The organism is Apilactobacillus xinyiensis, from assembly GCF_019656235.1.
Lineage (GTDB): Bacteria > Bacillota > Bacilli > Lactobacillales > Lactobacillaceae > Apilactobacillus > Apilactobacillus xinyiensis.
Genome location: NZ_BPLL01000013.1, coordinates 1 through 42,543, shown reverse-complemented (window position 1 = coordinate 42,543; position 42,543 = coordinate 1). Strand labels below are relative to the sequence as shown.

The 42,543-nt window shown below is 30.5% G+C and carries 42 protein-coding genes; 12 read left to right on the top strand and 30 right to left on the bottom strand.

Annotated elements, in window-relative coordinates; genetic code table 11:
- Nucleotides 1-93: 93 nt before the first annotated feature.
- The 3 genes from rny to K5Q11_RS04295 form a co-directional block, all read right to left on the bottom strand.
- Nucleotides 94-1,671, bottom strand: coding sequence for a ribonuclease Y (gene rny / locus K5Q11_RS04305; protein ID WP_220751357.1), 1,578 nt, complete (start codon nucleotides 1,669-1,671; stop codon nucleotides 94-96).
- A 77-nt stretch (nucleotides 1,672-1,748) separates the two neighbouring features.
- Entirely contained in the window at nucleotides 1,749-2,702 is a 954-nt protein-coding gene (locus K5Q11_RS04300) for an alpha/beta hydrolase (protein ID WP_251067912.1), read from the bottom strand.
- A gap of 104 nt (nucleotides 2,703-2,806) precedes the next feature.
- Nucleotides 2,807-4,135, bottom strand: a complete 1,329-nt coding sequence (locus K5Q11_RS04295) for an ammonium transporter (protein WP_220751356.1) — start codon at nucleotides 4,133-4,135, stop codon at nucleotides 2,807-2,809.
- A gap of 190 nt (nucleotides 4,136-4,325) precedes the next feature.
- Here K5Q11_RS04295 and K5Q11_RS04290 point away from each other — a divergent pair, with 190 nt between their 5' ends.
- On the top strand, nucleotides 4,326-5,171 hold the full coding sequence (locus tag K5Q11_RS04290) for an SAM-dependent methyltransferase (protein ID WP_220751355.1): 846 nt from the start codon (nucleotides 4,326-4,328) through the stop codon (nucleotides 5,169-5,171).
- 218 nt (nucleotides 5,172-5,389) lie between these two features.
- Here the strand turns inward: K5Q11_RS04290 and K5Q11_RS04285 are convergent, their stop codons facing one another.
- The gene (locus K5Q11_RS04285) at nucleotides 5,390-5,854 is read right to left on the bottom strand and encodes a hypothetical protein (protein WP_220751354.1); all 465 of its coding nucleotides are present in this window, start codon (nucleotides 5,852-5,854) and stop codon (nucleotides 5,390-5,392) included.
- 24 nt (nucleotides 5,855-5,878) lie between these two features.
- Nucleotides 5,879-6,280 carry a hypothetical protein gene (locus tag K5Q11_RS04280; protein ID WP_220751353.1) on the bottom strand — a complete coding sequence of 134 codons (402 nt, stop codon included), beginning with the start codon at nucleotides 6,278-6,280 and terminating at the stop codon, nucleotides 5,879-5,881.
- 92 nt (nucleotides 6,281-6,372) lie between these two features.
- Here K5Q11_RS04280 and K5Q11_RS04275 point away from each other — a divergent pair, with 92 nt between their 5' ends.
- Nucleotides 6,373-7,239 carry an RluA family pseudouridine synthase gene (locus tag K5Q11_RS04275; protein ID WP_220751352.1) on the top strand — a complete coding sequence of 289 codons (867 nt, stop codon included), beginning with the start codon at nucleotides 6,373-6,375 and terminating at the stop codon, nucleotides 7,237-7,239.
- 39 nt (nucleotides 7,240-7,278) lie between these two features.
- Here K5Q11_RS04275 and rpiA read toward each other — a convergent pair whose 3' ends face one another.
- Nucleotides 7,279-7,977, bottom strand: coding sequence for a ribose-5-phosphate isomerase RpiA (rpiA, locus tag K5Q11_RS04270; protein ID WP_220751351.1), 699 nt, complete (start codon nucleotides 7,975-7,977; stop codon nucleotides 7,279-7,281).
- A gap of 197 nt (nucleotides 7,978-8,174) precedes the next feature.
- On the opposite strand from rpiA, the gene rbsK reads away from it, so the two are divergent.
- On the top strand, nucleotides 8,175-9,152 hold the full coding sequence (gene rbsK, locus K5Q11_RS04265; protein ID WP_220751350.1) for a ribokinase: 978 nt from the start codon (nucleotides 8,175-8,177) through the stop codon (nucleotides 9,150-9,152).
- Complete coding sequence (gene rbsD, locus K5Q11_RS04260) at nucleotides 9,124-9,546, top strand: D-ribose pyranase (protein WP_220751349.1); 423 nt, start codon at nucleotides 9,124-9,126, stop codon at nucleotides 9,544-9,546. The genes rbsK and rbsD overlap by 29 nt, the downstream gene beginning before the upstream one ends.
- Nucleotides 9,547-9,675: 129 nt before the next feature.
- Here rbsD and K5Q11_RS04255 read toward each other — a convergent pair whose 3' ends face one another.
- Nucleotides 9,676-12,066 (bottom strand): phosphoketolase family protein, encoded by a 2,391-nt coding sequence (locus K5Q11_RS04255; protein WP_220751348.1) that lies wholly within the window; start codon nucleotides 12,064-12,066, stop codon nucleotides 9,676-9,678.
- Nucleotides 12,067-12,303: 237 nt separating this feature from the next.
- Nucleotides 12,304-13,032 (bottom strand): GntR family transcriptional regulator, encoded by a 729-nt coding sequence (locus K5Q11_RS04250; RefSeq protein WP_220751347.1) that lies wholly within the window; start codon nucleotides 13,030-13,032, stop codon nucleotides 12,304-12,306.
- 122 nt (nucleotides 13,033-13,154) lie between these two features.
- On the opposite strand from K5Q11_RS04250, the gene K5Q11_RS04245 reads away from it, so the two are divergent.
- Nucleotides 13,155-13,658, top strand: coding sequence for an aminoacyl-tRNA deacylase (locus K5Q11_RS04245; RefSeq protein ID WP_220751346.1), 504 nt, complete (start codon nucleotides 13,155-13,157; stop codon nucleotides 13,656-13,658).
- Here the strand turns inward: K5Q11_RS04245 and K5Q11_RS04240 are convergent, their stop codons facing one another.
- The 3 genes from K5Q11_RS04240 to K5Q11_RS04230 form a co-directional block, all read right to left on the bottom strand.
- Complete coding sequence (locus tag K5Q11_RS04240) at nucleotides 13,659-14,300, bottom strand: HD domain-containing protein (RefSeq protein WP_220751345.1); 642 nt, start codon at nucleotides 14,298-14,300, stop codon at nucleotides 13,659-13,661.
- Between the two features lie 63 nt (nucleotides 14,301-14,363).
- Complete coding sequence (locus K5Q11_RS04235) at nucleotides 14,364-16,469, bottom strand: copper-translocating P-type ATPase (RefSeq protein ID WP_444541828.1); 2,106 nt, start codon at nucleotides 16,467-16,469, stop codon at nucleotides 14,364-14,366.
- Complete coding sequence (locus tag K5Q11_RS04230; RefSeq protein ID WP_220751344.1) at nucleotides 16,466-16,903, bottom strand: CopY/TcrY family copper transport repressor; 438 nt, start codon at nucleotides 16,901-16,903, stop codon at nucleotides 16,466-16,468. Before K5Q11_RS04230 ends, K5Q11_RS04235 begins: the two co-directional genes overlap by 4 nt.
- A gap of 141 nt (nucleotides 16,904-17,044) precedes the next feature.
- Between K5Q11_RS04230 and K5Q11_RS04225 the strand changes: the two genes are divergently transcribed.
- Nucleotides 17,045-17,878, top strand: a complete 834-nt coding sequence (locus K5Q11_RS04225) for a phage integrase N-terminal SAM-like domain-containing protein (protein ID WP_220751343.1) — start codon at nucleotides 17,045-17,047, stop codon at nucleotides 17,876-17,878.
- Between the two features lie 30 nt (nucleotides 17,879-17,908).
- Here K5Q11_RS04225 and K5Q11_RS04220 read toward each other — a convergent pair whose 3' ends face one another.
- Nucleotides 17,909-18,406, bottom strand: a complete 498-nt coding sequence (locus K5Q11_RS04220) for a DUF1836 domain-containing protein (protein WP_220751342.1) — start codon at nucleotides 18,404-18,406, stop codon at nucleotides 17,909-17,911.
- A gap of 31 nt (nucleotides 18,407-18,437) precedes the next feature.
- Entirely contained in the window at nucleotides 18,438-20,795 is a 2,358-nt protein-coding gene (locus K5Q11_RS04215; protein ID WP_251067911.1) for an HAD-IC family P-type ATPase, read from the bottom strand.
- A 118-nt stretch (nucleotides 20,796-20,913) separates the two neighbouring features.
- Here K5Q11_RS04215 and K5Q11_RS04210 point away from each other — a divergent pair, with 118 nt between their 5' ends.
- Complete coding sequence (locus K5Q11_RS04210) at nucleotides 20,914-21,759, top strand: aldo/keto reductase (RefSeq protein ID WP_220751341.1); 846 nt, start codon at nucleotides 20,914-20,916, stop codon at nucleotides 21,757-21,759.
- 34 nt (nucleotides 21,760-21,793) lie between these two features.
- Here the strand turns inward: K5Q11_RS04210 and K5Q11_RS04205 are convergent, their stop codons facing one another.
- Nucleotides 21,794-23,020: a glycosyltransferase family 2 protein gene (locus K5Q11_RS04205; RefSeq protein WP_220751340.1), complete on the bottom strand. Its 1,227-nt coding sequence runs from the start codon at nucleotides 23,018-23,020 to the stop codon at nucleotides 21,794-21,796.
- A 28-nt stretch (nucleotides 23,021-23,048) separates the two neighbouring features.
- Nucleotides 23,049-23,465: a hypothetical protein gene (locus tag K5Q11_RS04200; RefSeq protein ID WP_220751339.1), complete on the bottom strand. Its 417-nt coding sequence runs from the start codon at nucleotides 23,463-23,465 to the stop codon at nucleotides 23,049-23,051.
- A gap of 161 nt (nucleotides 23,466-23,626) precedes the next feature.
- On the opposite strand from K5Q11_RS04200, the gene K5Q11_RS04195 reads away from it, so the two are divergent.
- Nucleotides 23,627-24,628 (top strand): FUSC family protein, encoded by a 1,002-nt coding sequence (locus K5Q11_RS04195; protein WP_220751338.1) that lies wholly within the window; start codon nucleotides 23,627-23,629, stop codon nucleotides 24,626-24,628.
- A 19-nt stretch (nucleotides 24,629-24,647) separates the two neighbouring features.
- Here K5Q11_RS04195 and K5Q11_RS04190 read toward each other — a convergent pair whose 3' ends face one another.
- From K5Q11_RS04190 to K5Q11_RS04175, 4 genes are all read right to left on the bottom strand, one after another.
- A complete protein-coding gene (locus K5Q11_RS04190) occupies nucleotides 24,648-25,256 on the bottom strand; it encodes a helix-turn-helix domain-containing protein (RefSeq protein WP_220751337.1) in 609 nt (202 codons plus the stop codon).
- A 150-nt stretch (nucleotides 25,257-25,406) separates the two neighbouring features.
- Nucleotides 25,407-25,898: a cupin domain-containing protein gene (locus K5Q11_RS04185; RefSeq protein WP_220751336.1), complete on the bottom strand. Its 492-nt coding sequence runs from the start codon at nucleotides 25,896-25,898 to the stop codon at nucleotides 25,407-25,409.
- A gap of 53 nt (nucleotides 25,899-25,951) precedes the next feature.
- The gene (locus K5Q11_RS04180; protein WP_220751358.1) at nucleotides 25,952-26,908 is read right to left on the bottom strand and encodes a S66 family peptidase; all 957 of its coding nucleotides are present in this window, start codon (nucleotides 26,906-26,908) and stop codon (nucleotides 25,952-25,954) included.
- Nucleotides 26,909-26,925: 17 nt separating this feature from the next.
- A complete protein-coding gene (locus tag K5Q11_RS04175) occupies nucleotides 26,926-27,915 on the bottom strand; it encodes a D-2-hydroxyacid dehydrogenase (RefSeq protein ID WP_220728800.1) in 990 nt (329 codons plus the stop codon).
- 271 nt (nucleotides 27,916-28,186) lie between these two features.
- Between K5Q11_RS04175 and K5Q11_RS04170 the strand changes: the two genes are divergently transcribed.
- The gene (locus tag K5Q11_RS04170) at nucleotides 28,187-29,086 is read left to right on the top strand and encodes a YdcF family protein (protein WP_220751335.1); all 900 of its coding nucleotides are present in this window, start codon (nucleotides 28,187-28,189) and stop codon (nucleotides 29,084-29,086) included.
- Nucleotides 29,087-29,124: 38 nt separating this feature from the next.
- On the opposite strand, the gene K5Q11_RS04165 is transcribed toward K5Q11_RS04170, so the two are convergent.
- From K5Q11_RS04165 to K5Q11_RS04155, 3 genes are all read right to left on the bottom strand, one after another.
- Nucleotides 29,125-29,514: a DUF1093 domain-containing protein gene (locus tag K5Q11_RS04165; RefSeq protein WP_220751334.1), complete on the bottom strand. Its 390-nt coding sequence runs from the start codon at nucleotides 29,512-29,514 to the stop codon at nucleotides 29,125-29,127.
- A gap of 24 nt (nucleotides 29,515-29,538) precedes the next feature.
- Entirely contained in the window at nucleotides 29,539-32,196 is a 2,658-nt protein-coding gene (locus tag K5Q11_RS04160; protein ID WP_220751333.1) for an HAD-IC family P-type ATPase, read from the bottom strand.
- A gap of 227 nt (nucleotides 32,197-32,423) precedes the next feature.
- Nucleotides 32,424-32,705 (bottom strand): ArsR/SmtB family transcription factor, encoded by a 282-nt coding sequence (locus K5Q11_RS04155; protein ID WP_220728805.1) that lies wholly within the window; start codon nucleotides 32,703-32,705, stop codon nucleotides 32,424-32,426.
- Nucleotides 32,706-32,843: 138 nt separating this feature from the next.
- On the opposite strand from K5Q11_RS04155, the gene K5Q11_RS04150 reads away from it, so the two are divergent.
- Nucleotides 32,844-33,743: a metal ABC transporter solute-binding protein, Zn/Mn family gene (locus K5Q11_RS04150; protein WP_251067910.1), complete on the top strand. Its 900-nt coding sequence runs from the start codon at nucleotides 32,844-32,846 to the stop codon at nucleotides 33,741-33,743.
- Between the two features lie 33 nt (nucleotides 33,744-33,776).
- On the opposite strand, the gene K5Q11_RS04145 is transcribed toward K5Q11_RS04150, so the two are convergent.
- From K5Q11_RS04145 to K5Q11_RS04115, 7 genes are all read right to left on the bottom strand, one after another.
- A complete protein-coding gene (locus K5Q11_RS04145; RefSeq protein WP_220751331.1) occupies nucleotides 33,777-34,160 on the bottom strand; it encodes an Hsp20/alpha crystallin family protein in 384 nt (127 codons plus the stop codon).
- A gap of 18 nt (nucleotides 34,161-34,178) precedes the next feature.
- Nucleotides 34,179-34,592, bottom strand: a complete 414-nt coding sequence (locus K5Q11_RS04140) for an Hsp20/alpha crystallin family protein (RefSeq protein ID WP_251067909.1) — start codon at nucleotides 34,590-34,592, stop codon at nucleotides 34,179-34,181.
- 135 nt (nucleotides 34,593-34,727) lie between these two features.
- Nucleotides 34,728-36,038 carry a GH25 family lysozyme gene (locus tag K5Q11_RS04135; RefSeq protein ID WP_220751329.1) on the bottom strand — a complete coding sequence of 437 codons (1,311 nt, stop codon included), beginning with the start codon at nucleotides 36,036-36,038 and terminating at the stop codon, nucleotides 34,728-34,730.
- Nucleotides 36,039-36,122: 84 nt separating this feature from the next.
- Entirely contained in the window at nucleotides 36,123-37,436 is a 1,314-nt protein-coding gene (locus K5Q11_RS04130; protein ID WP_220728810.1) for a sensor histidine kinase, read from the bottom strand.
- Complete coding sequence (locus tag K5Q11_RS04125) at nucleotides 37,436-38,125, bottom strand: response regulator transcription factor (RefSeq protein ID WP_220728811.1); 690 nt, start codon at nucleotides 38,123-38,125, stop codon at nucleotides 37,436-37,438. The genes K5Q11_RS04130 and K5Q11_RS04125 overlap by 1 nt, the downstream gene beginning before the upstream one ends.
- Nucleotides 38,126-38,215: 90 nt before the next feature.
- The gene (locus tag K5Q11_RS04120; RefSeq protein WP_220751328.1) at nucleotides 38,216-38,737 is read right to left on the bottom strand and encodes a DNA-3-methyladenine glycosylase I; all 522 of its coding nucleotides are present in this window, start codon (nucleotides 38,735-38,737) and stop codon (nucleotides 38,216-38,218) included.
- 62 nt (nucleotides 38,738-38,799) lie between these two features.
- Nucleotides 38,800-39,153, bottom strand: coding sequence for a hypothetical protein (locus K5Q11_RS04115; RefSeq protein WP_220728813.1), 354 nt, complete (start codon nucleotides 39,151-39,153; stop codon nucleotides 38,800-38,802).
- Between the two features lie 184 nt (nucleotides 39,154-39,337).
- Here K5Q11_RS04115 and K5Q11_RS04110 point away from each other — a divergent pair, with 184 nt between their 5' ends.
- The gene (locus K5Q11_RS04110; protein WP_373310680.1) at nucleotides 39,338-40,678 is read left to right on the top strand and encodes a hemolysin family protein; all 1,341 of its coding nucleotides are present in this window, start codon (nucleotides 39,338-39,340) and stop codon (nucleotides 40,676-40,678) included.
- A gap of 64 nt (nucleotides 40,679-40,742) precedes the next feature.
- A complete protein-coding gene (gene nrdI / locus K5Q11_RS04105; RefSeq protein ID WP_220751327.1) occupies nucleotides 40,743-41,204 on the top strand; it encodes a class Ib ribonucleoside-diphosphate reductase assembly flavoprotein NrdI in 462 nt (153 codons plus the stop codon).
- A gap of 18 nt (nucleotides 41,205-41,222) precedes the next feature.
- Here nrdI and K5Q11_RS04100 read toward each other — a convergent pair whose 3' ends face one another.
- Nucleotides 41,223-42,395 (bottom strand): MDR family MFS transporter, encoded by a 1,173-nt coding sequence (locus K5Q11_RS04100; protein ID WP_220751326.1) that lies wholly within the window; start codon nucleotides 42,393-42,395, stop codon nucleotides 41,223-41,225.
- Nucleotides 42,396-42,543: the final 148 nt, after the last annotated feature.

The following is a 42,543-nucleotide window of genomic DNA, read 5'->3' as shown; positions in this document are numbered from 1 at the left end:
TTTTAGTTGAATATTTTGACATAAAAAAACCGCCTTAAAAAATTAGATATTATGTCTAACTTTTTTAAGGCGGTACACATGAGAGTTACTTTTTTATTTAGCTATTTTTTTACGTTTACCAACATATTGAACCGCTCTCAATTTTCTAATAGTAGTAACCTTAATTTTACCAGGATATACTAATTCATTTTCAATGCGATTTCTTACATTGTCAGTAATTTTTTGACTTTGTTGGTCATCTACCAATTCAGGATTGACGATAATTCTAATTTCACGACCAGCTTGAATTGCATAACTTTCTTTTACACCACTTTGCTCATTAGCAATGTGTTCCAAACTCTTCAATCGATTTACATATTCTTCCACCGATTCACTACGAGCGCCTGGACGTGCACCAGAAATAGCATCTGCAGTTGCAACCAATTTAGAAATCAAATTATCAGCTTCAACATCACCATGATGTGAAGCAATTGCATTAATAACTACATCATCTTCACCAAATGCAGTTGTTAAGTCTACCCCTAGTTCAACATGCGTACCGTCGATTTCATGATCGATAGCCTTACCAATATCATGAAATACACCAGCTCTGCGGGCAAGGTTAACATTTAATCCTAATTCCGAAGCTAAAATACCGGCAATCTGTGCAACCTCAATTGAGTGATACAAGACATTTTGTCCGTAACTAGTTCGAAATTTTAATTTACCTAATATTTTTAGTAAATCTGGATTAACATGTTTAAGATTTAAAATGCGAGCAGCATGTTCACCAACAGCTCGAAGTTCATTATGAACATTTTGTGTGGAGATATTTACCTGTTTTTCAATTCCATTCGGTGTTATTTGGCGAGAAATAATCAATTTTTCTAAAACATTTCTAGTTATTTCTCGACGAATAGGATCGTGGGTAGCTATTTGCAAAAGTAATGGATCACGTTCATCAAATAATAAATCAGTTCCCGTTAGTGATTCAATAATTCTTAAGCACTGTTCATCGTGCATAATCAATTTTAATTTAATATCACCATTAGGCAATAAAACTGACTTATCAATGTGATTACGCGGTTCATCTTTAGGACCACGTTGAATTGAATCAATAATTAAATCATTGGCTATTTTATTGGCATTGGCTTTAATCTCTTCATTTTGATAACGAATTTCAACATCTTTTTCACGACTAAGTTCATTTTTAGCAGCGTTTAAAATATCCTCTTTAGCATCATATTTACTAATTTGACTTTGACTAGCTAACAATGATGCCCTTTGTTCTAGTAAACTTTCAGCATTATCTTGCAACTTTGACAGTTCTTGTTGAGCATCATCAATGTCGCTTTCTTGTGATTTTAAATATTCAGCATATTCTAATAAGCGATCCTTAGTCTGTGATAAATAATGTTCTCTTTGTTCAATTCGTTGTTGTCGATTACTATTTTCTTTTGCTTGATAATCAATATCTTCTTGCGTATTTAAACGATAATTCTCTGTTTCTTGATGACTTTCTTTAATAATTGCAGAACATTCGTTTGTAACTTTTATATTATTTTGTATTAAATAATCTTTTGCAGCTTTTTCAGCTTTTTTAATTTTTTGATTAACTTGGTACTTATCGAAAATAATTCCACAAACAACACTAACTAAGACCAAACACACTAAAAAACTTGTTTGTGCCAACTCATCTCCTCCTTTCTAAATATATTAACAGGGTTCATTATACTATTAAAACAACATGATTTTAAATCACAAAAGTATTAGTTCATATACTTATTAATAAATTGTTCCACTTTTTGATTATACAATTTAGGATTAGTTTGATATGCATCAGCATGTTTAGCACCCTTTACAATTAATAGTTCTTTAGGACCACGGGTGGCACGATATAAAGGATAAACCATTTTAGTAGGTACAAATGTATCATTTGATCCGTGTATGAACATCATAGGTAAATGATTTTTACGAACTTGTTTTAAAGCAGAACCATCATACATACTATAACCAGCTCTAACATGTGTAATGCTGCTTAAAATAGGAATAAGTGGCCATCTAGGAAATGCTGGTAAATGGTACAACTGTTGAGCTTGATAATTCAATTCATCCGTAATGCTAGTATAACCACAATCTTCAATGTAACCCTTTAACTGTGTAGGTACTTTTTCTCCTGATACCATCATAGTAGTTGCTCCACCCATACTAACACCGAACATGAATAATTTAGAGTTCTTACCAGTGTAATCAATAACTTTATGCATCCACTTAATGTAATCTAATCGATCAGGCCATCCATAACCAATATAATTACCTTCACTTTTACCTTGGCCACGTGTATCTGGAGTTAAAACGTTATACCCCATTTTATGAAACATGTAGGCATATGGAGCCATTTTTTCTTTATTTCCCATAAAGCCATGTGCAACAATTACTGTTTTGTTAGTTTTATGAGCAGCCGGTAAAAAGTTAGCATCTAATATAAGATTTCCACCAACTGATTGCTGTTTCCAAAGTATTTTTTTGGCATCGTTTTTATACCATTGTTCTCCAGGATATAGTGGAGATTTTTTAGAAACCGGTTTATTAGATATAAAACTTTTTTGTGATGGTACGACTGCTACATTATAAAAGTACATCCCAGCGCCAAATAATAAACCACCTAAAACAACAAGTAAGCCTAAAATTCCAATTAACCAATGTTTTAATTTTTTATTCAACTATTTCACCTTCAAGACCTTTTATTACATACAATATAGAATATTAAGCTAATTTTAAGCAAATTAAAAGCCTTATATGTTTATATAAGGCTTTCAACAAAGCATTATTTCAAATGCGAATGTGAATTAAGTTGTGCAAATTGTCCCTTAAATTCATCTGAGTGAATATACATATCACGTTTTCTTTCATCTAAATTATCAGAAATCTCAACAGTATAATCAGCATCTTCACCATGTTCAGTTCGGTCTAGACCTAATACTTCAGATTTATGATCAACACGCATTGGCATAAAAATCTTTAAAAATAAGATGATTATAGATGTCAAAATAGCAACAAATAAAATAGTTATCAGTGTTGCAAAAAGTTGAATGCCTAAAAGTTTAATCCCACCACCATAAAATAATCCATTGTTAGCTATGGAAGCATTCACATCTTTAGTTGCAAATAATCCAGTCATTATACTGCCTAAAATTCCACTTACTCCATGACAACCAAAAGCATCTAAAGCATCATCAATTCCAATTTTAGCTTTTAAATAATTAACAAATAGATAACTCACACAGGTTGCACATATTCCAATAACAAAGGCTCCAAAAACTGTTACATACCCAGCGGCAGGAGTGATTCCTACCAAACCACATAAAGTTCCTGTACAAGCACCAATCAATTGTGGCTTTTTAACGAAAATAATATCCAAGATCATCCATGCTACCATAGATGCAGCTGCCGATACAGTAGTTGTAATAGTTGCTTGCATAGCAACATTATTTAATCCAAAAGCAGATCCAGCATTAAAGCCATACCAACCAATCCATAAAATCGTAGTTCCTAGTAGAATCCAAGGTAAATTATAATGATGTTTTACAGTTGAATTTCGTTTTATTCTACGACCTAAAAAGGCTGATAATACAAAGGCTGTAATACCTGCATTAATATGTACTACTGTTCCACCTGCAAAGTCTAACGTCCCCAATTTTGCTAAAAATCCATTGCTAGACCAAACCATATGAACCATGGGATAGTAAATAAATAATGACCACAAAATTATAAAGAATGCCAAAAATTTAAATTTAATACGTCCCACTACCGCTCCTACAAACAACGCTGGCGAAATTATAGCAAAAAACATTTCAAAAATAGAATAAATACTAGTAGGAATTTTATAAGCAGTTAAAGCATTTAAATTGATCCCGTTCATAAATACATGATGGAGGTTACCAATAATTCCATAGTAATCACCTTCAAAAGATAAACTATACCCCACTAATATCCAAAGTAAAATAGCAATTCCTGTAATAAAAAATACTGACAACATTGTATTAACTACATTTTTTCTTGAAACTAATCCACCATAGAAAAAAGCTAAGCCTGGTGTCATAAATAAAACTAAAATACTAGCTAAAAACATAAAAACAGTACTGGCAACATCCATACTTTATCGCATCCTTTAAGTTTATGTTATAAATTATAACATTGTTTCTATAAAAAGATAGTATTATAAATGATAAACATTAAAAAAAGAGAAATTTTGCACTTTTATGTTATAAATAATGACATGAATTGCGTATAATCCTTTTTTACAATAGAATAATAATTAATCAATATAAGATTAGAGGAAAAATATGGATAAACGAAAACTATTAAAGAAATTAAAAAAGCAGCATAAGATAACTAAAGCTGTCCCTAAATACATCGAAAGAATGGAAAATTACCAAAAAATATACGCTGACTTCCCTGAAATCAAGTTTTTAATCAACAACATAATTGAAGCAGACCGATTAATAAGTAAAAATGAACTCCCACAAGACTTACCACCATTAATTTTAGCCGATAACATTCAAGACAAAATTTTTGAATACGTTAATAGTAAATATGCCCCAAATGACCCTCAAGGCGATAAATTGTGGAACAAGTTATCAAACAATTTACCTAAACTAGATAAAGATTTGCGATCCTTTAGAGATTATTTAGAAGCAGAATACGGAATGTGGGCTTATATATCTGCTCCCTTTATTCAAGATATTGCTAAATATGTTGATAATAAAAAAGGTTTAGAGATAATGGCAGGCAATGGTTATATTTCTAAGGGGCTAAGAAATTTAAATAAACAAATAATTGCTACAGATAGTATGGAATGGGTTAAAGAAAATGAAACTGGTAAGCATTTACTAACCCAAGTTGAAAAGATCGATGCACTTCAAGCAATTGAAAAATATAAAAATGAAATTGACTATGTAATTATGTGCTGGTCACCTGATGGCGTAGACATTGATGCTCAGGTTTTAAATAAGCTCCGTTCTATAGATTCAGAAATTGAGTTGATTGTGATTGGAGAAAAGAATGGTGCTACTAATTCTAAAAAATTCTGGGAAAAAGCTCAGTTCATAGAAAATAAACAAGTAATCAAATTAAATCAACACCACAAGCCATTCGATTTAATCCAAGATCAATTATATTTAGTAAAATAAAAAAAGGCATCCAACTTTTAGTTGGATGCCTTTTTTACGGCACTTATAAAATAAGTGGAAATATCAAACTTCACATATTCAACATTTCAAATACCCTACAATACGGTAGGAAAACGTATTCCGTTTGAAAATATCACTTAATCGCTTATAGCGAACTATTAATTAAAATAGCGTGATCTTCTCGACTCATCGCACTTAAATAATAACACACTTAACCATTATTTACTATCTTCTTTTTCAGATTCATTAAGTTTAATTGTTTCTAATTGCTTATTTAGCCATTTAGAAAAATCATCAGTAAAATCTTGGTCAATGAACTGTGAAGCTGAAGCTAACTTATCAATCCTTAACTTAGAACGATTAATATCTTCTGATTCAATAATCATATAAACTGATATATCTAAGTTATCATCATCTTTAATAATCTTACCAATATTTTTGACATATCTAAAAGGTAAGTTAATAATGTTATTTTGTAAATAAACTTTTGCATCTAAATCTGTAACATTTAACTCACAAGATTTAATTTCATTAGATTTAATACTATCTTTCATACTACTAACAAGTGGACTAAGGATTGATTTAGCATTACTTTGTAAATCAGCTTGTTTGGTAGCGAATTCATCAACAGCAAACTCGTTTTCAGAAAGTAAGTCTACCATTTTTTTCGCGTTAATTTCCATTTTATAAAACACCTTACCTGTTTTTTACTTTATGTTTCGCTTAACTATTCTTACATAGTCACTACGAATTTGTCCCCATGCAATACGATACCACATTAAGTTAACTATTATCCCTAAAATAGAAATAATAATCATTAAAATTTTAATTAATAAGTTAAAATGACTGTTTTGAAACATAACTATGAAAACTGTTGAAAAGTTCAATGTATAAATTGCAACTATTATACCTAATAAATGATATGCAAATTTCCAGTTAGCATATCCTAAAGCAATTGGTATTAAATACAAAACAATCGCTAAAATAATAGTTCTAAATACCCCATTATTATTTTCGATTCCTACAAATTTACTACTCATTAATATATCAACTATGATAAACATTAATAAAGAAATTCCCGATATTAATGTTATTTTATTTTTGTTCATAATTATCCTCCGTTAATATTATTATGGTTGTTATTTCTTTTGTAAAGCATTAAATTAAATATAACACACAAAAATATGAGGATTTTAAAAAAATGAACACTTGGTCATATCATTTAACCGTTAAAAGCAACAAGGAAATTAATATAAAAGATTATCTTTCAAAGAAGTTATTAATTCCTAAGCATCTAATTTACTCGTTAAGAAAAGACAAGCGCATATTAGTTAACCAAAAATATTTACCAATGAATTTTAATGTTAAGAATAGTGATAAACTCTCATTGAAATTTCAAGACAGTGATTTTAATCTACCTATACAAAATATTTTACCGGATGAATCCAGAACAATTCCCATAGTATATGAAAATGATGATTTAATAGTCGTTAATAAACCTAAAGGGATAAAAACCCACCCTAACTACAAATTAGAAAAAGGGACGCTGATGAACTTCATAGAAGCATACTTGAACCAAAAAAATCAGCATGCCTACATGATACATCGTTTAGATAAGGAAACTTCTGGACTAATCATTATAGGCAAAAATCCTGCAGTAGTACCTATCTTGATTCGATTAATAAAAGACAAAGCAATTAAAAGATGTTATTTAGCATGGGTAGAAGGTGTAGTTACTAAAAAACGAGGAGTTATCAATCAACCAATTGGATTAGATAGCCACGATCCGAGAAAAAGAAAAATAAACGGCGCTAACGCAAAAAATGCACTTACTAAATATAAATTAATAACCACTAAAAACAACAAATCATTATTAGCACTTGAACTAGAAACTGGCCGAACTCATCAAATTAGAGTGCATTTAAGTTCTATACATCATCCTATCATCGGTGATCCATTATATAATTCCAATAAGTATGATTGCAGAATGTTCTTGCACGCTTGGAAGTTAAAACTTATCTTACCATTTTCAATGAAATCGATAAGTATAAAAAATGAAATAAAGTGATTTTCATATATCTTGAAAATCACTTTATTTTTATAATATTTAGTTTAAAACTAATCTATCATCTAATTCAGATTTCTTTATATCCTTTTTAAGACCGCCAATTAATAATTCATTGCATATGTTTATAAATAGGCCATGTTCTACTACTCCAGTAAGATTTTCCAAAGCATTCGATAATGAGTTTAAGTCACTAACATGTTGTATATCAATATCAATAATATAATTGCTAGAATCAGTTAGAAGCCTTGTGCTATCGTCATTTAAGCGATAAGTAGGATTTAATCCCATTTCCTGCAAACAGTCAAAGATCCGCTGTGAACCAAATTTTATAACTTCAACTGGTAATTTAAAGTTTCCTAATTTTTTATGAAATTTACTAGAATCGATTATCCAAATATTGTATTTCGATTTACTTGCTACTATTTTTTCAAACAAGAGTGCTGCCCCGCCACCTTTTATACCATTTAAATCATAGTCAACTTCATCGGCACCATCAACGGTTACGTCAATTGAACTTACATCATCAATATCAACTACTTTTAAACCTAATAAAGATCCTAATTCACCTGATTTAATAGAAGTAGCAACACATACTATATTCATATGTTCTTTTTTAACTTTTTCAGCTAATAAACGAATGAAAATAGCTGCAGTTGATCCTGAACCTAAACCAACAACAGAGTTATTTTGTATTTTTTCAACAGCCATTCTAGCAGCTTGATTCTTTTCAATATTCATAAAATCACCCCAAAAACTTTAAGATAAATACAACTTAAATAATATACTATTATTATATTTAATCAAGTGAAAACTATCACAATATAAAACGTGAAAACGTTTTCTTAAAGTGCTTTACAAATATAAATCTTTGTTATATAGTTGTTTTAAGTTAAGTGAAACACTTAACAATATATCTTTGGAAGCTGGTTTTATTTATGACAAAAACAATTACAGTATTAGGCTCTACAAATATTGATAAAGTTATAAAAGTACCTAGATTTGCCAAAAGTGGTGAAACTTTAAAAACGAGTGAACACGTAGTTGAAGCAATGGGTGGTAAAGGTCTTAATCAAGCAGTTGCCGCTGCTAGGTCAGGTGCTAAAACCATTATTTTAACAAAGGTCGGTAAGGAATTTAGCATTGAAAAAAACATGAACGTTAAAAACCTTATAACTAGTAACGTTATACGCTCACAAACTGAACAAACTGGACAAGCTTATATCACTGTATCTGAAGAAACCGGTGATAATATCATCCATATTTATGGAGGAGCTAATGCAGATATAACTGTAGAAGATGTTTTAAATAATCAAGAAGTAATCAAAAAATCAGATTTCATAATTGCACAATTAGAAATTCCCATCAATGTAGTCACTGAAGCATTTAAAATTGCTAAAGCCAATGGTGTAAATACCATTTTAAACCCTGCTCCAATGCCCGAAATTGGTGGACTTCCAGATGAATTATTAAAAAATACAGATATGATAACGCCTAATGAACATGAAACCTTTTTACTCACTGGGATTAACGCAGACAGTGATAAATCATTAATAGAAAATGCCAAATATTACTTTAAATATGGTATTAAAGAAGTCATTATCACTTTAGGTTCAAGAGGATCATTTTACATGAATCAAGATGGAAATTATGGCATTGTACCAATAATTAATTCTAAAGTAGTTGACACTACAGCAGCTGGAGATACCTTCATCGGTGCAATGTCCACAAGATTAAATTCAAATATGTCTAATCTAAAAGATGCAATGGAGTATGCAACTGCAGCCTCTTCAATCACCGTTTCTAGAAACGGTGCACAACCTAGTATTCCATCAGAAAGCGAAGTATTAGTTGTATTAGGTAGAAACATGGAGGTATTCAATCATTATGCGCAAAACCAACTTGTTAAACACTAAACTTTCAGCTGCTATATCACAAATTGGGCATACTCAATGGCTCACTATCGGTGATTGCGGTTTACCCATTAAAGATGATGGTCGTAAAATAGATTTATCAGTAGTAAGAGGTTTGCCTAAATTTATAGATGTCCTAAAAGCTACTTTATCGGAAATGAAAGTTCAAAAAATATATTTAGCCAAAAAAATTAAAACCAAAAACCCTAAACAATTAGCTAATATTATGGATATTATAGATGATGACGTTGACATTGAATGGGTCTCACATGAGAAACTTAAAGATATGTGTCACGGATCAAACAATATTGCTAGTGTTAGAACTGGTGAAATTACTCCATATTCCAATGTAGTATTAGAATCAAATGTTGATTTCGTGGGGGAAGCTATAAAATAAATAAAAAAAAGGAAGCAGACTATATTAATTACAGCTTGCTTCCTTTTTGTTTGCTCTTATTTAATATAAAAAAGGAATTTACCCATAAATTGGATAAATTCCTTTTTATTTTGCATCGAAATAATTAAATTACTTCAATGGTTTCCATTGCCAAGCGTTAACTTCTGGTAAATCAGTACCAACTTCACGAATGTAAGCATTGTGCTTGTCAATCATGTCGTTCATACGTTGTACGAATGAAGCACCCTTAACAGAGTATTCTGGAATGTCGTTAACAACTTCTTTAGCTAAGTCGAAACGATCTAATTGGTTCAATACACGCATGTCAAATGGTGTAGTGATATCACCGTTTTCACGGTAACCATGAACGTGTAAGTTATGGTTATGACGATCGAAGAATACATCTTTAACTAGACCTTCGAAACCGTGGAATGCAAATACAACAGGTTTGTCAGTTGTAAATAGACGGTCGAATTCTTCATCAGTTAAACCACGAGGGTCAACCTTAGGAGAACGTAGTTTCAAGAAGTCAACAACGTTGATGTATCTGATCTTCATTTCTGGGAATTCTTCATGCAAGATTGAAATTGCAGCAAGAGTTTCCCAAGTAGGTTCAGTACCTGCAGAAGCCATAACAACATCTGGTTCTTGTCCTTGGTCAGTTGAAGCCCAGTCAACGTAGCCTAAACCATTGTTAACTAAGTTAGTAGCTTCTTCAATTGAGAACCATTGTGGACGTGGGTGTTTTGAAGTAACAATTAAGTTAATCTTTTCTTGACTAGCAAAAGCAACGTTACCAACAGCTAATAAAGTATTAGCATCAGATGGTAAGTATTCACGAATGAATTCAGGTTTCTTTTCAGCCAAGTGAGTTAACATACCTGGGTCTTGGTGAGTGTAACCATTGTGATCTTGTTGGAATACAGTTGAAGTATCAACAAAGTTCAATGATGGGTACTTTCTTCTCCATTTTTGGTCAGCAGCTTTACGTAACCACTTGAAGTGTTGAGTTAACATTGAATCTACAACACGACCGAATGCTTCGTAAGTTGCGAAGAAACCATGACGACCAGTTAGAACGTAACCTTCTAACCAACCTTCGTCTTGGTGTTCTGATAATTGTGAATCAATTAAACGACCTGAATGAGCAACGTATTGGTCATTAGGTTCCATAATGTCTTCCATCCATTGACGGTTAGTTTCGTTAAACACACCGTATAGACGGTTTGACATTGATTCATCAGGACCAAATGCACGGAAGTTTTTAGGGTTTGCTTCCATAACAGCACCTAACCAGTTTGACCATACACTCATATCTTCAGCAATAGTTTCACCTGGTGTCTTAATTTCAACAGCAAATTTCTTGTAATCAGGTAATACTAATGGCTTAGGATCGATACCACCGTTTGTAATTGGGTTAACAGACATACGTTTGTCACCCTTAGGTGCCAATGCTTTAATGTCTTCCTTAATAGTAGCATCATCGTTAAATAATTCTTCTGGTTTGTATGATTTTAACCACTTAACAAGTAAGTCAGCATGTTCCATGTGATCACTTGATACAGGAAGTGGAATTTGGTGAGCACGGAATGAGTTTTCGATTGGTTGACCATCTAAGTCCAACTTAGGACCAGTCCAACCCTTAGGTGTTCTAAGAACAATCATTGGCCATACTGGTTCTTTAGCAGTTTCAGCAGTTTCGTTTTCACGAGCATTCTTTTGAATAGCTTTGATTTCTGGGATAACTTCATCCATAACTTTAGCCATTTTTTCGTGGTAGGCCATGTGGTCATCAAAATCATTTTCGTTTTCAACGAAGTATGCTTTCCAGCCCATACCCTTGAAGTAATCTGATAATTCTTCATCACTCATACGTGACATAATAGTTGGGTTAGAAATCTTGAAACCGTTCATGTTAATGATTGGTAATACAGCACCATCAGTAACAGGGTTGATGAATTTGTCAGAGAACCAACTAGCAGCTAGTGGACCACTTTCAGCTTCACCATCACCAATTTCAACAGCAGCAATTACGTCTGGATTATCAAGGATAGCACCAACACCATGTGATAGTGAGTAACCTAATTCTCCACCTTCGTGAATTGAACCTGGAGTTTCAGGAGCAGCATGTGATGCAACTCCACCAGGGAATGAGAATTGTTTGAATAATCTAGCCATACCTTCTTCATCTTGTGAGATGTTAGGGTAAATGTCTGAGTAACTGCCATCAATGTATGAGTTGGAAACCATAACTTGGCCACCATGACCTGAACCTTCAATGTAGAACATGTTCAAGTTGTACTTGTTGATAGCTCTATTCAAGTGAGCATAGATAAAGTTTTGAGATACGATAGTACCCCAGTGACCTATAGGTTTAACTTTAACGTCATCTGATGTTAATTTTGTCTTTAATAATGGGTTCTTTCTTAGATATAATTGACCTACTGATAAGTAGTTAGCAGTACGCCAGTATTTGTCTAATTGTTCCAAATATGCTTTGGAATCAAAATCTTCTGCCATTAATTAACACTCCTTTTATTGAAATACTATTGAAATTAATAATGATTAGCAAAACTACTAGTTGGACCAGCAGTTTGTTTACAATGAATATGATAAAGGGTTTTCATAAAAAGTCAACCTTTTTAACAATTGATACGGTCCAATTATCACATTACAAGCTAATCATCTTAATTATCGAGACCATTATGAACGATTAAGCATAAATAGTCCAATTTTTTTAATCGTTTTTTGAATTTTTTAATAATCATCTAACATTACAAAAGTGTTATATCTTAGATATTTATAATGTAAACGCATATTGGAAACTTCAAATGGTGTTCCATCATCTAAGAAAAAGATTCCTTCCATAATACCAACTGGTTCATTAACGGATAAGTTTAGTAATTTTTGATCCGTTTTATCCGATGGACTAGCCAAAATTGAAAGAAATGAACGAGTAACTCGTTTATTCATTTTTTCTTCAATGTAATTAAAAATTGAACCTGAAACGATATCTTGTGACAATTCAGGAGCTATTTTAATTGGGATGAAGCCCGTCTCAATCATAAAGGGTTGATTATCGAAAGAACGTAATCGTTTAATTTCATATACAAAATCACCAGGTGACAAAAATAAATCTTGCTGTAACTCTTCATTTGCAGGAATAACTTTAAAGCTAAGTAATTTTATTTTTGGCGTCATACCTTGGCTTTTGAGACTATCAGTTATTCCTAAATTAGAACCTTCATAGTGAAAAATAGTTTTATTTTTCATAAATAAAGGATTAATAAATGTCCCTGAACCGCGTTTCTTAAAAATAATTCCTTGATCTGCCAAAATTTTTAAAGCACGCTTTATTGAACTACGACTGACTGAATACTGTTCACTAAGGCTTCGCTCATCAGGCAATCGTTTATTAGGAAAAGCATTTGCCATAATTTTTTGTTTTAAATCATGCATCACTTTTCGGTAAACCAAATCTGCCATATTTTCTCCTCAAATCGCACTATAAATTTACAAATAAAGTATAACAGATTTTTATACTCAAGTTTTTAATATTTATAAACCAAGATATGACTGTGATAAAATAGCAAACGAGGTGATTTTGAATGTCAAAAAAGAAAAAAAAGAACAACATTCATAAAACGCTAGTTGAACAAATATTAGATAAAAATAGCATCCCTTATAAACAACACATTTTCCCTACTCATGAGGAGGGTGATGTGGCACAAATGGATGTAAAAGATGATACAGTTACGGAACATACCATTTATAAAACATTAGTTTTAAGTGGTAAAACTACTGGACCAGTGGTTGGCGTGGTTCCCTTGGATGCGCATTTAGATGAAAAGAAATTGGCTAAAGTTTCTGGTAACAAAAAAGTAAATATGGTTCCTTTAAAAGATTTATTAAAGACAACTGGATATGCTCACGGTGCAAACACACCAATTGGTATTTATGAAAAATTCGGTTACCCTATTTACATTGACAATGAAGCTAAAAAGCAGGGAGATATTTTTGTATCTTCTGGACAAATTGGACGTTCAGTCCTAGTTAATGCATCAGACATTGCCAAATTAACTAAAGCTGAATTTGTTGATATACAAAAATAATTATTTTTGCATATCGTATTCAGATTTAAATTCATTTAAAAAATTTTGCATATACGTTTTTCGATGAGCTGCTATTTCTATAGCAGCTTTTGTATTCATTTGACTAGGTATTTTAAGTAATTTTTCATAAAAATGATTAATTACAGTTGAACGTTCACGATACTGCTGTTTATTAAGTAGTGTTCTAGGTGATTGATTCTCGGAATAAATAGTTTCTCCAAAGTGACCACCATAATAAAAAGCTCGTGCAATACCAATTGCACCAATCGCATCTAAACGATCTGCATCTTGTACGATTTGGCCTTCTAAACTTAAATGGTGTTTAAATTCAATGTTTTTACTAAAAGACATATTATCAATGATATTAAAAATGGCATCTACTTCGTTTTCGTCAAATTGGCAATCAGTTAGATATAATTTTAAACGTAAAGACTCTACCGTTACGTTATCCACTAACTTTTCGTCAATTACATCATGTAAATAAGCTGCTGCTATAGTAATTTGTGGATTAGCCTTAGGTTCACTCAGTAAAATTTTTTTAGCCATTTTAACGACCCGTTCAACATGGTCCATGCTATGCCCAGTTTTATCTTTAGCAAGTTTATTTTTCACGTATTTACTAATTAAATTTATTTTATTCATCAATAATACTCCTACAAAAAAGGTTATAACTTTATTTTATCAGACAAAGTTATAACCTTTTTATTATTTAATTTTTAAAGTCATTGCGTTAATAGCAACAATTACTGTACTTAAAGACATTAGAACTGCACCTAACATTGGATCTAATAAGAACCCAGTAAATGGGTACAGAATTCCAGCTGCAACTGGTAAAGCAACCACATTGTATCCAGCTCCCCACCATAGGTTTTCAATTACCTTACGACGTGCATTTTTCGCTAGTTTTAATAGATTGATTACATCTTTAGGATCACTATTAACTAAAACCACATCTGCTGAATCAATTGCAATATCAGTTCCTGAACCTATAGCTACACCAATATCAGATTGATTTAGACTAGGTGCATCATTAATCCCATCACCAATAAAAATGGTCTTGCCTTTGGCTTGATATGCTTTAACTATTTCTTGTTTATTTTCTGGTAATAGCTCCGACTTATAATCATTAATATTTAAAATTTGAGCTACTTTTTTGGCAGCTTTACGATTATCTCCGGTTAACATAACCGGTTCAATCCCATTACTCTTTAGGAAGTCAATCATAGCTTTGGAACCGGCCTTAATAGAATCGCCTTCAGCAATCATTCCTACAACTTGATTATTTTCAACAAGATAGCTAATAGTGTCTTCTGGACTATCTGTATAGGTTGGTATTGCCAAGTTCTTATTTTTTAAATATTTTTCAGAAACCAGTTTATATGCTTGAGCATTAATTATTCCGCTTAAACCAGCACCGCTAATTTGTTGTAAATTATCAACTTTTAAGTTTTGAATATTTTTACTAGTGGCCAAATCAGTAATTCCCTTAGCTAATGGATGATTATATTCAGCTTCTAAACTAGCGGCTATTTGCAATAATTGATCTTCTGAAAAATCATCTTTAAAACTTTGAATTACATTAACTTTAAAATCACCAGCAGTTAAAGTTCCTGTTTTATCCATAAAAGCATATTTAATTTGATTGACCTTTTCTAAACTGGTACGGTTGCGGATTAATAATCCATTAGTTGCTGCAATACTGGTACTACGAGAAGTAATCAATGGAATCGCTAAGCCTAATGCATGCGGACAAGCAATAATTAAAACTGAGACAATAATTGGTAATGTAAAATTAATCCCTTGAACTGGCAACCAAGCAACTAAGGCAATTAAAGCAACCGCTATGGCAGCATAAAATAAATATCCAGCAACCTGGTTGGCTAAATCTTCAGATTTACTTTTACTATTTTGGGCATCTTGTACCATTTGCATTACTTTAGATAAATAACCATTATTACCAGTTCCAGTTACTAAAATTTCAATACTTCCAGAATGATTAATTGAACCGCCAATTACTTTATCATCTACTTTTTTAGCAACCTTAGTGGATTCTCCGGTAATAAAAGATTCGTTAACAAAAGTAGTTCCCTTTTTAACTACACCATCAGCAGGAATTTTTTCACCCGATTTAACTAATAAGACTTGATCATTTTTAATTTCATTAACTGAGATGTCTCTAGTATTATCACCATCTACTAAATGTGCATTGTCAGGGAGTAATTTAGCCAAACTATTTACAGCTGAACCAGCATTGCTAACTGAACTCATCTCAATCTGATGTCCTAATAACATAATTACAATTAAAGTTGATAATTCCCAGAAGAAATCATTTACCGGACCTAAAGTTGTAAATATGTTATTAACTAATACTGCGTAAATACTGTAAAGATAAGCTACCGTAATTCCTAAAGCAATCAAAGACATCATACCTGGCTTTTTAGATGAAAATTCACCCTTAGCACCGCTAAAAAATGGCTTTCCACCATAAACAAACAGAATCGTACTTAAAATAGCAACTATATAATCTGAGCCAGCAAAAGTAACTTGAAAGGGTAATTTAGCACCCATCATGGGAGACATAATTAAAATGAGAATCATTAAAATTAATGAAATCCAAAATTTTCTTTTTAAATTACCCATATGCATCATATGTCCACCATGCATCATCATGTCACTATGATTTCCTTGCATATGGTTTTCATGCATATTATGCATATCACAATTATCCGTTTTCATATTATGATGCATGTGGTTTTGTTCCATATGGTTATGGTGCATATGATCATGACTCATATTCTTATGTTTATTCATTTTAAAACCTCCCTATCACAATTCAAGCAATCACAATTTACTTTCTCTTTAGCATTAGTACGCTTATTTTCTAAAGTTTTAATTAAGTCATCAATGTCAGGTTTACTAATATCTAGATGATTTATTAAGTATTTAATGACGGCCCCTTGACGCATACAACAAATATTTTCTACAGAATTAATTGCCATTAAATTACTAGCATCTTTTTCTTCAATATTAGTAAAGTAAATGTTTTTACTTTTATGCTTTTGTGCACTTAAAATTTTTTTCTTAACCAGTCGACTAACTAAAGTTTTAATTGTCGATGGACTCCATCCTTTTTTGTCCGATAAAACATCAATGATGGTTTTACTATCAGTTTGTTTTAATGTCCAAACTATCCGCATTACTTCCCATTCAGCAGAAGTGATTTCAGATGTTACGTCTTTTGGCATTTTATTCGCACTCCTTATATAATTTATGATTATAGTTTACAACTGTAGACGAAAAAAGCAATAAAAAAGACTTATTAGATTTTAAACAAGAATCATTAAGTCTTATCATGTATACTATTATACATAGAAAGGGGTAATTAAATGTCAACTAACAATTATCCATATCAAGATGGCTTTGAACAATATTTATCAATTCAAGGACTGGCTGCTATTACCATTGACGAATATACGGCTACTTTAATCGATATGTTTGAATACTTATCTAACTTCAACTTGGGTTATCAAGAAAATCATAAAGTAAGTCAATTACTCGATCGCGATGTCGAACAATATATGCAAATGCTAGTAAATAATCGCTCCATTCAAAATTTAACTTACAACAAAATTCTTTCACACATTAATATATATTTTAAATTTTTGTTTACACATGGTTTTACTAACAATTTACCAACTCTAACTTTAAAAGGTAAGCCTAAACCACAAAAAATCAAAGGATTATCTACTAAATGGTTAAGTGCATTACCGGAAATCCTTACTGACGAAAAAGTAAATCCATATACCAAACTCGTTCTATTACTAATCAGTAAAGGATTCTCTGTCAAAGAATTTCTAAAGCCTGGGTTTTACAAATTAATGAACAAAATTGATTTCAGTGAAAATGAAAAACAATTTTTAAAAAGTTTTGATGATTTTATTAAGCCCATTCAATTAAAACAAAATAGTAATGACATTTTTTTAAAACAACGGTATAGTGATAACCCTATCTTAACTCTACCTGGATTGCATAAGTATTTAAATCCTAGTGAAAAACTATTAGGGATTGAATTAAACCCTAGTGTTTTATATCAAAGTTACATCATAAACTATATGATTCAATTTGGACATAATTTACCAGATGATGTCCTTTCACAAAAACTTAATTTAGATCCAACTTCTATTATTTATTATCGCAAGGAAGCTGAAAAATATATGTAAAAAGTCTTGGGAAAATTCCCCAAGACTTTTTTAATGTTTTGAAATTGATTTATAAATATTATTAGCTTTTAAGCGATCTACAATCGTGTCAGCAATCACACTTAATAATTCATCAGTGTCATTATCAAAATGATTTGTTGGTTCATTTTGCGCTAAACTATGCAGCTTTGAAACCAATAAAGTAATAAACTCATCATATGCCTGTTTAGGAAAATTATGCTTAGTTACTGCATCTATTCCTGAACGGATTAAACTTATTGAAAAAATAGGTTTCAATAAGCTAATAATAATTATATCTGCAATATGCACAGTTTGATATTTCTTTTTTACTGGCGCAAAGGTAGCTTTGTTCTTAACGTAATTGTTCACCATTGTTTTAGTAACTGGGTCAGCTCCTAAGGGCACTACAGCTTCATTCACCACTGCAATTAATTGATCCATATATAAATCAAATTTGGGCAAATCATCCCATTTAGGTAATGTAATATTAGCCATTTGAGATTGCCAACTCTTGTACATTTTGTTCATAAAAGCACCTCATTGAATTAATTATATCATATTAAAATGACTCTCTTCGTTGCCATTTATGATACTTATCAATTACTTTCACAACTAACTTTTGAACAACTGTTAAAATTGGATATGCTGTTAATCCAATTGTTAATGCAATCATTGCAATTGGGAATTCAAACATTGATACATAATCAAATACTTTACCTAAGAATAAAAATACTACTAAAAAGATTACTCCAGTTGGAATAATAATCATTAATTTACTCTTGTTAATTGGTTTAGATACTAGAAATAATGCTATCCAACAAATAATTCCAGTAATCAAAACATTTAACGAAGAACGGTCCATATAATCAAATCCAAACCATTTTCCAGCGTACATAATTACCAAAATATACCCTACAATCGTTATTGCACCTGGTAAAGCTACATTAAAAATTTTACGATAAAATTGATCAGTAACTCTTTGATAATTAGGTGCTAATGCCAATAGAAATGATGGTAATCCTACCATGAATGTACTAATTGGTGTTAATTGAATTGGTTGGAAAGGATAATCATGACTAGAAAATATAAATAAAATACTTAAAGCTAAGGAGAACATTGTTTTAATCAAGTAAAGTGAGGATACACTACTGATATTGTTAATCACTCGACGACCTTCACCCAAAACATTCACCATTGAGGAAAAGTTAGAATCTAATAAAACAAAGTTAGAAATTCCTTTAGCACTTTCACTTCCAGAAGCCATAGCAATTCCACAATCAGCCTGTTTTAGCGATAAGATATCATTTACTCCATCACCAGTCATTGCCACAGTATGTTTGCTATCTTGCAGAGCTTTCACTAGCTTTTTCTTTTGTTCCGGTGTTACTCGACCAAACACAGTATATTGACTGGCAATTTTCTTGAAGTCATCGGTATCATTAACGGTTGACATATCAATCATCTTTTCAGCATTAGGAATGTTAACTCGTTTACCTATACTAGCTACTGTATTAGGGTCATCGCCGGAAATGATTTTAAGAGTAATATCTTGTTCAGCAAAATATTTTAAAGTATCTACTGCATCTGGACGAATTAGATCGTTAATTAAAATCAAACTTAATAGTTTAGGATTATCTAATTTTTCTTGCAACGTAGATTGATTCTTAGCTAAGCACAAAACTCGATATCCACGTTTAGTATAACTTTCAATTCTTTGTCGAGTATCATCTGACATGTTAGGTAATACAAATTGTGGTGCTCCAAGTATAAAACTACCCAGATTGTCAACATCTGCACCACTCCATTTACGTTCAGATGCAAATGGAATATATTTGTTGATTTTCAAGTCTGGTTTCTTAAAAGCGTTCTTTAATGCTAAAGCCGTCTCATTAGAATCTTCGTCAGAATAAATTACCGCTCCAATTACTTTATTTAAGTACTCATCAGAAACATTACTCATATTTACAGTTCTATCGAATTTAAGTTGACCAGTAGTTATGGTCCCAGTTTTATCTAAGCATAGCGTATCAACTCTAGCTAATGTTTCAATTGCTGGTAAGTTTCTAACTAATACTTTTTTACGCGTTAATTTTAATGCTGAAACAGCTAACGTAACGGTTGAAAGTAATACTAATCCTTCCGGAATCATCCCTGTCATAGCTGCCACAGTGCCCAAAATAGAATTATTAACATCATTGCCATGCATTAAGTTAGAAATAAATAAAACTAGTCCTAATGGCACAATTATAATCGTCAAAATTTTAATAATTTTATTAATTGTATTTAGTAATTTACTATTATTTTCACGACCGTTATCATGTTTAACTTCATTGGTAATTTTATTAACAAAAGTATCAGAACCTACTTTTTCAACTAAAATGTAAGCACTACCACTAATGATGAAACTACCTGAAGTAATTTTATCATTAGTATGTTTTGTAATTGGTTTTGATTCACCCGTAATTTGTGACTCATCAACACTTACAAAATTGGTTTCAATAATTTGACCATCAATAGGAACTTGATCACCATGATTAAGTAACAAGACATCGTTTAAAACAATATTGTCTTGGTCAATTTCCATAATCTTATTATCACGAACAACTTTTACTTTATTCTTAGATAAAATAGCCATTTTATCTAATTGGCGTTTAGAGCGAATTTCTTGGATAGTTCCAACAATGGTATTAATTACCGCAACCACAATAAATAATAAATTTTTGTAATCACCTGTATAAAACACCATAGCTGCTAATACAATATTTATTAAGTTAAATAAAGTCCATGTATTTGACTTTATTATTTGCGGAATGCTCTTAGTTAAATTATACTGATTAATGTTATACATTCCATCCTCAAAATACTTTTGAGCTTGAGATGTAGTTAAACCTTTTTTTAGAATATTATTTTCAGACAATCTCAATACCTCATTTCTGTAAATAATTAATTGGTAAATTATTTTAATATATAATCAAATTGAATTTATACTTATTATAGTAAATTATCACAAAATTAAAAATTAAGGAGTGTTATTAATGGAAAAAAATATTAAGTTATCAGATGGCAACATTATGCCCATGGAAGGTTTTGGCACTTATAAATTAGACACTCAAGAAAAAATGGATACAGCATTTAAATCTGCCTATGAAAATGGTTACAGATTATTTGATTCAGCACAATTATATAAAAACGAAGATTTATTAGGTAATTCCATCAAAAAATTTAACATTAAACGTGAAAATATTTTTATTACAACTAAAATACCGGAAAATAAGCAGGGTTACGAAGAAACTTTAAATGCTATCGAAGAATCCTTAAGCAACTTGCAAACTAACTATATTGACTTACTATTAATTCATTGGCCTATCCATTCAAAATTTTTTGAAACATGGCGTGCTTTAGAAGATGCTAAGATTGCCGGAAAAGTAAAATCAATTGGTGTAAGTAATTATCACCGTGCTCATTTAGAATTACTAAAAACTCAAGCCCGTGAAATGCCAGTTGTTAATCAAATTGAAAATCATCCATATTTGAGTCAAGCTGCCCTAATTGAATATGATAAAAGTCAAAATATTGTTACACAAGCTTGGAGTCCAATGGGACGTGGCAGCGTTTTAAAAGATGAAGTTTTACAATCCATCGCTAATACACATAATAAATCAACAGCTCAAGTCGTTCTACGCTGGCATCTACAACGTGTGGTCGCAATTATTCCAAAGTCTAAGAGTGATAAACGAATTCAAGAAAATCAAAATATTTACGACTTTGAATTGTCTGATAAAGAAATGGAAATGATTAATAGCCTAAATAAAAATCAAAGAAACGGTGATGATCCGGAATTAGTATACGAAATTGAGCATCAATATCCTACACATAAATAAAAAATAACCTAGCGTACGCTAGGTTATTTTTTATTTATCTAGGGCTTTTCCAAGTCCCAGATGAATGCCCATAAAATACAACATTGCATGCTTTAGGAAAAGTAACTAAAAGTGCAAAGGGATTAACTAACCATAAAAAGGAAATATATACTGGTGAAAACCCAAAATAACGCATTTTAATTCCCTGTTGATCATAATGTAATGAAACTAGTAGTTGCAGTATCCCCATGATAAATTCTATACATACCAAAATCATATTGCATAACCAAAGCCAAAATAAATTGTCAAATTGACCAGTAGATAAATAATATATATTTGTAAATACCATAATTATAGATGTAAAAACTAAAAGAAATGTCCAAGAAAAGCTAAATATCTCATCAAAAAAAAGAGGAATGTTCTTAAACATGACAATAGGGTTTATAAACATTCTTTTAAAATTAGAAAGCAAGACCTCTGTTCCTCCCTGAGACCATCTTTTTCTCTGTCTATAAAGATTTTTCATGTTTTCAGGGACAATCATTTTAAAAACTATGTCAGGAGCAAATTTAGTTTGCCACGAATGGTAAAACATATCCCAAGCTATACTAATATCTTCAGTTGCTCTATTTTGTCTAAAACCACCAACATCAATCAATGCATCTTTGCGATACATTGTATTTGCACCACTAAATGCATACATATTATCTGAAGTAGCAGATTGAGTCCTTTTAATACCACTAACTATACTGGTAAATTCAATAATTTGAGATTTGCTTATTACATTATTACGGTTTAAAACATCCATATTTCCAGTAACACCACCAACATTTCTGTTTTTAATGCCTTGAAAATATTGAACGTATTTAACCAGTGCATCTGCTTCTGGCAAGGTGTCAGCATCGTTACTTAGTATAAGTTCACCCTTAGCAAACCCTAAAGACACATTTAACGCATGCGCTTTCCCAGCGTTCTTTTCCACATGTATTATTCTCAAATTAGAATACTTTTTCTGAAATTCTAAAGCAATTTTTAAAGTATCGTCATTAGAACCATCATCAACCATTATTATTTCATAATTAATGTAATTTATTCTATTTTCTAAATAATCTAATGTTTCTTCTATCGTATCGTTTTCATTATGAGCTGATATAACAATTGTAACAAATGGATAATCTTGTAAATTATCATATTTAAATGCAGTTATTTTATCATTATAAAAATATTTGTAAAAAATGTTTCCAAAAATTATATAGATTGCACTTAAGATTGGGTAACACAACCAACTAAAAAATAATATATAACTTAATTTAATGAAAATCCCTCCTATCTATATTCTCTTTTTGATAAAGTTTTATTAATTGATTTAATTCAATGTTATTATCATAATGTACTGAGTAGTAATTTTTATTTTTTAAATTATTACCAAATTTTTCAGCATTAAATTTATTAAATATAATCTTTTTCTTTTCTAATCCGGTTTTATTGTAAGTTATTTTTCTATGAAACGTATGAACATTCATAACATTACACATAACTGTAAGAAAATACGATAATACTGCTATTATTAAAAGCCAAGCAAAAAAGAAAAATAATGTAGTTTTTATAATATTGATAATTTGAGTTTTATAAGAAGTGATGCAAAAACTAATAGTTATAAATAAAAATGGAAAAAACAATATAAACCAAAAAACAATGTAGGTAAAATATTTTTTTATTTGTTTCATAAACAACAACCTTAATAATTAATAGTATATTTACAATAATACTAATACATTTACAAATTAAATTCATTTTAAAAGATTGCAAAAATAATATTTAATAAATATATAATAAAAATTTATGTAATATTAAAATTTTAATATAAAAAAGGGGTATTTTTATTTATATGGAAAACAAAATTATACTAGGCAATATATCTTTAAAAGTGTCTAATTTATTATCACTAACTATTTCAATGATTATTATGCAACTAGTTAACGACATTCATTTAGGAACTTTAATTGTTTTAGGATCTTTATTCTTCTATTACTATATTCCTCAAGAAAATCATCAAGGTTTTAAAAATGTTTTAATTGCTGGAATTGCTGGAATGATAGCATTTCTTATCATGAATATATCTAACGTCTTTCCATGGGTTACCGCATTGATACTAGGTACCATTTGTTGTTTTTTCTTTTTCTACAATAAGTATTGGAATTTAACAGGTCCCGGACCATTTTTCTTAGTAATGATATCTTGTATTTCTGGAGTACATAAATACATAAACGCATATACCACAACCGAATCAATTTTTTATTTATCAATAGGTGTAATTATTTCCATTGTTTTAGCAGCTATCAATGAATTTATATTTGATCATTTTCAAATAATGAAAAAACCTAGTAATTCTAATAAAATAAGATTTAAGGTAGATAAAGTTTCCTCGGATATTATAATCAAATCTTTTGTATACGGATTTGCAGTTTTTTTATCATACTATATTGGTCAAAATCTAGGCATATTAAATTACTATTGGGTAGTAATTGCTTGTTCGTCAATATTACAAGCTAAATCTATGTCACACGCATTTAAGCGTCATCAAAATTATGTATTAGGTACCATTGTGGGTTGCGTAATTTCATACGCAATTTTATCAATTAATTTTTCTCCTATAATTATTTCAATTCTATTAATAATCTTTAATTCATTGATTTATTGGAAAATTAACACTAATTTCTTAGTTGGAAATTTTTTCACTACCCCTATGGCTATTTTAATTTCAAAACTAAGCAATCCCATGCTGAATAATGAAGCAATTCCAGAAAGATTTGCCGCTATTTTAATCGGTACCACTATTGGAATTGTTAGTGTTTATGTATTAAATTATCTTCAAAAAAAGTGTATATAAAAAGTGATGCCAGTTAGCATCACTTTTTATTTTTTAAATATTTCAATACATAGGAAACATTATAAAAAACTAAAGAAAATATCAAAAAGCAAATAGAAATTAAGGCAATGGATAATTTACCAAAATTATGAGCGTTATTCGGATTTAGTAAAAATCTAACTCCAGAAACTATAAAGATTAATGGTAATCCTGAAGTCAATGCAAAATTATATACTTCAGTGTTTTGAACTTTCTCACGACATTTATTAATTAATACAGATGCTATTTCACAAATAATTGAAATAAATATAAATGTTATAAAAATATACGTATTAGATGGCTTTATAACAATCCAGAAAAACATGCAAACTATAAAAGCTATATTTACAAAGCATTCAATCATTTTAATATTTTCAATAAATTCTTTTTTGCCTAAGTATTCTTTCATACCTTTATCTTCTTTCAAAAGTACATCTAATGAAACTTTATAGTAATCACTGAGCTTAATTAAACTTTCAATATCTGGATAACTTCGTTCATTTTCCCAATTTGAAATCGTATTTCTAGATACATGCAAATATTCTGCAACTTCAGATTGATTAACATTTTTAAGTTTACGTTCGTTACGTAATCTATCACCAAATCGCATAAATCATTCTCCTCTGATAAGTTAATACATTTATCATAACTAAGTTGTAAGTAAAAGTAACGCTCAATTTCTTGACATCATTGTTAAATCAACGTTTGTAAGATGTTTAATGCACAAAAAAACGATGCTAATTTTTAGCATCGTTTTTAATTATTCAAGAGTCAATCGTTTAATTACGGTTTCTAAATTAGGATATTTAGTTAGCAAATCACTTTTATGCATTAATTCAAAATCTGCGTAATCAAAACCTGGTGAAACCACACAACTTACAAGCGCAAAATCATCTTTTCCATCTACACTGGAAGCAAAAATAGTTCCTTTAGGCACCATGAATTGTGGCAGTTCACCCTTATTAATATCATTACCTAACTTTATGGCTTTATATTCTCCATTTGGATAAATACAATGCACGACCATATTTTTACCATCATGATAGAACCATAGTTCATCATGATTTAATCTATGAAAATGTGAAGGATTATCATTATCAATTAAAAACATTATGGAAGTGTAGTAGTAACGCTCTCCATTACTTTCACTTGCATAATATTTTTCATCGCTGTGATAAGTTTCTTTAAACCAACCACCTTCGGGATGCGTTTCTAAATTTAAATATTCAATATATTCCTGTTTACTAGTCAATGCAAATCCACCTATTCTTTTTGAATAAGTTTACTAAATGCATCTTCAATACGTCAAATTTCAATATGTCTATCTTTAGTCAATTTAATTGAACAACCTAATGGAATGGTAAAAATAGGTTGTGCATGCCCTACATTAAGATTATAAATAACTGGTATTTTTTGTAACACCGGAAATTTATCTAAAACATACATTAATCTCTCATGAGTCATTTTACTTTCTTTGGGAAATCTTCCAATTAAGAGTGCTTTAGGATTTTCAGAAGCTTGCAAAATTGAGGCTAAATCTCTAGAAAATTCTTCCCATGAATTTTCTTCTGAAAACTCCACTAACAATATTTTATTAGATAAATCTGGTTGATAAGGAGTACCTTGGACTAAATTAAAAGTACACAGATTACCACCCACAACTATTCCTTCAGCCGTTCCATGATTATAAAATGACCAAGTATTTTTATATAACTCAACTTTTTCATTTTTATTATACCAAGCTCCACTAGACCAAAACTCTGAAGGTACCAAATTAAATTTTGATTTAGTCATCGCAGTTAACCAAAAATGATCTTGGTAATCTCCTGTAACTCCTGACATTTTTAAGGAAGCAAATGCCGGACCATAATAAGTAACCAAGCCGGTCTTAGCGTAAATGGCATTCGCTAGAGCTGTAAAATCCGAAAATCCACAAATTATTTTGGGATTATTTTTTATGATATCAAAATCAATATATGGCAGTAACTCATTAGAAGTTAGGCCCCCAATGACTGTAATAATAGCCTTAACATTTTTATCTAAAAAGGCCGCATATAAATCTTCAATTCGCGATTTAATATCCGATGTCCCCAAGATATCATGTTCATTAATATGTTTGCCAAATGTTACTTTAAAGCCCCATTTTTCCAATTTTTGTTTAGAAAAAACATTACCATCCAATCCACCGACACGGTAAATGGAATCACTAGGTGCAATAACTCTAATTTCATCGCCTGATTTTAACTTATCTGGAATGATAATAATTCTCTTCCCCCATTTTAATTAACCTTGTTTAAAGGCTGTTCACCCTTTAAAACTCTAAGCGTTTCATCTAATGCAATATCAACCATATTTTTAACCGCAGCATCCGTATAAAAGCCAGTATGTGGAGTAACTTTTACATTAGGCATATTCATAAGTTCATTTAAAAAGGCATTATTTGGTTTACTGTTTCCTAGGTCAGTATTAAAAATGCCTGCCTCATTTTCTATCGTATCAATTGCTGCTCCTGCAATCTCTTTGTTAGTTAAAGCTGCAATTAAATCTTCAGTGGCAACTACTCCACCACGTGAATCATTAATAAAAAATGCTGATGGTTTCATCATTTTAAATACTTTTGCATCAATCATGTGCTCAGTATCGGATTTTAAAGGTGTATGCATCGTTACTACGTCAGCAGTTTTATATAAAGTGTCATAATCAACGTATTCTAAAGTATCGCATAGTTCTGGTCTAAAAACTGGGTCTGTAGCAATCACCTTGGCACCTAAAGCTTTAAAAATTCTTGCAACTGCGCTACCAATTTTACCTGCTCCGACAATCCCTATTGTTAAGTTATGAATTTCATTAGCTTGTAAGCCAAACCATTTAAAATTATTATGTTCTAGTCGATTTTCAATTAAGCCTAAATGTCTAACTAAATACATCACTTGAGCTAATACTAGTTCACTAACTGAACGTGGTGAATAAGCTGGTACATTAGTGATTGAAATTCCATTTTCATTAGCTGCTTGTAAGTTTGCAATTTCGTATCCAGTAGTTCGAAAAGCCATTTGTTTGATTCCGTAGCTACTTAATTTTTCGTATATTCGCGGATCTTTTAAAGAATTCAATTGTTGAACTGCTATTCCGTCGTATCCTTCAGCTAACTCAGCTGTTTGGACATTCAACTCTTTATAAATAATTTTTACATCCACATGATTTTTTTCAGCCCAACTATTAATCTCAGGCTCTTCATCTTCTCGAACATTGTATACTAAAATTTTCATACTAACATCGCCCTTTACTTTTTAATCATTTTATCATCATTTTTTAATTTTTAAAATAACTATTTAATTAAGGCAAATAAATTTTCGTTGAAAAGTCGTTATAATTAAACATACTTACTATAATTAGTTAGGAGCGATAAATATTTTAACAATATTCATATTAATAGCATTAATCAGTTGGATTGGAACAATTTTAAGCTATTCAAAAAATAAAGCACGTTTACTAAATGGTTTTTTACTTATATTTAGTTTAATTTTCACCTTAAGTGCTATGGCTATAACTGTAATAACTATTAACAACGATGTTTTAACTAGAATTTCACTAATATGTTTCATAGTAATAATGTTTCCTTTGACCATAATTTACACACTACAATGGATTTTATGGTTATGGAATGCTTGGATCGTATGGCGTAAAGAAAGTCACTCGTTAGCTAACATGTTAACTTTAATAATCGGGTTAGCTATATTAATATCGCCAATTATTGTTAATATAATTAACAATACATTCAACAATAAAATTAGTGATTTTATCATTTCATTAATTCAACTATCTACTTTTTATGTTGTATTTTGTTTTGCTGGTTTTATTAGTTCCGCTGTAATGTGTCTACTATATAGACCAAAGAAAAACAAAGATTATATTATTGTATTAGGATCAGGATTAATAAATGGAAATCAAGTATCACCATTGTTAGCAGCTCGAATTAACAAAGGGATTAATTTTATGCAACAACAAATTCAAAGTGGTCAAAAAGCACCAGTATTAATTTGTTCAGGTGGTCAAGGTAAAGACGAAACTATCTCCGAAGGTACAGCCATGCGAGAATATGTGCTTAGCAAAGGCGTTCCGGAAAACTTAGTAATGGCCGAAACTAAATCTAAAAATACCTTACAAAATATGCAATTTTCAAAAAAGATTATTGAAAGTAAAAATATTAATCCTAATAATGGAATTTTTGTTTCTAATAATTATCATATATATCGCGCCAGTGGATATGCTAGAATATCTGGTTTAAACATTAACGGTATTGGAGCCAAAACTAGTTATTTCTTCATACCCAATGCAATTATTCGTGAATATATAGCAATTTTACTTGGACATAAAAAAATCCATCTAATTATGGGAATTTTAATTTTAATAGTATCAATCTGGAAAACGGTTCACTAAAAAAGCGACTACTCTGTTAGGAGTAATCGCTTTTTTAATTAGTTTAATTTATTAATTATCCGTTTTGGAACATCAGAAATATTTACTGTATTGGGGCCTTTAACAATCAGTTGATTGCTAACTTCCGCTTTAACAATCGAACCCGGTTTCAATGGTTTTACATGTTCGCCAGATAAATAATGTTCCATTGATATCACTTGGCCCTTTTCATTAACAAATTTAAAGTGGTATTTATAAGTATAAACACCCTTTACAATTTTATTATTTGAATCTTTAGCCTGTTCTTTAGATGGTATCTTATCAGGTACTTTAGCATATGCAACTTCACCATTATACCTGTTTTGATAGTATTCATTACCATTTTTAAAAATAAAGAAACCCAGTAAAACAATCAAAAACACTAATAGTACCAAAAATATTTTTTTCATGTATAAATTTTTCCTATCAAAATATTATTTTTTTAATTTTTTAGAAATAAATTTATCTACTTCAGCTAATGCTAATACAATTACTCCAGCTACAATTGCAATTGACCATCCCATAAAGCCAATACCAGTGGTATAAAATGCACCCTGCATAAATGGAATGTAAGTTAAAGCTAATTGTAACAGAATCATTATTCCGACGATCATAAAGGCTTGCGGATTGCTGAATAATGTTTTAGAGAATAGTGCCTGTTTAGTACGAATACTAAATAAATAGAAAATTTTCGCAAAAACAATCACATTTACAACAACTGTACTTGCAAAAACATCACTAAATCCATTAGCTGTTAACATTTCGAAAGCTACTATTCCCAAAATAGCCATTAAAGCAGATAACCAGCAAATTCTGATTCCATCCCATTTATTTAACAAACTACCATTCGTTTTACGAGGTTTTTGCTTCATTAAGTCCTGTTCACCGGGCTCAAAAATAAACGCAAATTGAATCGTAATAGCTGAGACCATATTAATCCATAACAACTGAGTTGGCTGCAATGGCATATCATTTTGCATTAAAATCGTAAAAGCAATAATTAATCCCTCAGCAAAAGAAGTTGGTAATAAGAATTGAATACTCTTCTTAATATTGTCATATATACGACGACCTTCTTTAATAGCTGGTGCAAGCGTTCCAAATTTATCATCAGTTAACACCATGTCAGCTGATTCTTTAGCAATATCAGTTCCTTTGTTACCCATAGCAACTCCGATATCAGCACGTTTTAAAGCTGGAGCATCATTAATCCCATCTCCAGTCATAGCAGTTACCTTGCCGCTATCTTGCAAAGCTTTTATGATGTCATATTTATTCTGTGGAGTTGTACGTGCAAACACTTGATTTTCTAAAACTGCTTTTTTAAATCCGGCTTTATTCATGCCATCTAATTCAGCACCCGTTACTGCATGAATTTTTTGAGCCAAACCTAGCTGTTCACCAATAGCTTTAGCTGTGATTGGATTATCACCAGTAATCATTTTCACTGCTATTCCAGCCTCATTCATTTCACGAAGAGCCTTCATAACACTTTCACGTGGTGGATCAATAATCCCTGCTAAACCTAGTAAATGAATTCCTTGTTTTATTTGATTATGAGTTATTTCGTTAACGGAAGCATCAACGTCTTGGTAACCTACAGCAATTACTCGTTTACCATGTTCAGACAAGTCAGCCACTTGCTGATTCCACTTATCCATATCAAAGTTTTTATCAACTTTTTGAGCTAAAGCTAGCAACTTATCAGGTGAACCTTTAATAAACAGTTTTCGTTTACCATTATCATCATCTACTAATTTAGCAATATATCTAAAATCAGAATCAAATGGCAATAGGTCAATTTCTTTATAGCGGTTATTGTTGTCTGTTCCCAATGCTTTAGTATAAGCAGTTAAGAAAGCTCCATCAGTAGGTTCACCATTTAAAACCCATTTATTATTTTCTTGATTTAATTGTGCATCATTAGCTTCATTTCCAGCTTCTAAAAATAGTTTCAAAGTATCATTCATTTGAACCTTGTTGCCATTTTCAGTAATTTCACCCTTAGGAGTATAACCATTTCCAGTAACCTGATAGACATGGTCACTTAAAATAATGTCTTTAATGGTCATTTCGTTTTTAGTTAACGTTCCTGTTTTATCAGTAGCAATAACATCAACTGAGCCTAAAGTTTCTACCGCCGGTAAACTTTTAATGATGGTATTTTTATTTTTAGCCATATCACTAACTCCACGAGATAACACCACGGAGGTAGTAGCAGGTAATCCTTCTGGGATTGAACCTACAATCATAGCTACTACTGATAATGACAACACACTTAGTGAATAAGTTTCTAAAAAGAAACCTAGCAAGAACAATAGTGCTGACGCAAAAATAATTACGTATGACACCCACTTGCCTAATCCATCTAACTCACGCATTAAAGGTGTTTTACTATCTTTAGCTTGACTAATGTTTTCAGAAATTCTACCAATTTCAGTGTTTTTACCTGTAGAAACTACTATTCCACTAGCACTTCCGGAGGTTACTGAAGTATAGGCAAATGCCATGTTTGTTTGTTCAGCTAAAGCTGGATTATCGTCTTTAATAATTGCAGTATCTTTTGCAATTGAATCAGATTCTCCAGTTAGAGATGATTCTTGTATTCTAACATTATCAGTATCTATCAAACGCATATCAGCAGGAACTTTATCTCCAGCTTCTAAAAAGACAACATCCCCAACAACCACATCTTTGGTTGGAATATCTATTCGATGTCCATCTCGATAAACTGTTGAATTAGTTGCTAAAATACTTTTTATTTTCTCTAACGCATTAGATGCGTTAGCCTCTTGGTAATATCCAATAAATGCATTGATAAAAATTACCAAAATGATAATAAACGAATCTGAAAAATGTTGTAATAACAACGTTAATATCGCTGAAAAAATCAAGACGTATATAATAACGTTATTAAACTGTCTTAAGAACAGTTTCCACTTAGATTCCTTCTTGAATTTTAACTCGTTAGTTCCGTATTGTTCTAATCTATCTTTTGCCTGCTTAGAATCTAAACCAGAGTTAATGTCTTTTATATTGTACTTAGATTTGAGTTCACTCAAAGTTAATTTAAAATCTTTTGAATTATTCAAATTAATCGTTAGCTCCTTTATTTAATAGTATCCATTTTATATTGTGGTACTAAAAAATAAACTATTCAATTAAAAAGAACGGCAAAAATTTATAGTTACTGCGCTGCGGAACGTCATCCATTCGATGTTTCCTCCTTAATTTTAGTAGCAATATCATATCAAATTATTTTGAACTATTTAATTGTATTAATATTTTCTAAAGATATATTTAAGAAAAAATTAACATTTCATTCGCTAAAATGATCTTTTAAAATTTGTAATATCGTCTCAACATGCTTATCAGATATCGAGTAATAATGACTTCGCCCTTGTTTTTGTAATTTGGCTAATCCTGAATCAGTTAAAATTCTTAAATGGTGTGAGATTGAAGTTTGACTCTTATTAGTATGTTCCACTAAAGTCTGAACATTAGTATCTCCGTTTTGAATTAAATAATACAATATATTAATTCTAGTTTCGTCATTTAGTGCCCGACCTAATGTTTTTAAACCTTGTTTGAAAGTATTCATATTAAATAACTCCTTAAATATTTATATATTTAAATGTTTCAATATATGATTATATCACACATATGTGTTGACAGTTCATATATTTTTAAGTATGATTGCTTTTGCAATATAAAAATAATATTTAGGAGCGTAAATAAATTGAAAAAATCATTCAGTAAAGTTGTTTATCTTATCGGTACTATTTTAACTTTTACATTATTATTAAGTGCCTGTGGTAGTAATAATAAAGAAAGTAGTAAATCAAATAAAATTAATGTAGTTACTTCTGTTAATTTTTATAGTGAAGCAGCTAAAGCTGTTCTGGGCGATAAAGGCAATGTTACTTCAATCATTAATTCACCATCTTCCGATCCACATGATTTCCAACCCACTCCCAAAGATTCAAAAACAGTGGCTAAAGCTGACTTTGTAATTTATAATGGTGCTCATTATGATTCATGGATGCAAAGTTTGCTAAACAATAACTCATCAGCTAAAGTTACTAACGTCTCTAATGACTTAATGGGAAAAGATGATCACGATAATGCTCATATTTGGTATGACTATCGAACTATGCCTAAATTAGTAAACAGTTTAGCTAAACAATTTAGTAAAAAAGATGCTAAAAATGCTAAATTTTACGAAAACAACGCTAAAAAATATATTGAATCTTTAAAACCAATTGAAAAAACTGTAAAACAAATAAAGCAACAACACAAGCATAACAATAAAGTAGATGTGACTGAACCTGTATTTAATTACATGCTAAATGATATGGGTTACACAATTAATGATGCCGGCTTTTCTAAGGCTGTTGAACATGAAATTGACCCCACACCACAAAATATTCGTGACCTACAAGATGACATTAAACACAAAAAAATCTCATTTTTAGTCGTAAATAGTCAGACTTCAGATACTACTGTGCAAAACATGATTAAGTTAGCTAACGAAAACAAATTAACTATTGTTAAAGTTAGTGAAACTATGCCTAAAAATACTAACTACAAAGACTGGATTATGAGTTCTTTAAACCAAGTTAAAAATTTAAATAAATAAAAAAACACCCTCAAAGGGTGTTTTTTATTACGATTAATCGATGCTAATACTATGTCCCTGATTATCACCGTTAACTTTTGGAAGTACAACGTTTAAAATACCATCTTCATATGATGCCTGTATTTTCTTTATATCCACATTTGGTAAATAGAACGAACGCTTAATATCATTTGAAGATATTTCACTAAAAACTACTTTACTATTCTCTTCATCATGATTAGCATTTTTCTTGGCATTTATACTTAATGTGTTATCTCGATAGTCCATGTGGATGTCATTTTTATCAAATCCGGCTAACTCAGCATTAACTTCATAAGTATCGCCATTATCAATAATATCTGTCTTCATATTATTGTTATCATTGAAGAAACCGTTATCTAACAAATTTTGTACTGGATTTACAAATTCATTTCTCATAAAAATACCTCCCTAAAACTAGTCAATATCAATGTTATCAAATGTGTTATTTTGTCTATCTTTTGGAAGTGTCACTCTCAAAATGCCACCATCATAACTAGCCTTGATATCTTCTACTTTAATGTTTGGAATACGGAAAGAACGAGCTACACTCTTTGAAGAACGTTCAATACGTAAAAACTTATTATTATTGTCCTTATTAACTTCATGATCAGCTTTAATAATTAACTTGTTGTCACGATAATTCAAATGGATATTATCCTTTTTGAAACCAGGTAATTCAGAGGTAACCACGTAGTTATCCTTGTTTTCAATAACATCTGTTCGCATTTGATTACCAGCAAATGAACTGAAGAAATTATCATCAAAATCACTCGTAAAATTATTCATTGGACTGAATAGATTCATATTATTTCTTAATTCTATAGCCATAATCAAAACCCCTTTAACTTATATATTTATTGGTTTCTTTATCAATCAACAACTATATAATAGTCAGTATTGGTCAAGCATTCAAGAAAATAGCTTACAAATAAAAAAAGAAATCCAAAAGGATTTCTTTTTTTATTATTTAAAAGCAGATTGATAAATCCACCCCATATTTTTGCCACGATAATAACAAAGATAGTAATAGCTCTTCCAACCATCTTTCTTAGCACGTGACACAATTTGCATTTTTTTATTTCCATAATTTTTGCCATAGTGTTTAATAGAAATATCATTATATTTACTACCATTAACATGATTATAAAAGTTAACTTTAGCATTAACATTCATAGTTTTATTTTTAAAATATTTTTGATAGCTAATGTAAATTCCTAACGAACTATCCTTAATCCAACCTAATAATTTACCGTTATAATAACATCTGTAGTAATTATTACCATTTACCTGTGCTTGACTATTAAAAGTTACATTTTTTCCAGCATAACTTGAACCTTGATATTTTACTTTTGATGAACCCTTATACTTATTATCATCAGGTACATGGTTATAAAAATTATCGCTAACATTATTTGATAACGTTTTAACTCCGCTTTTTGCATAATAACTAGTGTTGTCAGCAACTGGGTTGTTATTGTTTTGTTGGTTATTTTCACTGTTATTACCACTATTAGAATTATTATTGCTACTGTTAGAACTATTATTGGAATTTCCAGAATTATTGTTCGACTGGTTACTAGTGTTATTAGAATTGTTAGGAGTAAAATTATTATCGCCGATAAACCAATTACTATCTTTAACTGTTAACAAACTAGAATCAATGTATTGATTTAAGGCCGGTGAGTAATATTTATCAGTATATTGCCATAAAACATGTTCGCGACTAGGTTCATTAGTTTGATATGCTGCCAGCCAGTATCCATCATAGTTACTAATAGCTTGAGCCGCGTATTTCAACATAAAGCTTTGATATGAGTAAAATAAAATTTTACGATTGCCGACTAATGGACGTAAAGCTTGTAACCAAGCATTAGTAGCATCATTAGTATCACCATCTGTAACTGACTGTGTTTCGTAATCATTTACATAAAATTTAGCATTTGGAGCACGGTTGTATAAGGTGCGAGCTTCATCTGCTGCATCTGGTACACTTTCATACATACTATATGAATAAACCCCATATGGAATACCATATTTATTCAACAAATCACGATTTTGCTGGAATGTTTTATCAGCATATGCACTACCATATTGAACTCTTAAAATAACAAATGGTACCTCATTCTTTAAACTTTGTACCTGGCTATTAGTAAACACTCCCTGATGTTCTGATAAATCATAAACGTTGTTAGAATCTGCTTGAGCATTTAATTTCACACCAAATAATACCATTGCGCAAATAGCAAACAACAAAAGAAACTTATGTTTTTTCATGAAAAAACTCCCATTAAATTATGTTTTCAGTTTTTAGTATTAAAGCCATACTACTATTATTTAAACATTTTTTAAAGAGTCGTTTTATTTTAAAGAAATTGTAACTTGAAAAATGGTTCCTGTTGGATGATTATCTTTCACTGATATTTTGCCCTTATGCTCAGTAACTATCCACTGCGCTATTGATAAACCTAATCCGTTCCCACCTGTTTTAGAATTTCTAGATTTATCAGTTCGATAAAATCGATCAAAAATGTGTACTTTATCTGAATTCGAAATACCAATTCCATTATCAGAAACTTTTATATCTAAACTATCTTTAACTCTATTAATGCTAACTTCAATTTCACCATGAGCAGAAGTGTATTTAATTGCATTATCTAATAGTATAACCATTAACTGTCTAATCAAATCTTGATCTAACATTCCATTCCCACTAGCATTAACGTTTACTAACAATTGCTTATTTTGACTACTAGCAATTTCAGTATACGGTGTAAGAATATTATTAAACCAACTATTCAACTGAGTATTTTGTAAATTAACTTGAATAATATTGGAATCCGAACGTGCCAGCATTAATAAGCGATTAGTCAAAATCTTTAAATGTTGAATTTCATCTAAAGAAGTGGAAATAGGTTTTATTTGATCCATTACAGTATCTTTAGGCTTAGTCAATAAATATTCCATTTGATTTTGAATAACTGTTAAGGGGGTTCTTAACTCATGAGCAGCATTAGAACTAAAGTCTCTTTGACGTAACCAAGATTTTATAATTGGTTTCATACTTGATTTAGATAAGAAATAAGATATAGCAATGGCTAATATCCAAAAAATAATCAAAGTAATAATTAATGCCTCAATAAAACTATTAATGGCCAGTAAATCAGCGTCAATATTTTGTAAAATCAAAACATAATGACCAGCATATAAAACATTCTGATTATTTTTAGGGACCTTAATTAATAATGATCTAAAGTGAGCACTTAATTCATCCGATGCTAATGGCAAGTCTACAATCTTGTTCAACTTAGATAAATCTAAAGTAGTGTTACGTAGTAACGTAAAATTTCTTTCACCCAACATAGATTGATTTAAAATTCGACCGTTTTCATCAAAAACAATTAAATTAGTTTGAAAAGATGCATTTCTTTCTGGCGGCAAAACTCCTGCAACACTTCCATCTTTATCCTTTTGAATATGTAAGGGTAGTTGGTGTGAATTATTAATAATTCTATTTTTTTGTTCACGCATAGCAGCATCAATATTTCCATAAACTGAATTTTGAAACAAATAGTAAACAATCAAACCTAGAGTAAAAAATAAAAATGCAAAAGTTATAAGCTCTTTAATAAACAATTTAAATTGCTGTTGGTTCTCTGGATTATTCTTTTTCACTAATCATCATCCTTTTCCAAAATATATCCAACGTTACGCAAAGTTTTAATTGGATTACTATCAGAAATGTTTTTGATTTTTTTACGCAAATTACTCATATATACTTCAACAACAGTTAAAGCTGTATCTGAATTAAATCCCCATAAACGATCAAAAATTTGTTCTTTAGTAATTATGGTGTTTGGATTTTGCAAAAAGTAAATTAATAAATCATACTCTTTACCATTTAATTTTAGTTCTTGATTTTCTAATTCTACTGAACGGTTATTCAATTTAGCTACAAAGTTACCCACAGTTAGTTCATTATTAGTGCCTAATCTACCATATCTTTTTAAAAGTGCTTTTACTCTTAACAATAACTCTTCCCGATGAAATGGTTTAGTAAGATAGTCGTCTGCACCCAATTGAAATCCATGTACCTTATCAGATAAGGTATCTTTGGCAGTCAAAATCAAGACTGGCATGTCTAATTTATCATCGGTACGCCAACTTTTTAAAATATCATACCCACTTATTTCAGGTAACATTAAATCTAAAACGGCAATATCATAGATTCCTTCTTGCCCCATCATCTTACCTTCAAAACCATCATATGCAACTTGTGTGTTCCCAAGTTCACTCAAAAATTGATTTAAGCTGTCAGCTAATGCTTCATCGTCTTCTACAATTAAAATATTTAAGTCTTTCATCCTTTTCCTCCTCCAACCTCAAAATATTTAAAATAATATTTCTAATTATAACGAGAAAAACTTAAAAATAATTAAAGTGCAAATATATTTTTATTTAAAATCACAATTTTCATCATGTTCCTTAATTACTCCGATGGATTGCATGAATGAGCGTATCATCACCGGACCAATAAATTTAAAACCATCTTTTTTCATTATTTTTGAAATTTTAATGGAAGTAGTATCAATATCATCTATAATCATATGTTTGTTAAAAATTCGATTCAAATAATCATAAAAGCTAAGATTATTAGTTTGCATATTATAAATAACTTTTGCATTGTTAATTACTGCTTTGATTTTCAAACGATTACGAACTATTTGCTTATTCTCTAAAAGATTATTTAAGTCCTTACCCATTAATTTAACTCGATTAATTTGAAAATTAGAAAAAGCAGCTCTAAAGGCTTGTCTTTTGTGCAAAATTGTTTTCCAACTTAAACCCGATTGCATTAATTCTAAACTCATAATTTCAAATAATTTATCATCAGCTTTTACTGGCTTACCCCATTCACTATCATGATATAAAATCATCTGCTCGTCATTTAAATCAACCCAAGCACATCTTTGCATCTAAACATCCCCTTAATAAAAAAGGGATGTAGTAATCAACTACATCCCAAATTATGAAATTTTTATCTAACGATACCTTCGCCTAATTCTCGTGATAATGTCTTTAAAGCATCTTCACGTGTAGTAACTTTATCCATATCGAATATAATATCGTCTAATTTACCACCCTTGAAATCAAATCTTTCAATGTATAAATAAGGATCTACATCTTCCATATCTTGGAATTTTTTATCTAAATGTTTTTCAAATCCTCTGGCCCAAACGTCATCTTGCATAGATTCGAAATCTTTTCTAGTGATGAAACCCTTTTTTTGAATTAAATCAATTCCGCGATTAATATCTTCGTCAGAATATTTAATTTGAGCTTCTCTGATTTCGTCTTGAGTTCTATTATCTTCTTTAGTTTTTGTAGCCATGATGAAACTGTACTTCCTTTTAATTGAATTTTGAATACAATTATAGACTATCACTAACATAACAGTTCGTTAAGCAATTAGCAGGCTAGTTTGTTTCGCTAAGACTTAAAAAAATTACAATTCCGCTGTATAATATTAAGGAAAGAAATTATTATAATATTTTTATGAAATGAGGAATGTTCTGTTGGATAGTGGCGCGGTATTTTTACAAATTATCGTAATTTTAGTTTCATTCTTCTTTGCTGCTTTTTTCGTGGCTTGTGAGTTTGCCTTAGTACAAACCAGATATAGTATGCTAGAAGAAGAAGTCGAGAACAAGGGTAAGACTAAAAAGTTAGCCCGTGAAATGCACATGGTTACAAACTTAAATGATTATTTATCAACAACGCAGGTAGGTTTATCATTGTGTGGTATTTTAATGGGTTGGATTGGTGAATCTTTATTCGTAGATGCGTTATTCCACATTTTAGAAATTGACTCTAAGCTTATTAACCCCGGTACAGCACATGCCATTGGTAGTGTTGTGGGTGTCTTCATTTTGACTTACTTAGAAGTTGTATTCACGGAAGTTGTACCTAAAAATATAAGTATTGCTATTCCACGAAAAGTTTTAGGATTTGTCGCAAGTCCTCTACACTATTTCCACATCCTATTTTACCCCGGAGTTTGGTTGATTAACGTTTCAGCTGCGGGAGTGGTTAAATTATTCGGTATTAAAATGGCAGATGAAAGTGATGAAGCAATGTCACAATCTGAAATTTTAAGTATTTCAAAAGACGCTGTAAAATCCGGTGCTTTAGAAAAATATGATTACTTATATATGCAACGTGCTTTTGAATTTAACGATAAAGTTGCCAAAGACATTATGATTGATCGAACTCAGTTAAATGTTATTGATATAACAACTAAGGTCAAAGATGCAGTGACTCAGTATCTTCAAACTAAGTTCAGTCGAATTCCAGTTGTAGCGGACAACGATAAGGATAAAATATTAGGTTATATCTATAACTATGATGTTGTTCGACAATCACGTGTGGATTCATCAATTGGTATTGATAAATTACTTCGTGACATTATCACTGTACCAGAAACAATGAAAATAACTGAAGTTTTACAAGAAATGATTGAACATCGCACCCCAATGGTCGTAGTTGTGGATGAGTATGGTGGTACATCTGGTATTATTACAGATAAAGATATCTATGAAGAGTTATTTGGTACTGTTCGTGATGAAATTGACCCTGCTACTAATGAGTACATCTTTAAACAACCTAAAGGTACATACCAAGTTAGTGGTAAAATGACAACTCATGATTTTGAAAGATATTTCCACACCGATATTAAAGAATTTAATAAGTCAGATAGTGTTACTTTAGCTGGATACGTTATAGATAAAAATAATGATATCCGAACTGGTGACTCATTCAAAATTAATCAATTCACCTTTAAAGTAATTGATTTTGAAAATTCATTCATTAATTGGTTTGAAGTTAATGTTGATCAAGATAACATAACTAAAAAATAGAAAAAAACAAAAGTCACGTCAAAGTGACTTTTGTTTTTTATATTAGGTAAAAGGAGTGGATATTATGGAAAAAATTAATGTTTTATATATCTCAATTGAAGGTAATACTAAAAACTTTATCAAAAATCTCTCTAAATATGCTAAAAACGAGCACGATCAAGACGAGCAAAAACCTGTCATAAATGCTAAAGAAATTTCAGAACAAACGGATTTTAGTAACGAAACGGATAATTTCTTTGCTTTCGTTCCTACTTATTTAGATGGTGGTAATGGTATTGATAATGGTGTGAAAGAGTTAATGACCAATGTCTTAGGAGAATATATACATTACAATAACAATGCTAGAAAATGCATTGGTGTAGTAGGATCTGGAAATCGAAATTTCAATGAACAATATTGTTTAACGGCACGTAGATATGCTAAAGCTTTCAATTGTGATTTAGTAGCTGACTTCGAATTAAGGGGAACTAGTCGAGATGTAACTAGGGTTTATGAAGCACTAATAAATGAGGCTTCAAAGTATTAATAAAAAAAGCAGTCTCCATTAAGAGACTGCTTTTTTATTTTTATGCATAACATATATTAACGAACCTAAAATAAAGACCGTTGATATTATAAAAAGGCTATTATAGCCAAGATATTCAACAAATAATCCTCCATATAGTGGGCTTAAAGCTCTACCAAAAGACATAAATGAGTTAAAGAAACCTTGATACTTCCCTTTTTCAATAGGACTAGAAAGATTATCAATCCAAGCTGGAACATCTGGTAATCCCATTATTTCACCTACAGTTAATATAACCATGACTGCGACAAAACTAACATAGCTTTTGGTTAAAAGTAATAAAATAAAGGAAATTCCAAAGATAAAAACTCCAAGAAAAATTTGCTTTTGCATATTAAATCTACGCCCTAAATGATTAACAATTGGTTGACCTAAAACAATTATTAAACCATTAATCGTCCATAAAGTTGAATATTTTTCAAAAGAAATCCCCATATTTACCATATGAACTGACATGACACTTTCCCATAGCGTATAACTTAGATAAATGAAAAATACCATCAAACAAATACTATAGATAATCGATTTATTATGATTAGTTGTTAATTGTTTATTAGGTTTAACTGCATTTGACGCTAAAGAATTAGTATTTTCGCTAAAATCTACATCAAATTTCAATAAAGTCATAAGCCAAAGTACTACATAGAAAAAACTAGCCGTAATAAAAACGGTATGCACACCAAATTTTAATAAGTATCCAACCATTGCAGTTCCAATAACCACTCCTAAATTCAAACCAATATATAAAAGATTAAAAACATATCGAGAACTTTTAGAAGTAACTTTAGTTGCATATGAGTTCAATAATGTAAGGTTCATTCCATCACCAAGCCCTAAAAACATTAATAAAAAGGTAAAAATAGGCCATCCATGAAAAAATATCAATAAAACAATTGCGATTGAAGAAACTGAAATTCCTATCATAGAAGTTTTATAAGCCGACCATCTATCGAAAAGATACCCTCCTAAATAGTTACCTAATATCATACAGAGCGACATCATTAATAATGTGAATCCCGAAACCATTAAAGATTTATGTAAATAGTCATTTATGTACATAGTTACTAGTGGCCACATAAAAGAAGAGCCTGCATTCAGCAATAATGAATACACAAAAATTGAACTTAAGCTAAGTTCTTTTCTTTTTAACATTTTTTCATCACCTTTTAATATAAATTTAACTCAATTATAACTGCTTTAGGATACAAAAAAAACTCCCAACCATTGTACCGCCTTAAAAAAGTTAGACATAATATCTAATTTTTTAAGGCGGTTTTTTTATGTCAAAATATTCAACTAA

Excerpts from the sequence above, each read along its gene's own strand:
- K5Q11_RS04295 (WP_220751356.1), bottom strand. The coding sequence starts at position 4,135 with ATGGATGTTGCCAGTACTGTTTTTATGTTTTTAGCTAGTATTTTAGTT.
- K5Q11_RS04290 (WP_220751355.1), top strand. The coding sequence starts at position 4,326 with ATGGATAAACGAAAACTATTAAAGAAATTAAAAAAGCAGCATAAGATA.
- K5Q11_RS04285 (WP_220751354.1), bottom strand. The coding sequence starts at position 5,854 with ATGGAAATTAACGCGAAAAAAATGGTAGACTTACTTTCTGAAAACGAG.
- K5Q11_RS04280 (WP_220751353.1), bottom strand. The coding sequence starts at position 6,280 with ATGAACAAAAATAAAATAACATTAATATCGGGAATTTCTTTATTAATG.
- K5Q11_RS04275 (WP_220751352.1), top strand. The coding sequence starts at position 6,373 with ATGAACACTTGGTCATATCATTTAACCGTTAAAAGCAACAAGGAAATT.
- rpiA (WP_220751351.1), bottom strand. The coding sequence starts at position 7,977 with ATGAATATTGAAAAGAATCAAGCTGCTAGAATGGCTGTTGAAAAAATA.
- rbsK (WP_220751350.1), top strand. The coding sequence starts at position 8,175 with ATGACAAAAACAATTACAGTATTAGGCTCTACAAATATTGATAAAGTT.
- rbsD (WP_220751349.1), top strand. The coding sequence starts at position 9,124 with ATGCGCAAAACCAACTTGTTAAACACTAAACTTTCAGCTGCTATATCA.
- K5Q11_RS04255 (WP_220751348.1), bottom strand. The coding sequence starts at position 12,066 with ATGGCAGAAGATTTTGATTCCAAAGCATATTTGGAACAATTAGACAAA.
- K5Q11_RS04250 (WP_220751347.1), bottom strand. The coding sequence starts at position 13,032 with ATGGCAGATTTGGTTTACCGAAAAGTGATGCATGATTTAAAACAAAAA.
- K5Q11_RS04245 (WP_220751346.1), top strand. The coding sequence starts at position 13,155 with ATGTCAAAAAAGAAAAAAAAGAACAACATTCATAAAACGCTAGTTGAA.
- K5Q11_RS04240 (WP_220751345.1), bottom strand. The coding sequence starts at position 14,300 with ATGAATAAAATAAATTTAATTAGTAAATACGTGAAAAATAAACTTGCT.
- K5Q11_RS04235 (WP_444541828.1), bottom strand. The coding sequence starts at position 16,469 with ATGAATAAACATAAGAATATGAGTCATGATCATATGCACCATAACCAT.
- K5Q11_RS04230 (WP_220751344.1), bottom strand. The coding sequence starts at position 16,903 with ATGCCAAAAGACGTAACATCTGAAATCACTTCTGCTGAATGGGAAGTA.
- K5Q11_RS04225 (WP_220751343.1), top strand. The coding sequence starts at position 17,045 with ATGTCAACTAACAATTATCCATATCAAGATGGCTTTGAACAATATTTA.
- K5Q11_RS04220 (WP_220751342.1), bottom strand. The coding sequence starts at position 18,406 with ATGAACAAAATGTACAAGAGTTGGCAATCTCAAATGGCTAATATTACA.
- K5Q11_RS04210 (WP_220751341.1), top strand. The coding sequence starts at position 20,914 with ATGGAAAAAAATATTAAGTTATCAGATGGCAACATTATGCCCATGGAA.
- K5Q11_RS04200 (WP_220751339.1), bottom strand. The coding sequence starts at position 23,465 with ATGAAACAAATAAAAAAATATTTTACCTACATTGTTTTTTGGTTTATA.
- K5Q11_RS04195 (WP_220751338.1), top strand. The coding sequence starts at position 23,627 with ATGGAAAACAAAATTATACTAGGCAATATATCTTTAAAAGTGTCTAAT.
- K5Q11_RS04190 (WP_220751337.1), bottom strand. The coding sequence starts at position 25,256 with ATGCGATTTGGTGATAGATTACGTAACGAACGTAAACTTAAAAATGTT.
- K5Q11_RS04175 (WP_220728800.1), bottom strand. The coding sequence starts at position 27,915 with ATGAAAATTTTAGTATACAATGTTCGAGAAGATGAAGAGCCTGAGATT.
- K5Q11_RS04170 (WP_220751335.1), top strand. The coding sequence starts at position 28,187 with ATGGCTATAACTGTAATAACTATTAACAACGATGTTTTAACTAGAATT.
- K5Q11_RS04165 (WP_220751334.1), bottom strand. The coding sequence starts at position 29,514 with ATGAAAAAAATATTTTTGGTACTATTAGTGTTTTTGATTGTTTTACTG.
- K5Q11_RS04155 (WP_220728805.1), bottom strand. The coding sequence starts at position 32,705 with ATGAATACTTTCAAACAAGGTTTAAAAACATTAGGTCGGGCACTAAAT.
- K5Q11_RS04145 (WP_220751331.1), bottom strand. The coding sequence starts at position 34,160 with ATGAGAAATGAATTTGTAAATCCAGTACAAAATTTGTTAGATAACGGT.
- K5Q11_RS04140 (WP_251067909.1), bottom strand. The coding sequence starts at position 34,592 with ATGGCTATAGAATTAAGAAATAATATGAATCTATTCAGTCCAATGAAT.
- K5Q11_RS04135 (WP_220751329.1), bottom strand. The coding sequence starts at position 36,038 with ATGAAAAAACATAAGTTTCTTTTGTTGTTTGCTATTTGCGCAATGGTA.
- K5Q11_RS04125 (WP_220728811.1), bottom strand. The coding sequence starts at position 38,125 with ATGAAAGACTTAAATATTTTAATTGTAGAAGACGATGAAGCATTAGCT.
- K5Q11_RS04120 (WP_220751328.1), bottom strand. The coding sequence starts at position 38,737 with ATGCAAAGATGTGCTTGGGTTGATTTAAATGACGAGCAGATGATTTTA.
- K5Q11_RS04115 (WP_220728813.1), bottom strand. The coding sequence starts at position 39,153 with ATGGCTACAAAAACTAAAGAAGATAATAGAACTCAAGACGAAATCAGA.
- nrdI (WP_220751327.1), top strand. The coding sequence starts at position 40,743 with ATGGAAAAAATTAATGTTTTATATATCTCAATTGAAGGTAATACTAAA.
- K5Q11_RS04100 (WP_220751326.1), bottom strand. The coding sequence starts at position 42,395 with ATGTTAAAAAGAAAAGAACTTAGCTTAAGTTCAATTTTTGTGTATTCA.